Source organism: Pseudomonas sp. BF-R-01 (genome assembly GCF_019946615.1).
Classification (GTDB): Bacteria; Pseudomonadota; Gammaproteobacteria; order Pseudomonadales; family Pseudomonadaceae; genus Aquipseudomonas; species Aquipseudomonas migulae.
Genome location: NZ_JAGYFX010000008.1, coordinates 57672 through 111909, shown reverse-complemented (window position 1 = coordinate 111909; position 54238 = coordinate 57672). Strand labels below are relative to the sequence as shown.

The 54238-nt window shown below is 60.1% G+C and carries 47 protein-coding genes (1 of these 47 running past the window's edge); 28 read left to right on the top strand and 19 right to left on the bottom strand.

The window, feature by feature from the left end:
* Nucleotides 1-97 precede the first annotated feature (97 nt).
* The 4 genes from KGB27_RS05885 (at nt 98) to KGB27_RS05870 (ending at nt 8214) form a co-directional block, all read left to right on the top strand.
* Nucleotides 98-1090: an AraC family transcriptional regulator gene (locus tag KGB27_RS05885; protein WP_008030718.1), complete on the top strand. Its 993-nt coding sequence runs from the start codon at nt 98-100 to the stop codon at nt 1088-1090.
* A gap of 243 nt (nt 1091-1333) precedes the next feature.
* Nucleotides 1334-2371: a histone deacetylase family protein gene (locus KGB27_RS05880; RefSeq protein WP_192228177.1), complete on the top strand. Its 1038-nt coding sequence runs from the start codon at nt 1334-1336 to the stop codon at nt 2369-2371.
* A 5-nt stretch (nt 2372-2376) separates the two neighbouring features.
* Complete coding sequence (locus tag KGB27_RS05875; protein WP_008038136.1) at nt 2377-3477, top strand: polyamine ABC transporter substrate-binding protein; 1101 nt, start codon at nt 2377-2379, stop codon at nt 3475-3477.
* Nucleotides 3478-3627: 150 nt separating this feature from the next.
* The gene (locus KGB27_RS05870; RefSeq protein ID WP_223553541.1) at nt 3628-8214 is read left to right on the top strand and encodes a dermonecrotic toxin domain-containing protein; all 4587 of its coding nucleotides are present in this window, start codon (nt 3628-3630) and stop codon (nt 8212-8214) included.
* 28 nt (nt 8215-8242) lie between these two features.
* On the opposite strand, the gene KGB27_RS05865 is transcribed toward KGB27_RS05870, so the two are convergent.
* Nucleotides 8243-9793, bottom strand: coding sequence for a PLP-dependent aminotransferase family protein (locus KGB27_RS05865; protein ID WP_207284979.1), 1551 nt, complete (start codon nt 9791-9793; stop codon nt 8243-8245).
* Nucleotides 9794-9883: 90 nt separating this feature from the next.
* Here KGB27_RS05865 and KGB27_RS05860 point away from each other — a divergent pair, with 90 nt between their 5' ends.
* From KGB27_RS05860 to KGB27_RS05850, 3 genes are read left to right on the top strand one after another with little or no spacing between them, the layout of a single operon-like run.
* A complete protein-coding gene (locus tag KGB27_RS05860) occupies nt 9884-10507 on the top strand; it encodes an FMN-binding negative transcriptional regulator (protein WP_223553539.1) in 624 nt (207 codons plus the stop codon).
* A gap of 9 nt (nt 10508-10516) precedes the next feature.
* A complete protein-coding gene (locus tag KGB27_RS05855) occupies nt 10517-10963 on the top strand; it encodes a GNAT family N-acetyltransferase (RefSeq protein WP_008038140.1) in 447 nt (148 codons plus the stop codon).
* A gap of 17 nt (nt 10964-10980) precedes the next feature.
* The gene (locus KGB27_RS05850) at nt 10981-11652 is read left to right on the top strand and encodes a GNAT family N-acetyltransferase (RefSeq protein ID WP_008030727.1); all 672 of its coding nucleotides are present in this window, start codon (nt 10981-10983) and stop codon (nt 11650-11652) included.
* Nucleotides 11653-11745: 93 nt separating this feature from the next.
* Here KGB27_RS05850 and KGB27_RS05845 read toward each other — a convergent pair whose 3' ends face one another.
* A complete protein-coding gene (locus KGB27_RS05845) occupies nt 11746-12645 on the bottom strand; it encodes a homocysteine S-methyltransferase family protein (RefSeq protein WP_223553537.1) in 900 nt (299 codons plus the stop codon).
* Nucleotides 12646-12755: 110 nt separating this feature from the next.
* Between KGB27_RS05845 and KGB27_RS05840 the strand changes: the two genes are divergently transcribed.
* From KGB27_RS05840 to KGB27_RS05830, 3 genes are all read left to right on the top strand, one after another.
* Nucleotides 12756-13577 (top strand): ABC transporter substrate-binding protein, encoded by an 822-nt coding sequence (locus tag KGB27_RS05840; protein WP_223553534.1) that lies wholly within the window; start codon nt 12756-12758, stop codon nt 13575-13577.
* Nucleotides 13574-14410 (top strand): amino acid ABC transporter permease, encoded by an 837-nt coding sequence (locus KGB27_RS05835; RefSeq protein ID WP_008030736.1) that lies wholly within the window; start codon nt 13574-13576, stop codon nt 14408-14410. Before KGB27_RS05840 ends, KGB27_RS05835 begins: the two co-directional genes overlap by 4 nt.
* 378 nt (nt 14411-14788) lie before the next feature.
* A complete protein-coding gene (locus KGB27_RS05830) occupies nt 14789-17122 on the top strand; it encodes an autotransporter domain-containing protein (protein WP_223553533.1) in 2334 nt (777 codons plus the stop codon).
* 78 nt (nt 17123-17200) lie between these two features.
* On the opposite strand, the gene oadA is transcribed toward KGB27_RS05830, so the two are convergent.
* Together oadA and KGB27_RS05820 are read right to left on the bottom strand one after the other, a co-directional pair.
* Nucleotides 17201-19009: a sodium-extruding oxaloacetate decarboxylase subunit alpha gene (gene oadA, locus KGB27_RS05825; RefSeq protein WP_223553530.1), complete on the bottom strand. Its 1809-nt coding sequence runs from the start codon at nt 19007-19009 to the stop codon at nt 17201-17203.
* Nucleotides 19010-19020: 11 nt separating this feature from the next.
* Nucleotides 19021-20436, bottom strand: a complete 1416-nt coding sequence (locus KGB27_RS05820) for an acetyl-CoA carboxylase biotin carboxylase subunit (protein ID WP_008030739.1) — start codon at nt 20434-20436, stop codon at nt 19021-19023.
* 190 nt (nt 20437-20626) lie between these two features.
* On the opposite strand from KGB27_RS05820, the gene KGB27_RS05815 reads away from it, so the two are divergent.
* On the top strand, nt 20627-21589 hold the full coding sequence (locus tag KGB27_RS05815) for a LysR family transcriptional regulator (protein WP_008038154.1): 963 nt from the start codon (nt 20627-20629) through the stop codon (nt 21587-21589).
* Here KGB27_RS05815 and KGB27_RS05810 read toward each other — a convergent pair.
* On the bottom strand, nt 21531-21740 hold the full coding sequence (locus KGB27_RS05810; RefSeq protein ID WP_008030742.1) for a PA3496 family putative envelope integrity protein: 210 nt from the start codon (nt 21738-21740) through the stop codon (nt 21531-21533). The genes KGB27_RS05815 and KGB27_RS05810 overlap by 59 nt on opposite strands.
* A gap of 188 nt (nt 21741-21928) precedes the next feature.
* Complete coding sequence (gene hexR / locus KGB27_RS05805; RefSeq protein ID WP_008027445.1) at nt 21929-22795, bottom strand: transcriptional regulator HexR; 867 nt, start codon at nt 22793-22795, stop codon at nt 21929-21931.
* A 353-nt stretch (nt 22796-23148) separates the two neighbouring features.
* Here hexR and KGB27_RS05800 point away from each other — a divergent pair, with 353 nt between their 5' ends.
* Nucleotides 23149-23463, top strand: coding sequence for a hypothetical protein (locus KGB27_RS05800; protein WP_008038170.1), 315 nt, complete (start codon nt 23149-23151; stop codon nt 23461-23463).
* Nucleotides 23464-23522: 59 nt separating this feature from the next.
* Here the strand turns inward: KGB27_RS05800 and KGB27_RS05795 are convergent, their stop codons facing one another.
* The gene (locus tag KGB27_RS05795; RefSeq protein WP_008038172.1) at nt 23523-26390 is read right to left on the bottom strand and encodes an EAL domain-containing protein; all 2868 of its coding nucleotides are present in this window, start codon (nt 26388-26390) and stop codon (nt 23523-23525) included.
* Between the two features lie 258 nt (nt 26391-26648).
* Here KGB27_RS05795 and uvrD point away from each other — a divergent pair, with 258 nt between their 5' ends.
* The 4 genes from uvrD (at nt 26649) to KGB27_RS05775 (ending at nt 31024) form a co-directional block, all read left to right on the top strand.
* Nucleotides 26649-28832 carry a DNA helicase II gene (gene uvrD / locus KGB27_RS05790; protein WP_223415547.1) on the top strand — a complete coding sequence of 728 codons (2184 nt, stop codon included), beginning with the start codon at nt 26649-26651 and terminating at the stop codon, nt 28830-28832.
* A gap of 155 nt (nt 28833-28987) precedes the next feature.
* The gene (locus tag KGB27_RS05785) at nt 28988-29428 is read left to right on the top strand and encodes an EamA family transporter (RefSeq protein WP_007934436.1); all 441 of its coding nucleotides are present in this window, start codon (nt 28988-28990) and stop codon (nt 29426-29428) included.
* Nucleotides 29429-29606: 178 nt separating this feature from the next.
* A complete protein-coding gene (locus KGB27_RS05780) occupies nt 29607-30479 on the top strand; it encodes a Tim44 domain-containing protein (protein ID WP_223553528.1) in 873 nt (290 codons plus the stop codon).
* Between the two features lie 137 nt (nt 30480-30616).
* Nucleotides 30617-31024 (top strand): SMI1/KNR4 family protein, encoded by a 408-nt coding sequence (locus KGB27_RS05775; protein WP_003187120.1) that lies wholly within the window; start codon nt 30617-30619, stop codon nt 31022-31024.
* Nucleotides 31025-31045: 21 nt separating this feature from the next.
* Here KGB27_RS05775 and KGB27_RS05770 read toward each other — a convergent pair whose 3' ends face one another.
* Nucleotides 31046-32809, bottom strand: coding sequence for a cation:proton antiporter (locus tag KGB27_RS05770; RefSeq protein ID WP_223553526.1), 1764 nt, complete (start codon nt 32807-32809; stop codon nt 31046-31048).
* Between the two features lie 201 nt (nt 32810-33010).
* Here KGB27_RS05770 and KGB27_RS05765 point away from each other — a divergent pair, with 201 nt between their 5' ends.
* On the top strand, nt 33011-33493 hold the full coding sequence (locus tag KGB27_RS05765) for an acyl-CoA thioesterase (protein WP_008027457.1): 483 nt from the start codon (nt 33011-33013) through the stop codon (nt 33491-33493).
* Between the two features lie 92 nt (nt 33494-33585).
* On the opposite strand, the gene pdxY is transcribed toward KGB27_RS05765, so the two are convergent.
* Entirely contained in the window at nt 33586-34458 is an 873-nt protein-coding gene (gene pdxY / locus KGB27_RS05760; RefSeq protein ID WP_008041336.1) for a pyridoxal kinase PdxY, read from the bottom strand.
* Between the two features lie 120 nt (nt 34459-34578).
* Between pdxY and KGB27_RS05755 the strand changes: the two genes are divergently transcribed.
* On the top strand, nt 34579-34992 hold the full coding sequence (locus KGB27_RS05755) for a DUF3301 domain-containing protein (protein ID WP_008027461.1): 414 nt from the start codon (nt 34579-34581) through the stop codon (nt 34990-34992).
* Here KGB27_RS05755 and KGB27_RS05750 read toward each other — a convergent pair.
* Complete coding sequence (locus KGB27_RS05750) at nt 34989-35954, bottom strand: CobW family GTP-binding protein (protein WP_223553524.1); 966 nt, start codon at nt 35952-35954, stop codon at nt 34989-34991. The two genes, KGB27_RS05755 and KGB27_RS05750, sit on opposite strands and share 4 nt — an antisense overlap.
* Before the next feature lie 27 nt (nt 35955-35981).
* On the opposite strand from KGB27_RS05750, the gene KGB27_RS05745 reads away from it, so the two are divergent.
* Nucleotides 35982-36338, top strand: coding sequence for an NADH:ubiquinone oxidoreductase (locus KGB27_RS05745; RefSeq protein WP_223553522.1), 357 nt, complete (start codon nt 35982-35984; stop codon nt 36336-36338).
* Between the two features lie 4 nt (nt 36339-36342).
* On the opposite strand, the gene KGB27_RS05740 is transcribed toward KGB27_RS05745, so the two are convergent.
* Both KGB27_RS05740 and zigA read right to left on the bottom strand, forming a co-directional pair.
* Complete coding sequence (locus KGB27_RS05740; RefSeq protein WP_223553520.1) at nt 36343-36993, bottom strand: DUF1826 domain-containing protein; 651 nt, start codon at nt 36991-36993, stop codon at nt 36343-36345.
* Complete coding sequence (gene zigA / locus KGB27_RS05735; RefSeq protein ID WP_223553519.1) at nt 36993-38201, bottom strand: zinc metallochaperone GTPase ZigA; 1209 nt, start codon at nt 38199-38201, stop codon at nt 36993-36995. Before zigA ends, KGB27_RS05740 begins: the two co-directional genes overlap by 1 nt.
* Before the next feature lie 144 nt (nt 38202-38345).
* Here zigA and KGB27_RS05730 point away from each other — a divergent pair, with 144 nt between their 5' ends.
* Nucleotides 38346-38723 carry a glutamine synthetase gene (locus KGB27_RS05730; protein ID WP_207284987.1) on the top strand — a complete coding sequence of 126 codons (378 nt, stop codon included), beginning with the start codon at nt 38346-38348 and terminating at the stop codon, nt 38721-38723.
* Here KGB27_RS05730 and KGB27_RS05725 read toward each other — a convergent pair.
* Entirely contained in the window at nt 38720-39916 is a 1197-nt protein-coding gene (locus tag KGB27_RS05725) for an N-acetylmuramoyl-L-alanine amidase (protein ID WP_223553518.1), read from the bottom strand. The genes KGB27_RS05730 and KGB27_RS05725 overlap by 4 nt on opposite strands.
* A gap of 85 nt (nt 39917-40001) precedes the next feature.
* On the opposite strand from KGB27_RS05725, the gene folE2 reads away from it, so the two are divergent.
* From folE2 to KGB27_RS05690, 7 genes are read left to right on the top strand one after another with little or no spacing between them, the layout of a single operon-like run.
* A complete protein-coding gene (folE2, locus tag KGB27_RS05720) occupies nt 40002-40898 on the top strand; it encodes a GTP cyclohydrolase FolE2 (protein ID WP_223553517.1) in 897 nt (298 codons plus the stop codon).
* Nucleotides 40895-41563 (top strand): metal ABC transporter ATP-binding protein, encoded by a 669-nt coding sequence (locus tag KGB27_RS05715; RefSeq protein WP_223553516.1) that lies wholly within the window; start codon nt 40895-40897, stop codon nt 41561-41563. Before folE2 ends, KGB27_RS05715 begins: the two co-directional genes overlap by 4 nt.
* Nucleotides 41563-42429 carry a metal ABC transporter permease gene (locus tag KGB27_RS05710; protein ID WP_008041350.1) on the top strand — a complete coding sequence of 289 codons (867 nt, stop codon included), beginning with the start codon at nt 41563-41565 and terminating at the stop codon, nt 42427-42429. Before KGB27_RS05715 ends, KGB27_RS05710 begins: the two co-directional genes overlap by 1 nt.
* 11 nt (nt 42430-42440) lie before the next feature.
* Complete coding sequence (locus tag KGB27_RS05705; protein WP_207284989.1) at nt 42441-43316, top strand: metal ABC transporter substrate-binding protein; 876 nt, start codon at nt 42441-42443, stop codon at nt 43314-43316.
* Entirely contained in the window at nt 43313-43873 is a 561-nt protein-coding gene (locus KGB27_RS05700; RefSeq protein ID WP_223434130.1) for a DapH/DapD/GlmU-related protein, read from the top strand. The genes KGB27_RS05705 and KGB27_RS05700 overlap by 4 nt, the downstream gene beginning before the upstream one ends.
* A gap of 2 nt (nt 43874-43875) precedes the next feature.
* Nucleotides 43876-45213 (top strand): dihydroorotase, encoded by a 1338-nt coding sequence (locus KGB27_RS05695; protein ID WP_223553514.1) that lies wholly within the window; start codon nt 43876-43878, stop codon nt 45211-45213.
* Nucleotides 45214-45235: 22 nt separating this feature from the next.
* Nucleotides 45236-46141, top strand: coding sequence for a His/Gly/Thr/Pro-type tRNA ligase C-terminal domain-containing protein (locus KGB27_RS05690; protein WP_192228159.1), 906 nt, complete (start codon nt 45236-45238; stop codon nt 46139-46141).
* 79 nt (nt 46142-46220) lie between these two features.
* Here KGB27_RS05690 and KGB27_RS05685 read toward each other — a convergent pair whose 3' ends face one another.
* Nucleotides 46221-46742: a DUF3617 domain-containing protein gene (locus KGB27_RS05685; RefSeq protein ID WP_008041357.1), complete on the bottom strand. Its 522-nt coding sequence runs from the start codon at nt 46740-46742 to the stop codon at nt 46221-46223.
* 132 nt (nt 46743-46874) lie between these two features.
* On the opposite strand from KGB27_RS05685, the gene cls reads away from it, so the two are divergent.
* Complete coding sequence (gene cls / locus KGB27_RS05680) at nt 46875-48314, top strand: cardiolipin synthase (RefSeq protein WP_223553513.1); 1440 nt, start codon at nt 46875-46877, stop codon at nt 48312-48314.
* Here the strand turns inward: cls and cfaB are convergent.
* The 5 genes from cfaB to hflK (KGB27_RS05655) all read right to left on the bottom strand — a co-directional run.
* Nucleotides 48311-49495: a C17 cyclopropane fatty acid synthase CfaB gene (gene cfaB / locus KGB27_RS05675; RefSeq protein WP_008041360.1), complete on the bottom strand. Its 1185-nt coding sequence runs from the start codon at nt 49493-49495 to the stop codon at nt 48311-48313. The genes cls and cfaB overlap by 4 nt on opposite strands.
* 190 nt (nt 49496-49685) lie before the next feature.
* Nucleotides 49686-51596 carry a cation-translocating P-type ATPase gene (locus tag KGB27_RS05670; RefSeq protein WP_223553512.1) on the bottom strand — a complete coding sequence of 637 codons (1911 nt, stop codon included), beginning with the start codon at nt 51594-51596 and terminating at the stop codon, nt 49686-49688.
* Nucleotides 51593-52651 carry a protease modulator HflK gene (gene hflK / locus KGB27_RS05665; protein ID WP_008027495.1) on the bottom strand — a complete coding sequence of 353 codons (1059 nt, stop codon included), beginning with the start codon at nt 52649-52651 and terminating at the stop codon, nt 51593-51595. The genes KGB27_RS05670 and hflK (KGB27_RS05665) overlap by 4 nt, the downstream gene beginning before the upstream one ends.
* Complete coding sequence (hflC, locus tag KGB27_RS05660) at nt 52648-53688, bottom strand: protease modulator HflC (RefSeq protein WP_032828679.1); 1041 nt, start codon at nt 53686-53688, stop codon at nt 52648-52650. Before hflC ends, hflK (KGB27_RS05665) begins: the two co-directional genes overlap by 4 nt.
* Nucleotides 53685-54238: the final stretch of a protease modulator HflK gene (gene hflK, locus KGB27_RS05655; RefSeq protein WP_223553544.1), read on the bottom strand. 1405 nt of this gene lie beyond the right edge of the window; only the last 554 of its 1959 coding nucleotides appear in the window; its start codon lies beyond the right edge, outside the window — the gene reads right to left on this strand; it ends in the stop codon at nt 53685-53687. The genes hflC and hflK (KGB27_RS05655) overlap by 4 nt, the downstream gene beginning before the upstream one ends.

The window sequence follows — 54238 nt, the reverse complement described above, 5'->3', positions numbered from 1 at the left end:
ACACACCGCGGTGCATGAATCGCCAGCAAGCCGGCTCCTACAAGTGCTCGGCATGTAATTTGCTGCGTTCCAGCCATCCCAAGGCTGGAAGCCGCTCATGCTGCACTCCCACCTCACCACCCTCAATGCTGTCTCCCTGGTGCTCAACGCCTTCAAGGCCGAAGGCCTGTCCAGCGACGCCTTGCTCGCGGGGAGCGGTATCAGCGCAGCGGACTTGAACCGTGCCGACACGCGCATCACCACCAACCAGGAAATGCAGGTCTGCGCCAACGCGGTCGCGCTCAAGCGTGACATCGGCCTGGAGCTGGGTCGGCGCATGCACGTTTCCTGCTACGGGATGCTCGGTTATGCGCTGCTCACCAGTGCCACCTTCGGTGACGCTTTGCGCCTGGCGATACGTTTTCCGGCGCTGTTGGGAACACTTTTCGAGCTGAGCCTGGAGGACGACGGCGAACGCATCTGGTTCGTCGCCGCCGACTACCGGGAGAGCCCGGCGATGGCGGTGTTCAATGCCGAGTTCTGCCTGGTGTCATTGAAAGTCACCTGCGACGACCTGCTCGGTCACCCGCTGCCGTTGATCGCCGCACGCTTCGAACATGCCGCGCCGGACTATCAAGCGACCTACGCCGCACACTTCAACTGCCCGCTGCACTTCGAAGCGCGGGACAACGCCTTTGCTTTCGACAAGCGCTGGCTCGACCAACCCCTGCCGCTCGCGGATGTCATCACCCATCAGGCCATGGCCGAACGCTGCCGCAAGCAGAACCTCGAGTTCACCGGACGTCAGGCGTGGCTGGGGCGGATTCGTCAGTTGCTCAGCGCGCAATTGAATGCTGCACCGGGGCTCGAAGGGTTGGCCGAGCAGATGAATTGCTCGGCGCGGACATTGCGTCGCCACCTCAAGGACCTGGGGTGCAGTTATCAGGAGTTGCTGGATGAGCTGCGATTCGAGCAGGCCAAGCAACTGCTCTGCGAAGACCAGATGCCGATCTACCGGATCGCCGAAGTGCTGGGCTTCAGCGAGACCGCGAGCTTCCGCCATGCCTTTGTGCGCTGGAGCGGCGTGGCGCCCAGCCAGTTCCGCCCATAAACGCCCCCCTGTAGGAGCGAGGCTTGCCCGCGAAGGCGTCCTCGAGAACGCCAAAAAGCTTCGCGGGCAAGCCTCGCTCCTACAGGGATCGGGTCGTTTGGGGGCGTTGCGGTGTCGAAAAGGGGCGAATTTCGGTCAACTATTTTGGCCACATCGATCCCCTTTTGGCCTTTTCTGCCGTTCTCCGAATCGCCATCCGCCGCAAGACTGTGTTCAACCGAATCAGCCTGCGGAGAACAAGAAATGCTGACGATCTACTCGGACGATCACCACCTGCACCACGGCCGTTGTGAATTGATAGACGGGCAACTCAAGCCCTGCTTCGAAATGCCCTCGCGCGCCGACCATGTGCTGTCACGGGTGCAAAACCAGAAGCTCGGCCCGGTAGAAGCGCCGAAGGATTTCGGCCTCGACCCGATCGCACGCATCCACAGCCGCGACTACCTCGACTTCTTCAAAGGCGCCTGGGCACGCTGGACCGAGTTCAACACCGACGGCGACTTGCTGCCTTACACCTGGCCGGCCCGTACCTTGCGCCGCATCAAACCCACCAGCCTGCACGGCGAACTGGGTTATTACAGCTTCGACGGCGGCGCCCCGATCACCGCCGGCACCTGGCAAGCCGCGTACAGCGCAGCCCAAGTGGCGCTCACCGCCCAGGCGGAAATCCAGCGCGGTGCGCGCAGTGCCTTCGCGTTGTGCCGTCCACCGGGACACCATGCCGCCAGCGACTTGATGGGCGGTTATTGCTACCTCAACAACGCCGCCATCGCCGCTCAGGCGTTCCTCGATCAGGGCCACAAGAAAGTCGCGATCCTCGACGTCGATTACCACCACGGAAACGGCACCCAATCGATTTTCTATGAGCGCAGCGACGTGCTGTTCACCTCGATCCACGGCCATCCGGAAGCCGAGTTTCCGTTCTTCCTCGGTTATGAAGACGAGCTCGGAGAAGGCGCGGGCGAAGGCTTCAACTTCAACTACCCGTTGCCCGCCGGCAGCGGTTGGGACACCTGGTGCGCAGCGCTGGAACAAGCCTGCAAAGAGATCGAAAAGTACGGCGCCGAGATCGTCGTCGTGTCCCTGGGCGTCGATACGTTCAAGGACGATCCGATCTCCCAGTTCAAGCTCGACAGCCCGGATTACCTGGCGATGGGCGAGCGCATCGCCAAGCTGGGCGTGCCAACCCTGTTCGTGATGGAAGGCGGTTACGCGGTCGAAGAAATCGGCATCAATGCCGTGAACGTTCTTGAAGGTTTTGAAAGCGCCCAAGGGAAATAACAACAATGAACACACTCAAGCGTTTCATCGTGCCCGCGCTCTGCGCCACGGTGCTCAGCGGGGCCGCTCACGCCGAAGAGCGCACGTTGCGCGTCTACAACTGGTTCGACTACATCACCCCCAAAGCGCTGGAAGACTTCAAGGCGCAGAACACCCAGACCAAGCTGATCTACGACATCTTCGACACCAACGAAGCACTGGAAGCCAAGCTGCTGACCGGCAACTCCGGTTACGACGCGGTGGTGCCGTCCAACGTGTTTCTCGCCAAGCAGATCGAGGCCGGTGTTTTCCAGCCGCTGGACCGAAGCAAACTGCCGAACTGGAACCACCTCGATCCCAAGCTGATGAAGCTGATCGAAGCCAACGACCCCGGCAACAAATTCGCCGTGCCGTACATGTACGGGACCATCCTGATCGGCTTCAACCCGGACAAGGTCAAAGCCGCGCTGGGCGCCGACGCGCCGGTTGACAGCTGGGACCTGATCTTCAAGGAAGAGAACATCAGCAAGCTCAAGCAGTGCGGCGTCGCCCTGCTCGATTCGCCGTCGGAAATCCTGCCCCTGGCCCTGCAACACCTCGGCCTGGACCCCAACAGCAAGAAGCCGGCGGACTACGAAAAGGCTGAAGCGCTGTTGATGAAGATCCGGCCGTACGTCACGTATTTCCACTCCTCCAAATACATGGCCGACATCGCCAACGGTGACATCTGCGTCGCGGTCGGTTATTCCGGCAGCTTCTCCCAGGCGGCCAACCGCGCCAAGGAAGCAAAGAACGGGGTGACCGTCGACATGCGCCTGCCGAAAGAAGGTGCGCCGATCTGGTTCGACATGCTCGCGATTCCGAAGGGCGCGAAGAACACCGAGGACGCCTACACCTTCATCAACTACCTGCTGCAACCGCAGGTGATCGCGCCGGTCAGTGACTTCGTCGGCTACCCGAACCCGAACAAGGACGCTACGGAACTGGTCGACCCGGCGATCCGCAACAACCCGAACCTGTACCCGACCGAAACGGCCATGGCCACGCTTTACACCCTGCAACCGCTGCCGCGTGATGCCGAACGTGCGCGCACGCGGGCCTGGACCAAAATCAAGTCGGGGACCTGAAGCCCTCCCTGAAAAGCGAAGACCCGCCGTGATGCGGGTCTTTTTTTGCCTGCGATATTTATGTACCGCCAGACACCTGAGCTCGCCCGATACCGTCCCCTGATCCAGCGCTGCGCATTCAACCGCAGCGTACTCAATCAGGAGACGACCATGTCCGATACCCCTTCCCCGAGTGCAGAAAATGTACTGACCCAACTGGTCACCGGCCCCTCGATCAGAGAGGTTGCAGCGACTGCATTGGCGCCTGCACTCAACGCGCTTTACCCGCAGTTGAAGATAGATCCGACGCTCGCCACGGTCGTCACTCCGACCTGGGTCGATACCGGCAGCGAGGTCGCGCCGGGCAATAATCTGTATGAATCGCTCACCGACGTATTGGTGCGGCTCGGGTTGTCGGGTTCGACGGTGATGCTCATCGATGGCGAGCATTTCCTGACCCTGCAACCGGGCGTTGTACCGCCGGCTCAACTGCCCGTGAACATCACGGCCATCGGTTCACTGATCAATACGCTCGCACCGCAGCTGTTCATCGCCTACCAGCAACAGCAACTGGATTACTGGAATCAGCAGACAAGCCCTTCGACCCCACGCTGGCATCAGCTCTCGCAGGCGCTGCAAGACATCTGGAACCTCGATGCGACCACCGACTGGGATGCCGATCAAAAAGCAATGGCCCTTGCCGTGTTCACTCAGCCGGATCGGGCAGCACGGCGCTCACAGGACAAGTACCTGACCAAGGCCTGCCTGATCGATACCGAACACGTTGAAAGCGCGCAGAGCAAACATCTGCGGGTTCTGGATATCGCCGTGTTTGTGGGCACGTCGGGCAGTCGAACCCTGGTGCTGACCCACTCGATTACCGAAGGGTTCAGGCGTTACGACTCTGTTGCGGCGCTGGGCGAAACATTGTTTGCAAACCCTGGGGCGTCGAGCACCGGGCAGACCCTGCAATGGCGCCTGTATGAACCCGAGGGCAACTTCTTCCATCATCAAGCGTGTGCGCTGATCGCACTCGAAGCCGAAGCCATCGGTGCCTTCAATACATTCCAGAGCACTACGCCAACCAGGCTTTCACCGCAAATCAGCGCGGCGGCGAAGAGTTTCACTGAGTTTGAAGCCCTGCCTTCGTCGCGCTTCAACCAGGTTCAGGGGTTACTGACAGGCTGGCTGAGCAACGCATCGTCAGCGGACCTGACCCGTTACAGCCGACACCTGATGGACCTGGCGCAGTTGCGAGAGCAGGACGCTGGAAAAACCTTCGACGAAGGCATCGCTTCACTGCCGGAATTTACCCTGCAAACCCTGCGAGAGCAGATGATCAAGGATCATCCAACGGCAGCGGACCTGAATCTGAAAGACATTCAAATCAGCATCACCAGCCTCATCGTGCTGGGCACTTTCGTGGTCCCCGGCAAGACGCAGACCGTTACGTTGTCGCTGATCGAATTGGCACTGCAAAACCTGATAGCCGTTCCGTTGGGCAACAAGACGGTGCAGTACAAAAACGGCGACCCTGTGCCCGCCTGGATGACACCCGCCTACCTGGAAGAACTCGTGACCCAGGTCGATATCGGCGCGGTCTACCCGGCACTGATCAAGCGCAAGCTGCTGGATGACTCGCGAGAATCGTTGCGCCGACAAACGCTCTACACGCGTCATCTGCGCACCCAGTTGCCCTTGCAGGCGCTGCAACACAAGATGCGCGGCGAAGCCGGCATTGATGAACGAGGCTACCAATACGTCAACGCAGCCCTGCAGCAAAGCGCGGCCGACCGCCGGGTGAATGGGCAGGAGATTGTCATTCGCCCGTTGGCTTTTATCAGCAGTGAAAGCGCCGACAGCAAGGGCGACGAAGTCGCCAATATGTTCGTCATCGGCCCACGCTCCACTGATCAAGGACCGTGCCTGCTCTACCGGCCATTGCTCGTGCCCTCGCTGACGCAGTACCCGAACGAAGCCAATCTGCTGTACGCGATCAAGCACGAAAAACCCCTTCGCCAATCGGTCCTGGCATGGCTGGCCGACGACGTGCGCTTCAACTATTCCCAGTACGTGTTTTCCGGTGAGTTGCCTTCGGTCTGGACCCTGACCCAATTGCTGGTCGATCCCACCTCGGCGCTGGGCAAGATGGGCGCGGTGTCGCTCAGTGCGGCAGCCCTTGATGATGATTCACTGGCGCCGCTGTTCAAAGCCAATGCCAACGCCATGATGACGTTGGCTGACCGTCAATCAGTGTCCAATGCACAAGCTCGCTGGGAAACGCTCAAGCACGGTGCATGGATGCTGTTCAACGTCGCCTTGCCCTTCCTCGGGCGCACTGCCGGGGTTGCCGCGTGGATCTGGCAGATCATGGACGACTTGCAGGAAATCACCGATGCCGCAGAAAGCGAAGACAGCCAACTTGCCTGGTCTGCCGTGACCGATTTGCTGTTGATGCTCGGCATGGTACTGGCTCATCGGGCTGCCGCTCGCCATAAACCGGTCTCGCGATTAGCCGAGAAACTCGAGCCACCACCGGTCACACCGCCCATCAAGCCTGCGCAGAAAATCACGGTCACTCGCCTGCCCGACCTTAATCAACTGCCTCACGACCATGAGACGTCTTTGCACGCCGTCGCCACGCTGCCGCCTGTAGCGTTGGGCATCTTGCTGGATGAACTGGCCATCGCCGAACCCAAGGGAATGGCCGTCGCCTCCAGCGTGGCCGGCCCTCACCAGCACCTCAGTTCACTAAACGGAAAATGGTATGCGAAGGTCGGCCAGCGATGGTTCGAAGTCACCCTCAACGACAATAACGACGTGCAGATCATTGACTCACGCCAGTCCCCCCCGCGCACCGGGCCGTTGCTGATCAAGAACGCCAGCGGCGAATGGTTTATCGATACACGGCTGAGGCTGCGGGGCGGGGGCAGGGAGAGGCAGCGGCTGGAACAGCAAAACAAAGTGCGTCTGGCTGAACTGAAACAGCAAATGACAGCGTTCGAAAGCCAGGTCAAAAGCCGGGAAACAGAACTCAAGGAAGCTGAAAAAAACGCGAAGGCAGCGAGCGCCACCGACACCCATCGCCGCTTGTACCTTGAAATGCTCGATGCGCAGATGTCACTCATCGGCGCCAACATTGAGCAGATGAAAGCGTTCAATGCTCGCGAAGCCATTCCCAATTTCCGAAAAGCGATGATCAGCCGTCTGGATTTCCAGCTATCGCTGCTGGAGAAATGGTTCGACCACCAGCGTCCTGTTTTCGACAATCAAATGCGTCTCTCCCTCAATCTTCTCGACACACAACCAACGGAAAACACGCAGGCCGCCCGACAGACCTTTCAACACATGAGCGATCTGACCGAGGGCTACATCAACAAAATCGAATTCGCGCAATCGCGCTTCGAGCAACTGAACCTGCTCGGCAAAGAAGCCGTGGAAGTGATCCGCGACGTCAAGGCCAACATACCGACGTTCGATTTACAGGACCTCAAACTGTTCCAGATCACGCTGGCCCAGGAGTTGTGCCTCGCACCCTCGGTTGCGCTCACGCATGAAGCACGCCCGGCGCTGGAGAGCGTTGTCGAAAACGCAGCGCTCGCCATCCAGGCTTCACTGGATCTGGCCGCTGACGAAGACGTGTTGCGCTTGCCGGAGCGAATCGAGGGGCTCAGTGATCTGGTGGAGCAACTCACGGTCACCGATCAGCGCATCATCGATCTGCCCGGCGAGTTCCCCGGTCAGTTCCTGCAATCCGCGCTCGACCTGATGCGCCAACGTATCGACGCGTTTCAACAGCGCACCGTGAAGCACCTGGCGAGCCTGCTGCGCGAGCGCCAGGCGCTCGAACCGCAACCTGGCCCTTCCCGTCTGCCGACCGCTCCTGTCAAACGCATCATCAAGACCCGTTACAACGGCACGGTGGTCGGCCAACTACGCGCCGATGCCGTGGCGGACGGATCAGAACTGGTCGACGTAACCTCGACGCTGACAGGCAAAGTCATCTCGACCTTTCATGAGAAAACCCCAGGAGTGTGGGTTGAACGAGTGGCCGCGAAACCGGATTCCCCTGTTGTCATCCGACCCGATTTGGGTACAAGCGTTGTTCAAGGTCAGGCAATGCTGGACGGGCTGGAGGCATTCATCCGTCGAACGGACGCCCATTCAAAAGGAGCGCGGCGAATTCCCGTGGAAATCGAGGAAATGTTCCATCAGCAGGCCCATCGACTGCAGGAGGCCGCCAAGGCAATCGACGAAGCGCTGATTTCCAGCAACGCCACCGATGACGGTCCGGGGTCTGCCGTGACACTGGTCAAGCAGCTGAATGACGGAGCAACCCGCCTCTACAGTCAGGGACGCACAATGCGAATCAGCATGACAAAACTACAGCCGCCGACGGCCGAGCGGGTCCAGTGGCTGCAAAGCGAAGGTCAGGTCGACATCGTCAGGAACCCCGGCCGACGCTTGCTCAAAAGCCGTAAAAAAGACTACCTCGAGGAATATGAAGTCCGTGACCACACCAGCAAAAATGTTCTGTGGTATGCACACTTTCACTACGCGCAGCCCGAGTCGCCTGTCCAGACGTTCACGGCGGCGCATCTGAAAACCGTGCAGCAACGGCTGCTGGGCGGCGCATCCGAGGCGCGCAGTGCAAATGACGATCTCCACGCGATTGCGATTTATCGCAGCGAAATCAGCCCACAACTGGCGACTGCACTGTTTTTCGCGAAGGTGCTGCCGTCGGCCTCAAAATCGTAAGTCTTGCGTCGGGGTGAGCCGTGACGGCTTAACGCCGCCAGACCTTTTCCAGTCGCCCGAGTGCGGTGCTGATGGCCGCCTCGGGCACCGCCGCGAAACCCAGGACCAGCCCGGCACGCTGGTCCACCGGTTTCTGCGAATCCGGCAACCAATAGCTGCTCAGCGCATTGATCTCGACATCGACGCTGGCGGCTTTTTCTATCAATTCGTACTCGCGCGCCTGTGAGTCGACCGCCACCGTCAGATGCAGCCCTGCCGCGACACTCGGCAGGCTGCCGATGCCGGGGATGTTCTGCGGCCAGCCCGCCAGCAACGTATTGCGTCGACTCAGGGCGGCACGGCGCATGCGGCGGATGTGCCGCTGGAAATGCCCGGCGGCCATGAACTCGGCCATCACCGCCTGGGTGCTGACTTCGGAATGCCGGACGTCCACCGCTCGACGTTGAGAAAACGCCTGCACCAGAGCCGGCGGCAACACCAGATAACCCAGGCGCAACGCCGGGAATGCAACTTTGCCAAAGGTCCCGACGTACAAGACCCGGCCCTGCCGATCGAGTGCCGCCAACGGCGCCAGGGGTGCGCCGCTGTAACGGTATTCGCCGTCGTAGTCGTCCTCGACGATCCAGCCTTGGTTGCGCTCCGCCCAAGCGAGTAATTCAAGACGCCGCGCCAGGCTCATTACCACGCCGGTCGGGTATTGATGCGAAGGCGTGACATAGGCCAGTCGACAATCGCTGAGCCGGGCCAGTTCGGTGCAGTCGATGCCCTCGCCGTCCACCGCCACCCCATGCAATTTCGCCCCGGCCACGGCGAACGCATGACCTGCCGCCCGATACCCCGGATTTTCAATCGCCACCCCGTCGCCCGGCTCCACCAGCAGCTGTGCACAAAGGCTAATCCCCTGCTGTGCGCCGCTGGTGATCACTATTTGCTCAGCCGTGCACTGCATCCCCCGCGAACTGCGCAAATAAGCGGCGATCAGGCCGCGCAAGCGCGCATCGCCTGCCGGATCGCCATAACACAGCTGCTGCAAATCCGGTTTACGCCAGAAAGCCGCATTCAGCTTGGCCCACACCTCGAAGGGAAACAGGTCAAACGCCGGAACGCCCACCCGAAAAGCCCGAGGCGGACCGCTGGGCGGCGTGGCCAAATGGTTCTTTTCAACGCGCCCCAGCGCTCCGCTGTGGATAACTTTACTGGATGAAACCACAGGTAAATCCAGCCAATTTGTGGATAAGGCTGTGGGTAACCCTGTTGACAACCCTGTGGATACTTTTGTGGATAGTTTTTTCGTGGGCAACGCCGCTTGAGGCAATTGCGCGACGTAAGTCCCGTCCCCGACACGCCCCTCGATGAAGCCCTCTGCATAGAGCTGATCGTAGGCGCGAACCACGCTGTTGCGGGAAATCGCCAACGCCGCCGCCAAGTCCCGGCTGGCCGGCAATCGAGTGCCACTGGCCAATCGCCCGTCGAGCACCCGCAGGCGCAAGGCCTGATAGAGCTGACGACTAAGCCCCTGACGGCGATCAAGTTCGATACCGGCGGGGTTGAACGATAGGGAAAGCGGCGCTTCGCTCATGGCAATGGACCTATGAAATTGGTCGTTAATGGCTCTTACAACAGACCAATAGCCTGCCTAGGATGGATGCATTCGCCAAGGAATTTTTCCATGTACAACCCCAGCGGCTTTGCCATCAAAGATTTGCATGAACTGCAGCAGCAGATACTCGACACGCGTCTTGCCGTGGTGATTACCCACGACGAGCAAGGCTTGCAAGCCAGTCACCTGCCGTTGTTGTTCAGGCCCGAGCAAGGTCCGAATGGCACCCTGTACGGTCATTTCGCCCGGGCCAACCCGCAATGGAAGGCACTGCAAAACGGTGCCGAAGCGCTGGTCATTTTTGCCGGTGCCGACGCGTACATCAGCCCGGGCTTTTATCCGAGCAAAGCCGAGCACGGCAAAGTCGTACCGACCTGGAACTACGTCGCCGTACACGCTTACGGCACCGCAGAGGTTTTCACCGACGCCGACCGCCTGCTCAATCTGGTCAGTGCGTTGACCGATCGCCATGAAGCCGGTCGCGCCCAACCATGGACAGTCGCTGAAGCACCCGCCGACTACATCGACGGCATGCTCAAGGCCATCGTCGGGTTTGCCCTGCCGATCCAGCGCCTGGAAGGCAAACGCAAACTCAGCCAGAACCGCAGCACCGCAGACATCGCCGGTGTGCGCGAGGGGCTCGCCGCCAGCCCCGACGTGCACGACCAGGCCCTCGCCCACTTGATGCGCTAAGGATTGAACATGAGTCAGATTGAAATCCGCCAGGTCACCGCTGCTGATCACGCTGCGTGGCTGCCGTTGTGGCAAGCCTACCTGCGCTTCTACAACACCGAACTGCCTGAGGCGGTCACGGACAGCACATGGCAACGCCTGCTCGACTCGAATGAACCGACTCATTCGGCATTGGCGTGGAGCGATGGCAAAGCGGTCGGCATGGTGAACTTCATCTACCATCGGTCGAACTGGAGCATCGAAAACTCCTGCTACCTGCAAGACCTGTTGGTAACACCCGAAACCCGCGGCACCGGCGTCGGCCGCAAACTGATCGAATTTGTCTACGCGACCGCCAAAGCGGACGGTTGCTGCAAGGTCCACTGGTTGACCCACGAAACCAACGCCACCGCGATCCAGCTCTACGAGCGCATCGCCGAGCGCCCTGGTTTCATCCAGTTCCGCAAAGCCCTTTAAGGTTCAAGGAGAACGACATGACGACTTCACTCGCAGACTGGAAAGGCGTCCCGGCGCCAACGGTGCAAACCATCGAAGGGCGCTTCATCCGCCTGGAAAAACTCGACCCGGCGCGCCATGGCGACGGTTTGTTCAAAGCCCTGCAAGGTCCGGGCGCCGACCCGAAACTCTGGGATTATTTGCCTTACGGTCCTTTCCCGGAGCGCAGCGTTTTCAACGACTGGCTGAACAATCACGCGGCCAACAGCGACCCGTATTTCTTCAGCGTGATCGACCGTGCCAGCGGCGATGTGCAAGGCATTCTCAGCTTGATGTCCATCGTTCCGTCTCAGGGCCGTATTGAAATCGGCCACGTCACCTTCGGTGCGCCGATGCAGCGCTCGCCGAAAAGTACCGAGGCGGTGTATCTGCTGGCGAAAGAGTCGTTCGCCCTTGGTTACCGGCGTCTGGAGTGGAAATGCAATAACGGCAACGCGCGTTCCAAGTACGCGGCGGAGCGGTTGGGGTTCAGTTTTGAAGGGGTGTTCCGCCAGCACATGGTGGTGAAGGGGCAGAACCGGGATACGGCCTGGTATTCGATTCTGGATTCGGAATGGCCGGTGGTTGGGGCGGGGTTTGAGCGGTGGTTGAGTGATGAGAATCAGACGGGGTCGGGGCAGGTGAAAACTCTGGCTGAGTGTCGCGGGTAAATCAGCGGCGCCTGGACGGACGCCTTCGCGGGCAAGCCTCGCTCCTACGGGATCATACGAACCTGTAGGAGCGAGGCTTGCCCGCGAATGGCATCACACCAATTTCTGGGCAAGCACCGCAATATGCTCCGGCCCAATCCCGCAGCACCCACCCAAATGGCTGGCACCGCGCTCTTTCCAGTCCGCCGCCCAATGCAGGTAGCCCGGCGGGTCCAGATCGTCGCGCAACGGGTCCAGACCGTCATTGGCTGTCGCCTCTTTCGGTTGCGGCGGGAAGGCATTGGCGTACGCGCCGATGTGAATCTTCACCCCCAGACGCTCGAACGTTGCCCGCGCCGCATCAATCGCCGCACCGATCACTTCCGGCTGGCTGCAGTTGAACAGCAACGTCTCGACGCCCAGCTGCGCAGCCACCGCAGCGGCTTCGGCCACAGGTTCGCCGGAACGCAAGCGCGGGACTTCGTCCGTGTCCTCATCCTTCAGGGTAAACGACAGCCAGAACGGCTTGCCGTCCTGCGGCAGACCGGCGTGAATCGCTCGCGCTTCCACGATCGAGCTTTGGGTTTCGGCCAGCCACAGGTCGACATGCGGGGCCAGCCCCTCGACCAGCGGCGCGAGCAATTCCGTCACCCGAGTCGCGTCGAACAAATCCGGCCGATAGGAACCGAACAACGGCGGCAATGAACCCGCCACACGCACCGGTTTGCCCGCAGCGTCCACCGCACGCCTGGCCAACTCCCCGGCCAGCGCCGCGAGGGCTCGACCCTCAGCCACAAAACGTTCTTCGCCAATGTGAAAAGGCACCACCGCATAGCTGTTGCTGGTGATCACGTTCGCGCCGCTTTCGATATAAGCCGCGTGCACCGCCTCGACGGCCTGCGGCGCTTCGCTCAAGGCCAGCGCCGACCATTCCGGCTGTCTGAACGGCGCACCGCGGCGCTGCAACTCACGACCCATGCCGCCATCCAGAATCACTGTGCTTGCTGCGCTCATATGCTTTTCACTCATATGCTTATGAAAATAACTCACTACCAGAGTCGTTCTTATAACTATTTAATACGCACCATCCGGTTAATAACAACCATTTTTTTTAGGGCTCGACTGTGAAACTTCAACCACTACTGGCCCTGGGCCTGACGATTCTGGCTGCCTCCACCCAAGCCTTCGGCGGCGCCACGCTGGACCGCATCGAGCAAAAGAAAGAACTGGTCGGCGTGCTGATGGAAAGCTATCCGCCCTTCTCGTTCCTCAATGACCAGAACCAGCTCGACGGTTTCGACGTTGATGTGGCCAAAGCCGTGGCCAATAAACTCGGGGTCAAATTGCGCCTCGAAACACCTTCCTGGGACGTGATCGCTGCCGGCCGCTGGAGCGGGCGCTACGACATTTGCATCTGCTCCATGACCCCGAGCAAGGCCCGCGCCGAAGTCTTTGATTTCCCGGTCGAGTACTACGCCTCACCCGCGGTGATCGTGGTCAACGCCAAGGACGACAGCATCCACAACGCCAAGGACCTGAGCGGCAAGAAAGTCGGCCTCACCAGTGCTTCCAGCTACGAAAGCTACCTGAACAAAAACCTGGTGATCGAAGGCGCCGAAGACACGCAGTTGCAGTACCCGTTTGAAAACGTGCAGATCGCCCCGTACGACACCGACAACGTGGCGTTCCAGGACCTGGGGCTGGGCGCTGGCGTGCGACTGGATGCGATCCTCACCAACCTGGTCACCGCGCAGCCGCGCCTGACCGAAGACAAACGCTTCAAGCTTGCCGGCGAACCGCTGTACTCGGAGCCAAACTCGGTGGCCATCGAAAAAGGCGATGCACAGTGGGACGCCAAGGTGCGTGACGTCTTCGCGCAACTGAAACAGGACGGCACCCTGAGCAAACTCTCGCAAAAATGGATCGGCGCCGACATCAGCAAATGACTTCCTTTCCCAACCCACCTCAGCCGCCACAACCGGTGGCTGAGTCCCGGCTGCAACGGATCTTCGGTTTTCGCACGCGGCTGTACCTGACCTGGGCGGCAATGCTGGGTCTGTTCGCCAGTTTCTTCCTGAGCTTCGACCTGAAGTTCTCGATCATCCTCGACAAGCTGCCCAACCTGATCGGCCTGCACCTGGCGCCGAACGGCTTTCTGCAAGGCGCGGCGCTGACCCTGTTTTTGTGTCTGTGCTCAATCGTCGCGTCGTCGCTGCTGGGCTTCATCACCGCCCTCGCACGGCTGTCGAAAAGCGCCGTGGCCTTCGGCATTGCAAGTTTCTACGCTTCGTTCTTTCGCGGCACTCCGCTGCTGATCCAGATCCTGCTGATCTACCTCGGCCTGCCGCAACTCGGCATCGTGCCGGGCGCCGTCGTCGCCGGCATCATCGCCCTGTCGCTGAACTACGGCGCCTACCTCAGCGAAATCTTCCGCGCCGGCATCCTCGGCGTCCCCCACGGCCAGCGCGAAGCCTCGCTGGCACTGGGCATGCGTGAAACCGTGATCTTCTGGCGCGTCACCCTGCCGCAAGCCATGCGCACCATCATCCCGCCGACCACCAATCAATTCATCTCGATGCTCAAAGACTCGTCACTGATCTCGGTGATGGGTGTTTGGGAGGTGATGTTTCTGGCGCAGTCGTATGGGCGCTCGAGCTATCGCTACATCGAGATGCTGACGACGGCCGCGGTGATTTATTGGGTGATGTCGATTGGGCTGGAGCTGATTCAGGCGCGGATGGAGCGGCATTATGGGAAGGCGTATTTGAGTCGTAGTTAGCGAAGGACTGCATCTTTCGAACCTGCGCAACCCTTGTAGGAGCCGGCTTGCCGGCGATGGCGATCTCAAGGACGCCATCGCCGGCAAGTCGGCTCCTACAAGTATCTCCAGAGCAATACATCGAGGGCGTCACAGCCTTTGGCTCAACGCGATGAGCTGTGGGTAGACGAGTTTCCAGGCCGTAACAAACAGACCAGTCCTGAAATGCTGTAGGCAAAAACGCTCGCTCATGAAGGCCACTGCGCGATTAGACTTCACGGTTAAATTTTAGCTACAACCGAATGTCCAAGACCCTGCAAAAACGCCGGAAACGCCCGGCATTCAAGGCCTGGGCCTGCCTCCTAAAGTTCGACCTCCTGAAAAACGAGGTCGTACTCAATGCCCAAGCCTTACCCTCATCGCCCGCACCGAATCGCGTTGGCGGTCGCCCTCACACTCGGCAGCATCGAGTTGTCCATGGCTCAGCAAGCAGAGCTCGATACCGTCATCGAAGCCCCCGCCAAGAAGGCTCGTGCAACGCCTTGGCCTAAAAGAGATGACCTTCTGGCGATCAAAAATTTCATTGGCCCTATGTCGCATGCCGCCAACGCCGCTGCGCCTGAGCCGATAGAATCGTCCATTCCGGTGGTATCCGCACCACCGGCTCCAGAACCTGTGGATCTTTACGCAGACCTCTACGAGTTTCCCGAAACTCTCAACGATTCACTCTTACCAAACCTGCCCGAAAAAGTCGCAGAGCGCATCGCCGCCGAACCGGCCATCAATGACCTGTTAGCGACCGGGGAATTGATCCCTGCGACGGAACAGCATAATCAGGCCCACAAGACACCTGACACACCTTCCGAACCGGTAAACGACGACGTCCCGCTCACGTTCGAGGACTTTGCAAAAGCCGACACAACCAAGCGCACTACTGCGTCAGGGCGGTACACAAGCATCGACGGCGTCTCACTGGCGCTAGGAGACGCAAATGACCTGTTGATAATCAACAAGGGCGCCAGCTTTTCAGGGGAAATACAGGGCGGCGACGGGGTGAACGGCATACTCCTGGACTCTTCCGAAGGCGGCGTACTCGGCCAGACCCGTAACTTCCTAGGATTGCGAGTTGCCCGAGGTGCCTGGTCCTTGACCGGCAAAGGTGACTTTGATGTAGGAGCAGAAGTGTTGAACGGTGCGAAGCTGTTCAACATGGGCAGTATCGCGGGTGATGTCGACGTTTTCGAGGGTGGCACCTACGGTGGGCACGGTGAAGTTCGCGACTTGTTCGTAGGGGGCACGTTAATGGTCACTGAGGCGCTGGGGGCGCCACACGTCAAAGGAGACCTGATCCTTACGCGAAACGCCACGCTGTCTTACGCAGTAACCGCTGCCGGTCAAATGCCAACCCTTGTGGTCGACGGTGTTGCGGACCTTTGGAACGCCTCTCTGAATGTCGCTGCACTGCCGGGCAGCTATTCAACCAGCAACGTATACACCCTGCTCCGAGCCAGCAAAGTGGACGGTGAATTCGATCGTGTCACCAGTAATCTGGCGTACCTGACTCCAAAACTATTCCAGTCCGAAACCGAGGTGATGCTGCAATACACTCGCAACGAATTGCCACTGGATGACTTCGCCCTCGACAACAACAGTGAGAACTTTGCCCTGAGTGTTGTGGAGCCTGCCGCCTCGGCAAATGCCGCCATTACTGCCCTGCTCGGTTCGACCGTGGATACTGCGGCCAATGCCCTCGATCAACTCGCTGGTTACAGCACCGCCAATCTCGCCAAGATAACGCTGAACAGCGACGCTCCGGTGAGCGCCAGCATGCTTTCGGCCATGCGTCAGTTGGATGACGCCTATAGCAAACACGGCAGGCGAAGCAGTTCACCTCGCCTGGCTGCCGGTAGCGAAAACGAGGGCAGAGTCTGGCTGCAAGCGCTGGGGCACGGTGGAAAAGTGGATCGTGATTATGACGCCCTACAACATTCCACCAAGGGTCTGGTAATGGGCGCTGATTGGAGAGTTGATGAGGAATGGCGCCTGGGTGTGATCGGCGGCAAATCCGACACACGCCTGGATAGCCGCACACTCGATGGTCGCCTCGATAGCTGGCATTTGGGGGCCTATGCACTGCGCCGGAATGGACCGATGTCGCTTCGTATGGGGCTCTCCCATAGCAGCCACGATGGCAGCACCAAACGTCGAGTAGCCTTCAACGGATTCAGCGACAACCCCAAAGGTCAGTACGACGCCAATACGCAGCAAGCCTTTGCGGAAGTGGGTTACAACGTGGGTCGCGACGTCTATACCATCGAGCCGTTCGCCAGCCTCGGCTATCAGCGCTATCAACGCGACGACTACACGGAAAAAGGTGGGGACGCGACCCTGAAAGTCTTGGGACAAACACGGAACAACGTCAACAGTACCTTCGGTCTGCGCGTGGCGAAGCTCAACACGCTGAACAACGGAATCAAGTTGACCCCACATCTGAGCGCTGGCTGGAAACATACCTATGGAGAGGTCTTAAGCCACACCCGGCAAAAACTGGCGACCGGAGGCACGCGTTTCACCGTGGAAGGTGCGCCGCTGGATCGCAACAGCGTGATGCTCGATGCCGGGCTCGACCTGTCGCTTTCGGCGCGGCATACGCTGGGCGTTGGCGTCACCGGGGAGATCGGCACCGACAGCCGAAATCATGGCGTCACGGGCCAATGGCGAATGACCTTCTAAACCCCATAAATACCGGGCGAAAAAAAAGGGGAGCACATGCCCCCCCGAGGTTTAAAGCGTTGTATCGAGGCTGTTAACTCAGCCTTCGATCTCGATCAGGATTTCGCCCGGGTTGACCCGGTCGCCCTTGGCCACGTGGATGGCGGTGACTTTGCCGGCGATTGCCGCCTGCACTTCGGTTTCCATCTTCATCGCTTCGGTGATCAGCACGGCCTGGCCGGCTTTCACAACGTCGCCTTCCTTGACCAGCACGTCGACGATGTTGCCCGGCATGGTGGTGCTGACGTGGCCCGGTGCCGTGGCTTGTTTGCGCTTGCTGCTGCCGCCGCTGACGAATTCGTTGAGTGGTTCGAACACCACTTCTTCCGGCATGCCGTCGATGGACAGGTAGAAGTGACGCTTGCCTTCAGCCTTGACGCCGACACCGGTGATGTCGACGCGGTAGGTTTCGCCGTGGACGTCGATGACGAACTCGGTCGGCACGCCTTCGCCGCCGGCAGAGGCTACGCCGCCCGCTTCCGGGATCGGCAACAGCACTTCTGGAGTGAGGGTGCCGGCAGCGCGTTCCTCGAGGAATTTGCGGCCGATGTCCGGGAACATCGCGTAGGTCAGCACGTCTTCTTCAGACTTGGCCACGGCGCCGATTTCGGCACGCAGCTTGGTCATTTCCGGCTTGAGCAGGTCAGCCGGACGAACGTCGATCACTTCTTCGCTGCCGATGGCCTGGCGACGCAGTTTTTCGTTTACGGTGCCTGGCGCCTTGCCGTAGCCGCCTTGCAGGTAGAGCTTCACTTCGTTGGTGATGGTTTTGTAGCGCTCGCCGGCCAGCACGTTGAAGAACGCCTGGGTGCCAACGATCTGCGAGGTCGGGGTTACCAGCGGCGGGAAACCGAGGTCTTCACGAACGCGCGGGATTTCGGCCAGTACTTCGCTCATGCGGTTCAGAGCGCCCTGCTCTTTGAGCTGGTTGGCCAGGTTGGAGATCATGCCGCCCGGTACCTGGTTGACTTGCACGCGGGTGTCGACGGCGGTGAATTCGCTTTCGAACTGGTGGTACTTCTTGCGCACGGCGTAGAAGTACAGACCGATCTCTTGCAGCAATTCCAGGTTCAGGCCGGTGTCGAATTCGCTGCCTTTAAGGGCGGCGACCATCGACTCGGTGCCAGGGTGGCTGGTGCCCCAGGCGAAGCTGGAGATCGCGGTGTCGATGTGGTCGGCACCGTTTTCGATGGCCTTCATCTGGCACATCGCAGCCAGGCCAGCGGTGTCGTGCGAGTGAATGAACACAGGCAGCGACTGCTCGGCTTTCAGTGCCTTGACCAGTTCGCCTGTGGCATATGGGGTCAGCAGGCCGGCCATGTCCTTGATTGCCACCGAATCGCAACCCATGGCTTCCATTTGCTTGGCCTGGTTCACGAATGCCTCGATGGTGTGCACCGGGCTGGTGGTGTAGGCGATGGTGCCTTGGGCGTGTTTGCCCGCCGCTTTCACCGCTTCGATGGCCACGCGCAGGTTACGCACGTCGTTCATGGCGTCGAAGATGCGGAACACGTCGATGCCGTTGACCGCTGCCTTGGCGACGAAGGCTTTGACCACGTCGTCGCTGTAATGGCGGTAGCCCAGCAGGTTCTGGCCACGCAGCAGCATTTGCAAACGGGTGTTAGGCAACGCCGCGCGCAGTTGGCGCAGACGCTCCCACGGGTCTTCTTTGAGGAAGCGTACGCAGGCGTCGAACGTCGCGCCGCCCCAGCACTCCAGCGACCAGTAGCCGACTTTGTCGAGCTTGTCGCAGATCGGCAGCATGTCTTCGGTGCGCATGCGGGTGGCGAGCAGCGATTGGTGGGCGTCGCGCAGGATTGTGTCGGTAACGTAGATTTGCTTGCTCATTGTTCTATTCCTCACAGGCCTGCGTGGGCGGCGATGGCGGCGGCGATGGCCAGGGCCAGCTCTTCGGGTTTGCGCTTGATCGAGTAATTGGTCAGTTCAGGGTGGCTTTCAACGAAGCTGGTATTGAACTGGCCGCTACGGAATTCCGGGTTACGCAGGATTTCCTGGTAGTACGCGGCGGTGGTCTTGACCCCTTGCAGACGCATGTCGTCGAGGGCGCGCAAGCCACGGTCCATTGCCTCTTCCCAGGTCAGCGCCCACACCACCAGTTTCAGACACATGGAGTCGTAGAACGGCGGAATGGTGTAGCCGGTGTAGATCGCCGTATCGGTACGCACGCCAGGACCGCCGGGTGCGTAGTAACGGGTGATCTTGCCGAAGCTCGGCAGGAAGTTGTTTTTCGGGTCTTCGGCGTTGATCCGGAATTGCAGCGCGAAACCGCGGTGCTGGATGTCTTCCTGTTTTACCGAAAGCGGCAGGCCGGACGCGATGCGGATCTGCTCACGCACGATGTCGATGCCGGTGATTTCTTCGGTGATGGTGTGTTCCACCTGCACCCGGGTGTTCATCTCCATGAAGTACACCTCGCCCTCGGCGAGCAGGAACTCCACGGTGCCGGCGTTCTCGTAACCCACTGCCTTGGCTGCGCGCACCGACAGGTCGCCGATGTAGGCGCGCTGTTCCGGGGTCAGTTGCGGGCTCGGCGCGATCTCGATGAGCTTCTGGTTGCGACGCTGGATCGAGCAGTCACGCTCGAACAGGTGCACCACATTGCCAAAGCTGTCGCCGAGGATCTGCGCTTCGATGTGTTTCGGGTTGACGATGCATTTTTCCAGGAACACTTCCGCCGAACCGAAGGCCTTGGTGGCTTCGGAAATGACCCGAGGGAATGCTTGTTCAAGTTCTTCTCGGCTGTCGCAGCGGCGGATACCACGGCCACCACCACCGGAAGTCGCCTTGAGCATCACCGGATATCCGATGCGGTCGCCTTCGACCAAGGCTTCGGCGATGTCCGCGACGTTGCCCTCGGTACCCGGGGTGACGGGTACGCCAGCCTTGATCATGCTGCGACGGGCTTCAGTCTTGTCGCCCATGCGGCGAATCACTTCAGCCGATGGACCGATGAACTTGATGCCGCGTTCTGCGCAGATATCTGCCAGCTCAGCGTTTTCCGAGAGGAAACCGTAGCCGGGATGCAACGCATCACAACCGGTTTCTACTGCCAGATTCACCAGCTTGCGCGCATTCAGGTAACCGGCCAGAGGCTCGGCACCGATGCTGTGGGCTTCATCCGCACGCTTCACATGCAAGGCATGGCGGTCGGCGTCGGAATAGATCGCAACCGAGCGAATGCCCATCTCGGCGCAGGCTCGCACGATTCGTACGGCAATCTCACCACGGTTGGCGATCAGGATCTTTGTTATCACTTGGAGTTTCCCTTGAGCCGGTGGTACCCACGACCTGCTAGACCAGGTCGACGCGTGACCAAATGTTTCAATTCAGTCGCAGGCCCACACTAGCCCCCGCAAGGGATTAACAAAAATGATTAATTATTGGGTCAGGCATAAGTAAAGACTTATAGTTGATGCATCAGCCTGCGGCAGGAGCTTTCAGATAATGCGTAAGTCATTGATGCGTATGACATTGCGTCAATTGCAGATCTTCAATGAGGTCTGTGATTTACGGTCTTACAGCCGTGCGGCGGACGAAATGTCGCTCACACAACCTGCCGTGAGCCTGCAGATTCGTCAACTTGAGGAGCTGATTGGTCAGCCTTTGTTCGATTACGTCGGCAAAAAACTCTACATGACCGAAGCGGCTGAAGCGCTTCAGCGGGCCAGCCGGGATATTTTTGGGCGCCTGGAAAACCTCGACATGCAGCTGTCGGACATGCAGGGATCACTGCAGGGGCAACTGAAACTGGCGGTGGAATCCAGCGCCAAGTATTTCGTACCGCACCTGTTTGCCGCGTTCAAGCGCCAGCATCCGGAAGTGAATCTGCAACTGACGGTGGTCAACCGTGGGCAAGTGATCCGCCGTCTCTCCGACAACCGCGACGACCTGGTGATCATGTCCATGGTGCCACAGGACATGGGGCTGGAGTTTCTGCCGTTCCTCAACAATCCGATCGTGGCCGTGGCGCCGCCGGATCATCCGCTGTGCCATATGGGACCGTTGCGCTTGCAGGACCTCGAACCCTACACGCTGCTACTGCGCGAACCCGGCTCGGGGACGCGACTGGCGTGCGAAGAGTATTTCAAAGAGAAGCGCGTGCATTTCAACCAGACCCAAGAGGTCGCATCGGCCGAAGCTCAGCGCGAATGTGTGCTGGCGGGTCTGGGCGTCGCGCTGTTGACGCGCCACGCCCTGAACCTGGAGTTGGCGACCGGCGGACTGATCGAGTTACCGGTCGAAGAACTGCCACTGTTTCGCAGCTGGTGCCTGGTGCAGGCCAAGGCCAAACGTCTGTCGCCGGTGGCCCACGCATTCCTTGCGTTTATCCGCAGCGAACGGGTGCAGATCAGCGCCCTGGTTGAGCGTTTCGACGGGAAGTTGCGGGAGCTGCCTGCCAGTAGTTGAGTTCCAGCTCGGGAAAATCACCGATCTCGGCCAGCAACTGGCGGCGTTCGCAGCGATCTTCGATAGCGCGGCGGAATTCCATGCGGCGCTGGTCTTCTTGCTGACGACGGGTTTTGACGGCGCTGTTGCGTTCTTCGTAGGGCTGGGCCATTTCGAGTCTCCCAAGGCGATTACGGGAGTTACAGGATGGGCGCGAGGGATGACGGTTTGGCGGCTTGTGCGTTACAGGCAGATGAAAGTTATCGGATTTGAAAACGCCTTCGCGGGCAAGCCTCGCTCCTACAGGTTTGCATTGTTTGTAGGAGCGAGGCTTGCCCGCGAAGACGCCCTCAAGACGAATCAGTCGTCCAGGGCTTTCACCGATTTGGGCGACAACCGCAAGCTGCGCAGGCTGCGCTTGACGCTCTTGAGGTGGTTGACCAGGCTCGGCCCGCGCGCCATGGCTACGCCCATCGCCAACACGTCGATCACCACCAAATGGGCGATGCGCGAGGTCAGCGGTGTATAGATTTCGGTGTCTTCATGCACGTCGATGGCCAGGTTGACGGTCGACAGCTCGGCCAACGGTGTCTGGCTCGGACACAAGGTGATAAGCGAGGCACCGCTTTCACGCACCAGATTCGCGGTAATCAACAGATCCTTGGAACGCCCGGACTGGGAAATGCAGATCGCCACGTCAGTCGGCTTCAAGGTGACCGCCGACATCGCCTGCATGTGCGGGTCGGAATACGCGGCCGCCGTCAGCAGCAACCGGAAGAATTTGTGCTGGGCATCCGCCGCCACCGCGCCTGACGCGCCAAAGCCATAAAACTCGACACGCTGGGCCTGGGACATCAGCGATACCGCGCGCTGCAACTCCACCGGGTCGAGCTTCTCGCGAACCTCCATCAGGGTGTGCAGTGTGGTGTCGAAAATTTTCAGGCTGTAATCGGCGACCGAATCGTCTTCATGGATCGCGAACTGGCCGAAGCTCGCACCAGCCGCCAGGCTTTGCGCCAGCTTCAGTTTCAGATCCTGAAACCCGGAACAACCGATGGCGCGGCAGAACCGCACGATGGTCGGCTCGCTGATGCCCACGCTGTGGGCCAGGTCGGCCATGGAGCTGTGCATCACCGCCGCCGGGTCAAGCAGCACGTGGTCGGCGACCTTGAGCTCCGACTTGCGTAACAGGTGGCGTGACTGGGCGATGTGTTGCAGCAGATTCAAGGGGCTGGACTCTTTGTTATTGGCAGGCGCCGGGGATGTAGCAAGCTTGTAGTTATACTACAAGAATCGGCTTTTTGCCTGCTCAATGCGCAACCGAATCCCTCGTTTTCAGGCGTGCGCGCTTCATGTAGCACTCATTATCAGAGCGGCAACGCAACCGAAGCACACCCTTAGGCTAACAACCCTCCCTGATCGACTCACTCAAAGTAGCAGGGCCTTAGTTGCTATAAGAGCAAAAAAACAAAACACTCAAACTTACAAATGCAAATAACAACCCTCTTCCAAAAACAACTTCACCTAGTTACCTTGATCGTGCAGGAAGCAATCAAACTTAATTAAAGGAGTTACACACTATGAGCATTAAAACCAAAGACTGGACCGCACAAATTGACCGTATGCCTGGCGCAGCTTCTTTCCGCGCTTTCGGCACCGTAACCGTTGCACACACAGGCATTACCCCCAAGCTGGTAATGACCGATCTTCAGGATAAATCCTTTGATCTGCGACTGGAGTTGATTCTTGAAAACTCCAACGAAATTTCACTGCAAGTTGAAACAGACAAAGTTGTCGAATATAAAGCACTGGGGGACTCTAATGTTTCCGGCGTGAGCATCTTTTATAAAGGTGAAAAAATTCACCACATCGATAAAGTTCTGATTACAAACTAAGTCTATAAACACCTTCCCGTCATTTTAGTGGCGGGAAGGTGTGATTGTGCGACACACCTTCAGTAGGCGGATTGCGCTCGCAGAAGGTCCGCCAACCCACCCGCTTCTATCGGGCGACTGATCAAATACCCCTGCACTTCATCGCAGCGCTCAGCCTGCAAAAACTCAAGCTGCTCCGACCGCTCCACGCCTTCAGCCACCACCTTCAACGACAACCCGTGGGCCATCGCAATGATCGCCCGGGTGATCGCCGCATCCACGCTCCCCTCCCCCAGGCCGCGAATGAATGCCTGATCAATCTTCACGTAATCCACCGGAATGCGCTTGAGGTAGCTCAGGGACGAATAGCCGGTGCCGAAATCGTCGATGGCCAGCTTCACCCCAAGATCACGCAGCTGCTGGAACGTCGCGATGATGTGCTCAACGCTGTCCAGCAACTGGCTTTCGGTAAGCTCCAGTTCGAGGTAGTGCGGCGCCAGCCCGGTTTCTTCCAATACCTGACGCACCAGACTGACCAGCTTGCCCTGGCGCAATTGATGCACCGACAAATTGACCGATACCCGAATCGGTTCCAGCCCCTGACGCTGCCATTCGCAGGCCTGCCAGCACGCCTGTCGCAACACGAACTCGCCGATCGGGCCGATCAGCCCGGTTTCCTCGGCCAGGCCGATGAAGTCCGACGGCGGCACGCGGCCCATGGTCGGGTGATCCCAGCGCACCAATGCCTCGGCGGCATTCAGCCGGCCTGTGGCGAGGCAAAGCTTGGGTTGGTAAAACACTTTCAGTTGTTTTTCTTCGATGGCTTTACGCAGCTGGTTTTCCAGCTGCAAGCGCTCAAGCGTGCTGGCTTGCAGACTGTCGGTGTAGAACTGGAAATTGTTGCCGCCCAAGTGTTTGGCATGTTGCATGGCCATGTTCGACTGACTCACCAGCGCGGAGATTTCCCGTGCGTTGTCCGGCAACATGCTGATGCCCATGGACGCGCTGACCACCAGCTCATGCCCCTCGACGGTCACCGGCAAACGCAGCTTGGCCGACAGGCGAGTCGCCACCCGCGCCAGGCTCGAAAGGTTGCCGTAAGCGTCGAACAGCACGGCGAACTCATCGCCGGACAATCGGGCGATGGTGTCTGCTTCCGGCAGTGCGTTGACCAGCCGCCGGGCCATTTTCTGCAACAGCTGATCGGCGATTTCATGGCCAAGGCTGTCGTTGAGCAACTTGAAGCGATCAAGATTGATGTGCAACAACGCCAGACTGCGCCCGCCCTGGCGCACGCGCTGATGGGCTTCACGCAACCTTTCGCGGAACAACGAACGGTTGGCCAGGCCAGTCAGTTCATCGTAGTGCGTCAGGTAGCGCATGCGCTCTTCGGATTCGCGCCGCGCCGAGAGATCGGCGAAGAAGCCGACGATATGGCTGACATTTCCCCGCGTATCGCGCACGGCGTTCAATTGCAGCCATTGCGGATACAGCTCGCCGTTCTTGCGCGTTTCCACCAGCTCGCCCTGCCAGCTGCCGTGTTGCTCCAGCGCCTGATGAATCGCCCCGTAGTGGCGACGGGCATCGCGACTACACGGCAGCTCCACGACGTTGCGCCCGAGCATGTCGTCGATGTCGTAGCCCGTTAAGCGGCTGAACGCCTGGTTTACCGCGATAAGTGCGTAATTCGGATCGAAAATCATGATGCCTTCGCTGGCGGCCTCGAACACCGTCGCCGCCAGTTGCTGCTGGGCTTCCAGCATCTTGCTGGCACTGATGTCGCGGCGGGTGCCGACCATACGGATCACCCGACCGCCGTCACTGCGCTCCACCGCTCGACCGCGGTCCTCGATCCAGACCCAATGACCATCGCCATGGCGCACGCGGTATTCGATCTGATAGTCCTCGCTGCGGCCCTTCAGGTGCTCGACCAGTGCGCGCCTCAGCGACGGCAAGTCCTCGGGATGCAGGCGCGGCTTGAGGTGACGCAGCATGGCCGTCACGAATTCCGGCTCCAGGCCGAACAACTCCTGAATATGGGTGTGATGGACTTCGTCGGTTTGCAGGTTCCAGTCCCACAGCCCCAGTTCACTGGCCTTCAACGCCAGCGCCAGGCGCGCCTCGCTTTTGCTCAGGGCCTGGTTGGCAGCATCCAGCTCCAGGCTGCGCTGGGCGACGCGGCTTTCCAGCCCAATCTGAATTTCTCGCAACTCGTCTTCGGCACGACGGCGCTGATCGATTTCTTTGGCAAGATCATGGTTCAACTGGTCGCTACGGCTCTGGGCCTGCTGCAAGTGCTCGATCAATGCCTGATTCTGGAAGCGGCGCAACAACCCGCGATCAATCAGCCGATTGACCTGCCAGGCGACCACGCTCAACGCTCCCAGCAAAATCAGGCCGAACCAGCCCCAGCCCTGCTCCTGCTCGTCACCGCCCCAGAACAGGTAGGCGATGGCCGGTAACAGGCACGGCAAGGTGAAGGACAGGAAGGCTGGCAGGCTGACGGCATAAGCGACGCTGGCCGAGAGGGCTGCCGCGCCGATCAGGCCGAACACCCAGGCTTGCTGGATGAAATTGTCGGCGGGCACCAGGGCAATGCCGGCGCCGGCCAGGGTCAGGCCGGTCATGGCCGAACCGAGCAAAAACATGCGACGCCAGACCGGATGGGCCTGGCGATTGGGAATGGCCGAATCGAAAGCGGCGACCTGAATCACCCGCAGCGCCACCAGCGACAACAGCCACACCAGCCAGACGCTGACCAGGAAGTAGCGCTGCGGACTCCAGAGTAATCCCGCACACACCAGGCCATTGATCAGCATGAACAGCGTCGGCAGCAGCGAGCCTTGATAAAGCAGGCGCGTGCGCTCGACCGCCATTTCCATGGCGTACTGTTTGCGGATAACCCGGGGCTCCACAGTGGGGCCCGACAGGTCGGAGCTGAGGGTCATAGGCAATGTTCTTGTTCTTATAATGATGAGCATGAGCCCGAAACGTGGACGGAGCATACACAAGCCAATGCCCTTACCAAACTGCTCCAGATCATAATTTCTGCAAAAGTCCGGAGCCCTTTTACCCCCTGAAAACGCTGGAAGCGAGCCCCACCAACGCCTGCAGCCAGTGACCGACCGGTCGTCCTTCGCGTATCTTTCATCGGCTAAAGCAAAGCGGGGTTTGCCCGGTGTGGCGCCGCCCCCTAGAATGCCCCGATGCGCGATGATCTCTCCCTTCTGCTGAACTCCCTCAACGATGCCCAACGCCAGGCCGTAGCTGCCTCCGTGGGTCGTCAGTTGGTCCTGGCCGGTGCTGGTTCCGGTAAAACCCGAGTGCTGGTGCACCGTATCGCCTGGTTGATCCAGGTCGAAAACGCCTCGCCCCACTCAATCCTGTCGGTGACCTTCACCAACAAGGCCGCTGCCGAGATGCGTCATCGCATCGAGCAGTTGATGGGTATTAACCCAGCCGGCATGTGGGTCGGCACTTTCCACGGCCTGGCGCACCGCTTGCTGCGGGCGCACTGGCAGGAAGCCGGCCTGAGCCAGACCTTCCAGATTCTCGACAGCGACGACCAGCAACGCCTGGTCAAACGCGTTATTCGCGAATTGGGTCTGGACGAGCAACGCTGGCCGGCCCGTCAGGCCCAGTGGTTCATCAACGGGCAGAAAGACGAAGGTCTGCGTCCGCAACACATTCAAGCCAGCGGCGACCTGTTCCTGGCCACCATGCGCAGCATTTATGAGGCCTACGAGGCCGCGTGCCTGCGCGCTGGTGTGATCGACTTCTCCGAATTGCTGCTGCGCGCCCTCGACCTGTGGCGCGATCACCCGGGTTTGCTGGCGCACTATCAGAAGCGCTTCCGGCACATCCTGGTGGACGAGTTCCAGGACACCAACGCCGTGCAGTACGCCTGGCTGCGACTGTTGGCCAAGGGTGGCGACAGCCTGATGGTGGTGGGCGACGACGATCAGTCGATCTACGGCTGGCGCGGCGCGAAAATCGAGAACATCTATCAGTACTCCGACGATTTCCCGGACGCCGAGACCATTCGTCTGGAGCAGAACTACCGCTCCACCGCCGGCATCCTCAAGGCAGCCAACGCCCTGATCGCCAACAACACCGGGCGCATGGGCAAGGAGCTGTGGACCGACGGCGGCGAAGGCGAAGCGATCAATCTGTACGCGGCGTTCAACGAACACGATGAAGCACGCTACGTGGTGGAAACCATCGAAAGCGCGCTGAAAACCGGCTTGGCTCGCAGCGATATCGCGATTTTGTACCGCTCCAACGCCCAATCGCGCGTTTTGGAAGAAGCCTTGCTGCGCGAGCGCATCCCGTACCGCATCTATGGCGGTCAGCGCTTCTTCGAGCGGGCTGAAATCAAGAACGCCATGGCTTACCTGCGCTTGCTGGAAGGACGTGGCAACGATGCAGCACTGGAGCGGGTGATCAACGTTCCGGCACGCGGCATCGGCGAAAAAACCGTTGAAGCGATTCGCGACCATGCGCGCCACAGTGATGTGTCGATGTGGGAAGCCATGCGCCTGCTGGTTGCCAATAAAGGCCTGACCGGTCGCGCAGCGGGTGCGCTTGGCGCGTTTATCGAGCTGATCGAGAACCTCGCCGCCAAGTGCATGGAAATGCCGCTGCACCTGATGACCCAGACCGTCATCGAGCAGTCCGGTCTGATTGCCTATCACGAAGCGGAAAAAGGCGAAAAAGGCCAGGCTCGGGTAGAAAACCTTGAGGAACTGGTCAGCGCCGCACGCAACTTCGAAAACGCTGAAGAAGACGAAGACCTGACCCCACTGGCGGCGTTCCTCGGTCACGCGTCGCTGGAGGCTGGCGATACTCAGGCCGACGAGCACGAAGACAGCATTCAGCTGATGACTTTGCACAGCGCCAAAGGCCTGGAATTCCCTTACGTGTTCCTGGTGGGCATGGAAGAAGGCCTGTTCCCGCACAAGATGAGCCTGGAAGAGCCGGGTCGTCTTGAGGAAGAACGTCGTTTGGCCTACGTCGGCATTACCCGGGCGATGCAGAACCTGGTGATGACCTATGCTGAAACCCGACGTCTGTATGGCAGCGAAACCTACAACAAGGTCTCGCGTTTCGTACGTGAAGTGCCGAAAGGCCTGATTCAGGAAGTGCGCCTGTCCAACAGTGTCAGCCGCCCGTTTGGCGGCGGCCAGCAGCAGAGCTCCAGCAGCCTGTTTGGCGGCAGCGAGATCCCGGACACCGGGTTCAGCCTCGGTCAGACCGTACGGCATTCGGTGTTTGGCGACGGCGTGATCCTGAACTTCGAAGGTGCCGGCGCGCAGGCCCGGGTGCAGGTGAACTTCAGCGAAGGCAGCAAGTGGCTGATGTTGGGCTACGCCAAACTGGAAGCGGTCTAAGGGCTATCGGCTTTTCTGTAGGAACGAGCCTGCTCGCGAATGAAGGCGCCGCGGTTTATCCGGAAAACCGTGGTGCGGCTATCGCGAGCAGGCTCGCTCCCACAGGGGGTTGTGGTTAATCCACTTGGGCAGGTTGATCTTATAAAGGCGAAATCATGGGCTCAGGCTTCTTTTCTTCCTGGACATTCTGGGCCCTGATGTCGGCAGCTTTTGCCGCCATGACCGCGATTTTTGCCAAAATCGGCATCGAAAACGTCAACTCCGACTTCGCCACGTTGCTGCGCACCGTGGTGGTGTTGGTCAGCCTGGCCTTGATTTTGTACGCCACGGGCCAATATCAGTCATTAGGATCGATCTCGGCCAGGAGCTACTTGTTCCTGCTGCTGTCGGGACTGGCCACCGGCGCCTCGTGGATCTGCTACTTCCGCGCATTGAAACTGGGGCCGGCCTCGCTGGTCGCTCCGGTGGACAAACTCAGTGTGGTGCTGGTGGCGGTGCTCGGCGTGATCTTGCTGGGTGAAAAACTCGACCTGCGCCAATGGGGCGGAATCGGCCTGATCACGGCCGGTGTGGTCATGCTTGCGCTACGACGCTAGGCCCCTTCCTACAGAACCTATCCACTCGTCCTACGGACCAAAGTTAACAGGCCTTATTGCCCTGACTGAAGCTGAACACGACCTGTCAGGCAAAAGCCCGAAACACTCTGCCGCTAGCCAGTAACACTTCAGCTGTGCAACATGGCGCGCGTGCCATCCACAAATGGGAATTCCCTTTATGAAACGTTTTCTTAGCATCGCCATGGCGTTGTGCATCGGCCTGACGATGAGCCTCGACGCCAACGCCAAGCGCTTTGGTGGCGGCAAGAGCTCCGGCGCTGCGCCGACTCACCAGACCAGCCAAATGGCTCCTTCTTCTGCTGCAGGTGGCGCTGCTGCCACTGCGGGCGCGGCCGGTGCCGCTGGCGCTGCCGCCAAGGCCGGCGGTGCTTCGCGCTGGCTCGGCCCTCTGGCCGGTATCGCGGCCGGTGGCCTACTGGCTTCCATGTTCATGGGCGGCGGCTTCGAAGGCATGCAGATCTTCGACATCCTGATCATGGCCGTCATTGCCTTCCTGGTCTTCCGTTTCATCGCCGCTCGTCGTCGCAAGCAACAGGAGCACCTGGCTCCGGCTGGCGCCCCGATGCAGCGTGAAGTGTTCGAGCAGAAACCAAGCGCCATGGGTTCGATCTTCGGTGGTTCGGCCGCTCCGGCTGCCGCCCGTCCGGTCATCAACGCGCCAGCCTGGTTCAATGAAAAGAACTTCATTGAAGCGGCCCGCAACCACTTCCAGTCCCTGCAGCAACACTGGGACGCCAACGAAATGGACAAGATCGCCGAGTTCGTGACCCCGCAGCTGCTTGAGTTCCTCAAGCGCGAACGTGCCGATCTGGGTGAGGGTTTCCAGTCCACCTACATTGATAACCTCAATGTTCAACTGGATGGCGTCGATGATCGCACCGACAAGACCATCGCCACCCTGACCTTCAGCGGCGTGTCGAAAACCTCGCGTTTCGACCAGGGCGAAGTGTTCAGCGAAAGCTGGAACATGGAACGTCCACAGGGTGAAAACCAGCCTTGGCTGGTTGCCGGTATCCGCCAGAACGGCTGAACCGACCTGCGTTAAATGTGTCGCAACAAAAACCCCGGCCTCGGCCGGGGTTTTCTATTTCACGGTTGCATCTATAGCGAGCTACTGTATAAACCGCCCCAACTAAACCGCGCCATACAAGCAAGAGGATCCCGGACGTGGAAGAAATCATCGAACAACTGCGTGAAGCCAACGAACCGGTACCGGTCCCCTTGGAGCTGCCCGACGAAGATCTGCTGGTCGAAATCGAAGAACAACTGTTCATCGACATCCCATTTGTTTTCAGAGAATTTTTGCTGACCGTCAGCGACGTGGTCTACGGCAGCCTGGAGCCGGTGACCGTCACCGACCCGCAATCCCACACCTACCTGCCGGACGTTGCTGCCAACGCCTGGGACGCCGGTGTCGATCGCAGCCTGATCCCGATCTGCCAGGACGGTGACGACTACTACTGCGTCGAAGAAGACGGCACTGTAGTGCTGTGGCAAGCCGAAGAAGAGCTGATCGCCGAAGAAACCTGGGAATCGGTGTGGCACTGGGCGCGAGACGTCTGGCTGGAAAGCTGAGCCGTCTGACGCGCCGCGTGGTCAATGCCCCGAAGATTCCTTGTGATTGTCCAGGGTTTCCAGCAAGGCCACCTGCATCCGCGTGTGCACGCGGATGAACCAGCGCCAGAGCAGCGCCGCCACGGCGGCCGCGACCACGACAATCAGCACCAGCAACTTGTTGGTCGGCAGAATACTGGCCGACAAGGCTGCCAACAGCAGGAAGATCACCAACAGCGAAAGGATCGGGATCACCTCGGCGATCACCCGACGCACTCGCTGCGTGTGACGGCCGGCCATCTCCGGTTTCACGCCCATCTCCGCCAACAACATCGACAGCGCCTTGAGCTTGCGATAGGCGGCGATCAGGAACGGCAGCGACAACAGCAATGCCCCTCCCCAGATCAACGCCTTCTGCCAGCTCGGGTCGCTGATCCAGTCCTGCAAATAGGGAGACATTCGCTCGGCAAAAAAAGCGCCCGAGAAGAAAATCGCAATCACCAGCGCCAGATTGACCCCCACCTGCAACAGAATCCTCCGGATCATCGACGCCAGTAGCGCACCCTCGCCTTGAGGCTGGATGCTGCGCAGCCATTCGCCATACATCCCCAATACGCGGCCCAACCGCTGCGGCATCACGCCAGCCAGTTTGAACGACAGCGGATCAGCCGCGCGGATCAGATACGGCGTCAGCAGCGTAGTGATCACCGACACCGCCACGGCGACCGGGTACAGGAAGTTGCTGGTGACCTGCAGGGTCATCCCCAGTGCCGCGATGATGAAAGAAAATTCGCCAATCTGCGAAAGCCCCATTCCCACGCGCAGTGAGGTGCGTCCGTCATTGCCAGCGATAAAGGCTCCGAGGCCACAGGACAGCATCTTGCCGAGTACCACCGCGACGGTAATGACTGCGATTGGCCAGGCGTATTGCAGCAGGATCATCGGGTCGAGCATCAGCCCGATGGCGACGAAAAAGATCGCACTGAACAGGTCGCGAACCGGCTCGATCAGTCGCTCGATCTTCAGCAATTGCCGCGACTCGGCCATGATCGCGCCAATCAGGAACGCGCCGAGCACCATGCTGTATTCGAGCTTGACCACCAACAGGCAGAAGCCGAAACACAGGCCCAGCACGGTGATCAGCAGCATCTCGTTGCTTTCGAATTTGGCCACGTAGGCCAGCAGGCGCGGCACCAGCAGAATCCCGATTACCAGCGCGACGATCATGAACAGCGAGAGCTTGCCGACCGTGGAAAACACTTCGCCGGAACTGACCGTGCCACTGACCGCGATGCTCGACAGCAAGGCGATGATGCCGATGCCGAGGATGTCCTCGACGATCAATACGCCGAAAATCAGCTGCGCGAAACGCTCGTTTTTCATCTTCAGGTCATTGAGTGCCTTGACGATGATGGTGGTCGATGAGATGGCCAGGATCGCGCCAAGGAACAGCGAGTCCATGGTGTTCCAGTCGAACCAGCGGCCGATTTCGTAGCCGATCCAGATCATCAGCACGATTTCCAGGAACGCCGCGATAAACGCCGTGGCGCCGACCTTGAACAGTTTGCGCAGGCTGAACTCCAGGCCCAGGCAGAACATCAGGAAAATCACCCCGAGTTCGGCGAGGGTCTTGATGGTTTCTTCGTCGTGGATCAGGCCGAAGGGTGGCGTGTGCGGGCCGATGATGAACCCGGCGACGATGTAGCCGAGGACGACCGGTTGTTTGAGGCGGTGAAACAGTACGGTCACCACGCCTGCGACCAGCATGATCACTGCCAGATCCTGAATAAAACTGATGGCATGCATGGCGTGGGGCTCCTTAAGGTCGACTTTCGGAGGTTAACACCGCGACTTCCGTCAGAAAGGCGGTGCAATATATGGAAACAGATCGATCCGGCGTGACGGCGATCACCCGCCCGGCGTCCCGATAACTGTGGTTTGAAAAAACCGAACAGGCACCCGCAGAGGTGCACTCCTCCGAAACCTGCCTTGAACCGTGAGAACGTTATGGAACCCGGAAACGCCCAGCTGTCGATGACGGTACTGATGACTCCCGACATGGCCAACTTCTCTGGCAATGTCCACGGCGGCACCTTGCTCAAGTACCTGGACGAAGTGGCCTACGCCTGCGCCAGCCGCTATGCCGGCCGCTACGTGGTGACCCTGTCGGTGGATCAGGTGATTTTTCGCGAGCCGATCCATGTCGGCGAACTGGTGACCTTCCTGGCGTCGGTCAACTACACCGGCAACACCTCCATGGAGGTCGGCATCAAGGTGGTGACCGAAAACATCCGCGAGCGCTCGGTGCGCCACACCAACAGCTGCTTCTTCACAATGGTTGCGGTGGATGACGACCGTAAACCCGCCGCCGTGCCGCCGCTGCAACCGCAGAACAGCGAAGACAAACGCCGCTACATGCAGGCCCAGCAGCGTCGACAGATTCGTCAGGAGCTGGAAAAGCGGTATCAGGAGATCAAGGGCGACGCCTGATACATTTGGCCGTTAAATCGCATTCGCGGGCAAGCCTCGCTCCTACAGGGATCGCATACAAACTGTAGGAGCGAGGCTTGCCCGCGAAGCTTTTAAAGGCTGATCGCGGTGGCTTCAAACCGCACGCGCGGATGCGCAATCCGGTCCTGCGCCCGCACCAGCTCCAACTCGTAACTGGCGCACGCCTGGGTCTCCAGCAGCACTTCATGCACCGCCGACGCAGCAAATTCGAACGCCGCCACCAGGCTGTCGCCCAGCAGTACACGCGCCAGAAACAGGCCGGATGTCAGGTCGCCAACGCCCACCGGCTGACGCGGAAACGCCAGCATTGGACGTCGCAGGTGCCAGCTGCCTTCGCTTGTCACCAGCAACATCTCGAACACATCCTCCGGTTTGCCGGGATAGGCCAGATGCTTGACCAGCACCGCCTGCGGACCGCGTGCCAGCAACGCTTTCGCCATGGCCAGGCAATCGAACAGCGACTGCGGCTTGCGGCCCGAGAAGCTGTCCAGCTCAAGTTGGTTCGGGCACATGAAGTCCGCCATGGCTGCCGCTTCCTCCAGCAGAAAATCGCTGACTTCGGCCGGTACGCTGCAACCCTTTTCTGGATGGCCCATCACTGGGTCGCACAGATACAGTGCCTTGGGATTCATCGACTTGATACGCGCCACGCCCGTCAGGATCGCCCGGCCCTGGGCTGCACTGCCGAGGTAACCGGACAACACCGCATCACAATTGCCCAGCTCGCCAATCGCTGCGATGCCCTCGACCAATTCGGGAATCTGCTGCGGTGCCAGCACGTCGCCCGCCCATTGCCCGTATTGGGTGTGGTTGGAGAACTGCACGGTATTGAGCGGCCAGACATTCACCCCGACCCGCTGCATCGGGAAAACCGCGGCGCTGTTGCCAGCGTGGCCGAACACCACGTGGGACTGAATGGCGAGCAGATGGGGCGTACGTTTCATGCGGTGAGTTTTCCGTAAACCGATTGAAATTCAAGCCGCGCAGTATGCGACTAAACGCAGCCTGTACGACAGGCCGGCGACGCAGTTAAGCTGACACTATCTAGTTGGAGCAACCTGTTGATGCTGACCCTCGGAAATATCTTCGTGTTGATGCTGCTCGCCACCGGCGGCGCGTGGCTGTGGCACAACCACGGCTTGCGCGAGCGCGCGCTGGAACGGGTCAAGCTGCACTGCGTCAAGCTCGGCATCGAGTTGCTGGACGGCAACGTGGCGCTGAAAAAAATCGCCTTCATCAAGGATGCCAACGGGCGGCGACGCCTGGCCCGCGTGTATAACTTCGAGTTCACGGTGACTGGTGAAACCCGCCACAACGGCACCATCACCCAGTTCGGCGCCCACAGCGCGCAGATCGAACTGGCGCCCTACCCGATGCCGTTCGACGACACGCCTCCGGTGGTCGACGTGGCGAAGCCTCGCGCTGAAGTGATTGAGCTTAGTCAGTGGCGGCAAGAACACACAAAATGGCGTCCTTAATTCAACCGACAGTCGGCCAGTGCGCTCTGCAATGAATCAACCTGTTGCGGCTCGCTGAAGATCAGCTCGATTCGCGAATCCCGGCGCCATTCACTGGGCTGCCACGCCAATGGCGAGTTATCCAGGGCATTCGCTGAAACCCAGCCGTCGCTGCTGTGGATAACCAGCTTCGCCCGCCGCCACGCAAGGCTTTCAAGCCATCGGCCAACGCGCGCGGAATCGAATGTCTGGCTCGGATGCCAGCGCCAGCCAATGCTCCAGCCCCCCTCCTGCTCCTGACTCAAGCAAATCGGCACCTCGGGATCGGTCCAGACGGTCGGCATCTGCGCCATTCCTTTGGGTTGGATGAAGTTATCCACACCCGCCACAGCCTTCGCCTCCAGGCCGGGCAACTCGCTCAATGGCAACCGGGCCTGCTGTGTCCAGTACACGCGACGCGCCGGCAACTGCGCAACGATTCGCTGCCGATCGCCTGTGTCGAGGTTTTCCGACTTGTTCAGCAGCAACAACCCGGCGCTGCCCAACGCCTCCTGCTGCGTCACAGGCAGCGGTTTGCCGGCTGCCAGCGCTTGGGCATCCAGCACCAGCACGCTGGGCTGGACGGCCAGCACACCCAACCACGGCGCCTCTTGCAGTTGCCTGAGCAACTGCGCCGGATGGCCCAGCCCGGACGGCTCGATAAACAACCGATCCGGCCGCGCCTTGCGCAGCAAACGTCCGAGGCCAATCTGAAACGGCGCACCATTGACGCAACACAAACAGCCCCCGGCCACTTCGCCCAGTGCGATACCATCGGCGTCCCGGGTCAGCAACGCAGCGTCTAGGCCGATCTGGCCGAACTCGTTGATCAACACCGCCCAGCGCTCGTTCGCCGGCCGCTGCGCCAACAGATGCTTGATCAAACTGGTCTTGCCTGCGCCCAAGGGGCCGGCAATGACGTGCGTTGGAATGTTCTGCAACATGGTCGGTGTTTTCTGAGGAGGTAAAGGATGCGGTTGATTGGCTGGACGTTGCTTCTGGCGCTGGTTTGCGGCGAGGCGCTGGCTCAGGCTTGCGTAGTACATAGCACGGCTGAGCGACTCGACGTGAAAGTCTGCCAGCAGAACCGCAACATCCCGGAAAAGCTCTTCGCCGACGGGTTCTGCCAGCCCAGCCTTGCTGGCCAGAAAGTCGACGTGCAATACGTCGACCAATGCCCCGGCGGTGCATTCGGTGTATGCAGCAATGCCCAAGTCGCCAATATGCCTTACCGACAGGATATTCACTATTACGGCGTGGCCACCGACGCGGCGTATCTGAAGCCGTTTTGCGAAGGCCAGAGCCAGGGCAACTGGCTCAAGCCTTGATTCGCTAACCCAACCAGTCGAGGGTCAGGATCAAGCGGCGCTCGCCCGGCGCGGGTTGCGGCGAGCGGTGGATCAGGCCAAAGCCTTCGTTGCCGTGCCATTTCTCGCCCTTGAGTAAAGCCACGTAACCGCTGGCGATGTGCTGGATCAGCGAATCATCCGTGGGTTCGGCTTCGGGTTTGCTCAATTGGCGGCGATCCATCGCCCCTTCCTTCAGCCATTCGCTGCCGATTCCGGCGTACGTGGTGATCAAGCGCACGGGCACATGATCGACGTGAAAACGCGGGCACATGGCTTTGTCCAGAACCCGTAGACGCACGCCGATACGCTTGGCGCCCAACAGACAGGCGAATGCGCTGACCAACCAGGAAACATCGGTGATAAAGCCTTCGTAGCCCTCAAGATCGTTGAAGACCGAGGCCAGTCCCTGCAGATTGGGCTCGGTGTCGTCACCGGGCATTTCCAAAACCAGCGACTCAGCCAATGGCTCGTTCAGGGACAGCAACAAACGGCCGAAATCGGCGATGTGCACCGGGAGTCGGCGCTGCCAAATGGCGAGGTTCACGCCGTCGTCCAGAATTCGCGCGAGGGCTTGCGGCGTCTCACCCTGAACCTGGCAAATGACCGGTCGTAACTTCAAGGTCGGCGCCAGCATCACGCGGCGTCCTCTTCATGCCAGGGGCCGAACGGATCGGGCAACAATCGCCAGCCCTCGACGCCGGACGCCATTTCTTCATCACTCAGCAGGCAGTCGTCGAGTTCCGCAGTGAGTAAGTTGAAGTCGATGTTCTGGCCAATGAACACCAGTTCCTGCCGGCAATCGCCAGTGGCGGCGGTCCAGTTTTCCATGATCCCGGCGGTGCTTTCATCGTCCTGCGGCCATTGGGTTTTCGGCACGAAACGCCACCAGCGTCCGGCAAAACCATGGCGCATCAAACCGCCCGCCTGAGACCAACTGCCCGCGTCCATGGGTTTGCTCGCCAGCCAGAAAAAACCTTTCGAGCGCAGCAATTTGCCGTTCACCCACGGACGGTCGATGAAGCTGAAAAAGCGCTGTGGATGAAACGGCCTGCGTGCTCGATACGCCGTGGAAGCGATGCCGTATTCCTCGGTTTCCGGCACGTGCTCGCCGCGAAGCTCCTGCAACCAGCCTGGCGCCTGCGCCGCTTTTTCAAAGTCGAAACGACCGGTGTTGAGGATCTTTTTCAGCGGGATTTCGCCCATGACCATCGGGATGATTTCGGCTTGCGAGTTCAATCGTTCAAGGATCGCGATCAGCTCCTGACGCTCGCGGCTGCTGATCAAATCGATCTTGCTGATCAGGATCACGTCGGCGAATTCGATCTGCTCGATCAATAGGTCGGTGATCGAGCGCTCGTCCTCTTCGCCCAGGGTTTCGCCACGCGAGGCGAGGCTTTCGGCGGCCTGATAATCGAGCAGAAAGTTCATGCCATCGACCACAGTGACCATGGTGTCGAGACGTGCAATGTCGGCCAGGCTTTGCCCTTCTTCGTCGCGGAAAGTGAAGGTTTCCGCCACGGGAAGGGGTTCGGAAATGCCGGTGGATTCGATCAGTAAGTAATCGAAGCGGCCGTCCCTGGCGAGTTGGCTGACTTCTTCGAGCAGGTCTTCGCGCAAGGTGCAGCAGATGCAGCCGTTGCTCATTTCCACGAGTTTTTCTTCGGCGCGGTTCAGGGTGACATCACGCTGAACTTCGCTGCCATCGATGTTGATTTCGCTCATGTCGTTGACGATCACGGCGACTCGCAGGTTGTCGCGGTTACGCAGCACGTAGTTGAGCAGCGTGCTTTTGCCGGCGCCGAGAAAGCCCGACAAAACGGTCACGGGGAGACGATTGGGCATCAGGTAGTCCTCACAGGAGATGCCCGGTCGCAGTGTCGGGCTTAATTCAATGTTATAGTATAACAATGCAATTAAACCACTCCCCTCTTGCCGGCAGTGACAAAGGGCAGGATGCTGAAGCCCGTTCGCCCCGAGAGAAACCCCATGCGCACTGCCTTGAAATTAACGCTGATGAGCGTTTCGTTGCTGCTCGCCGTAGACGCCTGGGCGCAAATCCCGAGCCTGGCCAGCTGCACCCGCAGCGCTAACCTGCTGGCCTGCGTGGATGCCGACGGCAACGCTTACAGCGTCAACACCGTCGGCAGCACGATCTACTTGCGAGGCTTCGAACGGGCGGGCAAGCGCTATTGGGCGCAAACCAACAGTCGCTACGGGCAACTGACATTCTTCACAGGGATCGCTTCCGACGGCGAAGCCTGGGTGGGCTACAACCGTCGGGTTGGCTGGACCACCATCAACCGGTTTTCCAGTTCCGGTGGCAGCAGCGCCAGGTTTACTTGCAGCCGGATCACCGGCTGCTAAGCCTGCGCTTTTTGCTGTTCCTGCTGCCAGGCGATGTAACTGTTGACCGGCGGATTCTTCTGGAAGTAGCGCTGTAATCCTTCGAACAATCCGTCAGCCACGGCCTGCTGATGCCGCGCCGTGACCAGCCGCTGACTGTCGCGAGCATTGGAAATGAAGCCGGTTTCCACCAGGATCGACGGCACGTCCGGCGATTTCAGCACGGCAAATCCTGCCTGCTCCACGCGCTTCTGATGCAACGTGGTGATGCCCGCCAGACTGCCGAGCACCGTGTTGCCCAACTGCAAACTCGCGGCGAGGGTGGCGTTCATCGACATGTCGAGAATCACCCCGGCCAGCATCGGGTCCTTGTCCTTGAGATTGAGCAGGCTGGTGGCGCCCAACAGGTCCGCGCCGTTCTCTCGCTGCGCCATGAAGCGCGCCGTGGCCGACGTCGCTCCGCCCTCAGACAAGCAATACACCGACGCGCCAGAAGCCGTGAGACGCGGCGCCGCATCGGCATGCACCGAGATGAACATATCGGCGTTGTGTTTGCGGGCGATCTCCACGCGCTTGCGCAGCGGGACGAAGAAGTCGTCGTTGCGCACCAGTTTCACGTCGAAGCCCTTCTCCCTTTTCAGCCGTTTGGCCAACAGCTGAGCGATGGACAACACCACGTCTTTCTCACGCTCGCCTTTGGCGCCGACTGCGCCCGGGTCTTTGCCGCCATGGCCGGGGTCGACCACCACGATGATGTCCCGTTTCGGGTGAGTCTTGTCGATGGCTGCCACGGGCGCGGCGGCTATTTGCAAGGGGGCCGCGGTCTTCAGGTCGAGCACCAGCCGATGACCCTGCCCGTCCTGCGGCGGCAACAAAAAGCTGTTGAGCTGCACCGGGCCGCTGAGGTCGAGAACGATCCGCGTATCGCCCTGACCAAAGTGCCCGGAGCGGATCGAGCGAATCACCGTGTTGCCAAGTACCAGCTGACTGAAGTCGCCACTGAGGTCGGCGCCACTGAGGTCAATGATCAGCCGCTCAGGCGCGCTCAGTGAAAAGGTTTTGTACTGCACCGGCCCGCTCAGATCGAACACCAGGCGCAGCTTGTCGTCCGAGCGCCAGAGCCGCGCGTTGCGAATTTGCGTGGCGCCAACACCGAAGGGCAATGCGAAGGCCGCGCTGGCCAGGATCAAGTTGAGCAAGTGACGTCTGTGCATGGTGAAAGCCGCTCGTGAAAAAGGCGTAGTCGATTTTAATGTAATAACATAACATGTCGAACCGACTTCCACGATGGACCTGCTCATGAATGCGCTGACTCTGCCGGATATCGCCGCGCAGGCCTCACGCCAAGCCCTGCCACTTGAATGGGTGGGCATGTGCGGCATTGCTCTTCCAGTTTTATTCGATGGCCAGCGATTGAGCGCGAAGGCCGATGCGGGCGTGAGCCTCGATGATGGAGAAGCGCGCGGCATTCATATGTCGCGGCTGTACCTGGCGCTGGAAATGCTCGAACAGGAACGCCTGACACCCGCCCTGTTGCGGCGTGTCTTGCAGCGATTTCTTGATACCCATGAAGGTCTATCCCACAGCGCTTACCTGAACATTCACGCAGATTTACTGCTCAAACGGCCAGCGCTGATCAGTCCATTGTCCGGTTGGAAATCCTATCCAGTCAGCATCAATGCGCGTTTGAAAAACGCGATGTTCCACGTGGAACTAAACATCGACATCCCCTATTCCTCAACTTGCCCGTGTTCAGCTGCACTGGCGCGGCAGTTGATTCAGCAGCAATTCGTCGACGACTTTGCCAACCAGCCACTGCAACACGCCGATGTTTTGGCTTGGCTCGGCACCACAAAAGGCATCGTTGCCACGCCTCACAGCCAACGCAGCAATGCGCAGCTGAGGCTGCGTCTCGATGATTATCTTGATGACCTGCCACTGATTGCGCTGATCAACGACGCCGAAGCCGCACTCGGCACCGCCGTGCAAACCGCGGTAAAGCGTGCCGACGAACAAGCCTTCGCGCTGGCCAATGGTCAAAACCTGATGTTCTGCGAAGACGCCGCTCGCCGTTTGAATCTGGCGTTGAAGCGCTCCCCCGGTATCAATGCCTTCCACTTGAAAGTCGTCCACGCCGAGAGCCTGCATGCCCACGACGCCGTCGCCGAAAGCCGATGGAATTGGGAGGCCGCATGATTCGCTGCGAGGCGTTGCGCTGGGGTGCACCGGGCCAACCGCTCACGCCGCCGGTAGATTTCGAACTGAACCAAGGCAGCCTGACCGCCGTGATCGGCGCCAACGGCTCAGGCAAAAGCAGCCTGCTGAAAGTCATCGCCGGCCTGCAAAAACCACTGACCGGCAAAGTGATCCTGGATGTTCCACGCAAAGGCTCACTCTCGTTCCTCCCCCAGCAACAGAACCTCGACCGGCAATTCCCGATCAGTCTGCAAGAGTTGGTCGCCGCTGGTTTCTGGGGCAGCAAGCTTTCCCCCGAAGTCCGAAGCCAACGCCTTAAAGCCGTGCTGGAAAACTGGTGCCTGACCGGTCTGGAGCAGCGCCCATTGATGGCCCTCTCCGGCGGCGAATTGCAGCGCGCCCTGCTCGCCCGATTGAGTCTCGCCGAAGCACCCTTGCTGTTGCTCGATGAACCTCACGCCGCCCTCGACGAACTCGGTCAATCACTGCTGTGGAGAAACATCCACGCCTGGCACGCCGAAGGTCGAACCCTGGTGGTCGTGTGTCATGACCTCGCCGCCGTGCGCCAACACATTCCTCAAACGCTGCTGATCAAAAGCAGCGGCTGCATCCTCGGCTCAAGCACCGAGCTTATCCGCCAACAACCACAGACGCAGGTGGCCTGATGCTCGCCGCTGCCCATCTTTGGCAACCGTTCCACGAGTTCGTGTTCATGCGCCGGGCACTGCTCGGTGGATTGGTGTTGGCCTGCAGCACGGCACCGCTCGGGGTGTTTCTGATTCTGCGACGCATGAGTCTGATCGGCGACGCGGTCGCTCACGGCATTCTGCCCGGCGCCGCGCTCGGCTTCTGGTTCGCCGGGCTGAGCCTTCCGGCACTGACCTTCGGCGGCCTCGGTGCAGGCCTGAGCATGGCCGGGCTCGCTGCATGGATCACCCGCCGCACAGGTCTGAGAGAAGACGCGAGCCTCGCCGCAATTTACCCAATCTCCCTCGCCAGCGGCGTGCTGATCCTCGGCATCGCCGGCAAACGCCTGGACCTGCTGCACCTGCTTTTTGGCTCGGCGTTGGCGGTCGACGGTCCGACGTTGACCGGCATGTTGTGGGTCTCAGGGCTCAGCCTTATCGCCATGGCGCTCATCTACAAACCGTTGTTGCTGGACACCCTCGACCCACTGTTTCTGCAAACCGTCAGCCGTCTTGGTCCGCTGGCACACGGCGTATTCCTGACATTGGTGGTGCTGAATCTGGTGATCGGATTTCAAGCCATTGGTGCGTTGATGGTCGTCGGTCTGATGATGTTGCCCGCCGCCGCGTCGCGTTTCTGGAGTCGACGCTTGCCCGTGTTGATGGCCATCGCCGGGCTGCTCGGCTGCCTCTCGGTGTGGCTCGGCTTGTTGCTGTCGTTCTATTACTCGCTGCCCAGCGGCCCGGCGATCGTGCTGGTGGCTGGCGGCGGGTACCTGCTGTCCGTGGTGTTCGGACCGGTGCACGGCTTGCTGCGCCGCCCGCCCTTGCTCACATCCCAATGAGGTGTTTCCCGATGCGCGCTTTACTCGTGCTGTTCAGTTTGATGCTGTCGATGTCGTTGTCTGCGGCGGAAAAACTGCAGGTGGTCACCAGCTTCAGCATCCTCGCCGACATGACCCATCAGGTCGGTGGCGAACACATCCAGATCACCAACATGGTCGGCCCCGACGCCGATGCTCACACCTATGAGCCAACTCCGGACGATGCCAAGGCATTGCTCAAGGCCAGACTCATCATCAAAAACGGCTTGGGTTTCGAGCCGTGGCTGGACCGCTTGGTGACCAGCAGCGAGACCAAAGCCCCGGTCATCAGCGCGAGCCACGGCGTCATCCCACGCTCGCTGGATGAAGATGGCGAGACCGTCCCCGACCCTCACGCCTGGCACAACCTGGCGAACACCGAGCTGTACATCAGCAACATCACCAAGGCGCTGATCGCCGCCGACCCGGCGAACAAAGCCGACTATGTACGCAACAGCCAGGCCTACCTGAAACAGATCTACGCGCTGCTCGCCGAAGCCAAAGCCAAGCTCGGTTCGCTGCCACCGGGCAACCGCAAGATCGTGACGTCCCACGACGCATTCGGTTATCTCGGTCAGGCCTATGGCATCGACTTCATGGCGCCACAAGGTCTGTCCACCGAGCGCGAACCTTCCGCCGCCGAAGTCGCTGCGCTGATCACCCAGATTCGCCAGGCCAAGGTCAAAGCGGTGTTCATGGAGAACATCAAGGACGCCCGCCTGCTCAAGCAGATTGCCGATGAAAGCGGTGCACACATCGGCGGCACGCTGTACTCCGATGCGCTCGCCGCCACCGGTCCGGCGAGCACCTTCACCGGGTTGTTCGAGTACAACCTAAACACCTTGTACGAGGCTTTGAGCAAGCCATGATCCGCAAGAATCCCTCAGGTGATTTGCCGCTGATTGCGGAGTCCGCCTACGTCGATAAGACCGCGATCATCTGCGGCAAAGTGGTGATCGGCGAGAACGTTTTCGTCGGCCCCTACGCGGTGATTCGCGCGGACGAAGTCGACGCCTCGGGCGAGATGGAGCCGATCACCATTGGCGCCAACTCGAACATCCAGGACGGCGTGGTGATCCACTCCAAGTCCGGTGCGGCGGTGACGATCGGCGAGTTCAGCTCGATCGCTCACCGCTCCATCGTTCATGGACCGTGCTCCGTGGGCGACCGGGTGTTCATCGGGTTCAACAGCGTGCTGTTCAACTGCGCCGTCGGTGATGGCAGCGTGGTGCGGCACAACTCGGTGGTCGACGGTCGCGACTTGCCTGCCGACTTCTACGTGCCCTCCACCACCCGCATCGGGCCCAAGACTGACCTGTCGCAATTCCCGCCGGTGAGCGTCAGCGCCTCGGAGTTTTCCGAAGACGTGGCGCGCACCAACGTCGATCTGGTGCGTGGCTACAAAGCCCTGCAAAACGAGTTCTGACCATGAACAACGTGCTGATTCGCAATGCCCGGCTGGTGAATGAAGGACGTGAGTTTGACGGTGATCTGTTGGTCGGCCATGGTCGCATCGTCAAGATCGCGAGCAGCATCGAAGGGGAAAATGCTGCCGTCGAAATCGATGCTGACGGCCAGTGGTTGATGCCTGGAATGATCGATGATCAGGTGCACTTCCGCGATCCCGGTTCGCCCGACAAGGGCAGTTTCTACACCGAATCGCGAGCTGCGGTGGCCGGCGGCATCACCAGTTTCATGGACATGCCCAACACGAATCCGGCGACCCTGACGCTGGCAGCATTGGCCGACAAGAAGCGCCGCGCAGCAATCAATTCTGTAGCCAACTACGGTTTTCACTTCGGCGTGAGCAACGACAATCTCGACACCATCGCCGCGCTCAATCCTTGCGAAGTGGCCGGCGTAAAAGTGTTCATGGGCGCGTCCACGGGCAACATGCTGGTAGACGATCCGGTGGTTCTGGAGCGGCTATTCGCCGAGGTGCCGACGATTCTGTTGGCCCACTGCGAACACACGCCCAGCATCGACGCCAATGCGGTGAACCTGCGAGAGCTGTTCGGCGAGCACATTCCCGCAGCAGCCCATCCGCTGATCCGCAACGCCGAGGCCTGCTTCCGTTCGTCCTCGATGGCCGTGGATCTGGCCAAGCGGCATGGCACCCGGCTTCACGTGTTGCACCTGACCACCGCCCGCGAACTGGCGTTGTTCGAAGACAAGCCACTGACACAAAAACGCATTACCGCCGAAGTCTGTCTGCACCATCTGCTCTTCGACGATCGCGACTACGCAACGCTCGGCAACTTGATCAAATGCAACCCGGCGATCAAGACTCAGGCCGACCGAGACACCTTGCGCCGGGCCCTGATGAGTGATCGACTGGACGTCATCGGCAGCGATCACGCGCCTCACACCTGGGACGAAAAGCAACGTCCCTACTGCCAGGCACCGTCCGGCTTGCCATTGGTGCAACACGCCCTGCCCGCCCTGCTGGAGTTGGTGGCGGATGACGTTCTACCGATCACCACCCTTGTGGCCAAGACCAGTCACCGTGTCGCCGATCTGTTTGCGATTCCCGACCGAGGCTATTTGCGCGAAGGGTATTGGGCCGACCTGGTGTTGATCAAACCCGAACCTGGTGGCGTTGCCGTCTCCCAACAGCCGATCCTGTCTCAATGCGGCTGGACGCCCTTCGCGCAACGACGCTTTCGCCACAGCGTGAGCACTACGTTGGTATCGGGGCAAATGGCGTGGCACGACAAATGTCTTAATGACAGCTGCCAGGGTTTACCGCTACGGTTTACACGCTAGTGCAGCACTCGAGAGCACCGACATGATCCACATCACTCTGAGCGATGGTTCATTGCGTGAATACGACCAACCGTTGTCGGTGTACGAGTTCGCCGCGAGCATTGGTCCCGGGCTTGCCAAAGCAGCCGTCGCCGGCCGGGTGGACGGCGTATTGGTGGACTGTCAGTTCTTGATCGAAGCCGATGCCCGGGTCAGCATCGTCACGCCCCAAGAGCCCGATGGCCTGGAGATATTGCGCCGCTCCTGCGCATTGATGCTGGCGATGGCCGTGAAACAGCTCTATCCAAAAGCGCAATTGCAGACCGGATCGGCGCTGGGTGACGGGTTCTATTATGAGTTTGCCTTTGAACGACCGTTAAACCTGGTCGACCTTGCGGGCATCGAAACGCGCATGAAGACCCTGGCGGCGACCAATCATTCGATCCGCCGACGCGAGCCGTCACCGCGTTCCAAGTACATGGAAAAACTTGCGACCTACCTGCTCGGGGACTTCGAATGTGTGTCGATGGGCCCGCATGCGCCGGCAACCAGAGTGTTGCAGGCATTCGCGCTCGATCACATCAGCGGCCTTTCGCCACAGCGGATCTATGGCACGTGCTGGTCTTGCCAGGAGGAACTGGACGACTGGCGGGCACCGCCGCACGTGATGGTCGTGAGCATGGATGATCGCCAAACGGATTACGCACAGTGGGTGACCGAGGCCTTGCGCCGAAGCGGCGTACGCGCCCGTGCGGACCTGCGCAACGAGAAGGTCCGCCACAAGATTCGCGAACACAGCCAGCAAGTGCCGTATCTGGTGGTGATCGGGGAGAAAGAAAAAGAAGGCGGGTTTGTCAGCGTGCGCAGTCGCACCGGGGAGGATTTTGGCCGGATGGCCATTGAGGCGGTGTGTGATTGGCTGAGATCAACGGGGATTGCGGGTGTCTGAAATGACGCCTTCGCGGGCAAGCCTCGCTCCTACAGGATTCACACCGTCCCCGTAGGAGCGAGGCTTGCCCGCGAAGCTTTTAAGCCCTTGGCTTCACTGTTCCACAATCCTGCCCCAACCACACCGCGCGAGTATCAAGGCTACCCTTCTGCTGAATGCCGGTAGCGTTGAACGTGCCATTCACCTTGGTGGTGAACTCACGATCACTGAGGAATGTGGCGACACCCGCACCCTGCGCTTTCGGGCAACTGAAGCGGAATTTCCACTGGTTACCGGTGCGCTCGGTGATTTCCTGCTTGCAGCCCGATTGCGGATCCGTCAGCGGAATGTTGTCGGTCTTCACTTGCTCCGGCGTCAGGCAAGCCCGGATCCCCTTGCCGCCCATGGTGATGCCCTGCTTCTCCAGCTGCGCACGCTGTTCAGGCGTCATCTGGCTCTGTATCTGACCGAGGATCAGTTGCAGATCCGGCATGTTCTGGTCATCGACCTTCATGTTGCTCGAGGTCAATTCCCACAAACCCGGCTGCAGCATCTGCGCCTGAGCGGCCACCGGAAGTGCTAAACCTAAAGCTACGGCCAAACCCAGCAGACGAACGTTCATTGAGTAACTCCTGATCGATAGTGGCCGTTAGACGTCAGCCACGAGCTTCGGTTCATGGGCCAATTAAATAGCGACATTCTGCACGGAACATGGTCTGTTAAGCACTGAATCTTCAGGAGCAAGGCTGCCCCCATGGATTACTTTGGACCGCACATTTTCGGTTACCTGATCGCCCTGCTGCACTCGTTAGGCATGATCGCCGCCATTCATGCCGTGTTGACCGTTCGGACCGCTCAGGGCTCGATCGCCTGGGCCTTGTCGCTGCTGTTCATTCCCTACTTCACGCTCATTCCCTATCTGGTCTTCGGCCGCAGCACCTTCGATGGCTACATCAAGGCACGGCGACAGGCCAACGAGGAAATGCGCAAGGCCATCTCCGATTTGAACTGGCGCCCGTGGGTCGAAGAAGCGCTGACCGCCCGTGCCTCCAGCGCCTACGCATCATTGAGGGCGATGCCAAAACTGGGCAACATGCCCTGCCTGGCGAACAACGAAGTCAGCCTGCTGATCAACGGCCACGCCACTTTCGAGGCGATCTTCGAGGCCATCAGCCAGGCAAAGGAAGCCGTGCTGATCCAGTTTTTCATCATCCACGACGACCGTCTGGGCCAACGCCTGCAAACCTTGTTGCTGAAAAAAGCCGCCGAAGGCGTCGCCGTTTATTTACTGTACGACCGCATCGGCAGCCACTCCCTGCCCCACAGTTATGTGCAGCCGTTGCGCGATGCCGGTGTCGAGGTCAAAGCCTTCGCGACGCGTAGCGGCTGGCTCAATCGCTTTCAGGTCAACTTCCGCAACCATCGCAAGATCGTCGTGGTGGACGGCGTGTTGGGCTTCGTTGGCGGGCATAACGTAGGCGACGAATACATGGGCGAGAAACCACCCCTCGCCCCTTGGCGCGATACCCACGTGCGGGTGCGCGGGCCGGTGGTGGCGTGCATGCAGGAGTCTTTCGCCGAAGACTGGTTTTGGGCAGCGCGCTCGTTGCCGCCGTTAATACTGCCGGACGCGTATCCGGACAACGGTGTGCTCTGCCAATTGCTTGCCAGTGGGCCGGCAGATTCCTACGAAACCTGTTCGTTATTCTTCGTCGAAGCCATTCACGCGGCGACCGAACGGGTGTGGATTACCAGCCCCTACTTCATCCCCGATGAAGCGGTGTTTGCCGCCTTGAGGCTGGCGGTTCTGCGCGGCGTGGATGTGCGATTGCTGCTGCCTTCACGACCGGATCACCGCATCGTCTACGCCGCCTCCAGCCTGTATGCCTTCGAAGCCGTGCGCGCCGGTGTGCGGGTATTTCGCTACCAGCCCGGTTTCCTGCATCAGAAAGTGGTGTTGATCGACAGCGAAATCAGCGCCATCGGCAGCGCCAATATGGACAACCGCTCGTTCCGGCTGAATTTTGAAGTGATGTTGCTGACTGTCGACAGAGTGTTTGCCGGCGAGGTGGAACAGATGCTCAACGACGACTTCGACCAGGCGCATGAAGTCGCCAAAGAAGAAAGCCGGGAGACCCACCGCCTGCAACAGGTCGGCATGCGGATCGCCCGGCTTATTTCACCGATACTTTAAGGGTTGTAGATGTCGTCGCGGGTCCAGGGCAGTTCATGGCTGCCATCGGGGTGGGCTTTCACTGCGAGGATCTGGTGCAGGTTGATCCAGCCCCGGGCGAACGCATAAGCGCATCCCGCCAGGTACAGCCGCCAGATTCGCAAGGCCTGCTCCGGCACCTGCCGGGCGGCCGCTTCCAGGTTGTCCTCCAGGCGCTCGCTCCAATGGTCCAGGGTGCGCGCGTAGTGCAGGCGCAAACTCTCGACATCGACGATCTCCAGCCCCGCTTCGCTGATCTCGGCAGAGATCATCGACAGGTGCGGCAGCTCGCCGTTGGGGAACACGTATTTCTCGATGAAATCACCCGCACCGCGTCCCACCGGCCGGCCATCGGTGTGCTTGGCGGTGATGCCGTGGTTCATCACCAGGCCGCCCTCTTTCACCGCGCCGAACAGGGTTTTGCAGTACTCGGCCAGGTTCTCGTGCCCCACATGCTCGAACATGCCGACGCTGACCACTTTATCGAAGCGCCCGTCTTGAGGCAGATCGCGGTAGTCCAGCAGTTGCAGCTCGACCAGATCGTCGAGGCCTTCCTCCTTCACCCGCTCACGGGCCAGGGCCAGTTGCGCTTTGCTCAGTGTGATCCCGAAGACCTTCGCGCCAAACTCCCGCGCCGCATAGCGCGCCAAACCGCCCCAGCCACAGCCGACATCCAGCAGATACTCGCCAGGTTGCAGGCGTAGTTTGCGACACAGGTGGCGGAACTTGGCTTGCTGGGCCTGCTCAAGCGTTTCGCTGCCGGTCTCGAAATAGGCGCAGGAATACGCCATGTCACTGTCGAGCCACAGCTGATAAAACGCGTTGGACAGGTCGTAGTGATAGGAAATCGCCTTGGCGTCGGTTTCCTTGTCGTGGGCGGTGCGAACAGGCTGACTGTCGATGTCGCCCAGCAAGGCCTGACTCCATTCATCAACGACGCGGATCACCTCGCTGATGGAGCCTTCCAGCTCAAGTTTGCCCTCGACGAATGCCGCTCCGAGCGCATCGAGGCTGGGATGAGTCAACTGGGTAACCATTTGTGGGTCCTTGACCACAATCGTGACGCTGGGCGTCGGCCCCAGATTAAATTCATGGCCGTCCCAGAGTCGCAGGCGTAGCGGTAACTGCAGATTCTGTAAGGCCGGTGGAAGTTGCGCGAGCATGGAATATCCCCCTTGTTTCAGACGTCTGATGTGAGGGTAGACCATCCTTGAAAAATAGCAGGCTATCGAATTAATAGCCGTTTTCTATGATTTGCAGCGCTGGAAAAAAGCGCCGCAAAATCACAGAAGTGATTGCCCTCACACTAGATGACTGCGAATTTCGCGCACAGTTCTGAAATGTTCACATCGCTTAGACGTCATCCTTCATCTTGAGCAACGGCTCTTGGAAACGCAGCAGCCGTCCGGCGTTGCCCAATACCAGCAACGTGCTCAGGTTATGCAGCAGCGCAGCAATCATCGCCCCTGCCGCACCGAGCCAGCCGAAGGCAGCGAAAGCAACAATTGCCAGTGTCCAGCCCAGACCGATGATCACGTTGACCTGCAAGGTCTGCCGGCATTGGCGACTCAAACGTACGCAAGTGCCGAGCCGACGCAGGTCGCTGCCGATCAGCACGATGTCGGCTGAAGCCAAGGCAATATCCGCACCGCCCGCACCCATGGCGACGCCCACCACACCGGCCTTGAGTGCCAGAGAATCATTGATGCCATCGCCGACCACCATCGGCCGGAAGCCGCTGCCGATTTCTTTCAGCACACGGTTGAGTTTGTCCTCGGGCAAGGCCTGGGCTTCGACATCGCTGATCCCGACATCCAGGGCCAACGTATTCGCGACGCTTTGGCGATCGCCGGTGAGCAACAATTGCCGGCCCAATCCGAGTTCACGTAACTCACTCAAGGCAAACCGCGCTTCAGGCTTCACGCTGTCCGCGAGCAACAGCCAGGCCAGGAATTCACCGTTGAGCGCCAACCCGGCAATCGGACCATCGTGTTCGGGAACAGCAGAAGTAGCGATCGCCAATTGCGCAAACAACTCCGGTCGCCCGAGCGCCGCTTCACCCTGCTCAGTCATCGCTACCACGCCCAGGCCCTGACGTTCGTGAATGTCCGTGAGCAGCAGAAAATGTTCCTGGCTAACCAACCCGGCGAGCGCGCGACTGACCGGGTGACTGCTGGCGGAACCCAGGCTGGCAGCCAGTTTCAGCACGTGGTTGCGATCTTCCAGCGGACTGTCGATCGATTGCAGGCGCAAGGTGCCGAAGGTCAGCGTCCCGGTTTTGTCGACCACCAGCGACGTCAAATCCGCCAGCTCTTCGAGAAACGCCGAACTGCGGATCAGAATCCCGTGTCGTGCGGCAACCGCGACGCCGGCAATCGCCGTGGCCGGTGCCGACAACACCAACGCACATGGACAGGCTGCCACCAACACCGCGAGCATCGCTTGCGCATCATTGGTGATGAACCAGGTCACTGCGGCCAGCAACAACACCAGCACCATGTAGCTGCCAGCGTAGCGTTCCAGCAAACGGGTGATTGGCGGCTTGGAACGCTCGGCGCTTTGCATCAGCGCGATGACTTTACCAAGAGTCGATTCATTGCCGGTACGGGTCACTTCTATGCGCAGCAGGCCATCAAGGTTGATCGCCCCGCCGAACACCGTCATGCCGACGCCCGCCTCCACCGGCACCGACTCGCCCGTGATCGATGCGGTATCGAGACTCGCCTGACCGGAGAGCACACGACCATCGGCCGGCACCCGATCACCGGCGCGGACCTCCACGCGGTCGCCAGCCTTGAGTGTGCCGTTGTCGACTTCGACGATGGAGCCATCCGCCTGAACCTTGCGCGCATGGCTGCGTGTCAGTTTGCCGAGTGCGTGAATCGCCTCCTGGGAACCGATCACGCTGCGCTCTTCCAACACATGACCGAAGATCATGATGATCGGCAACAACGCAGCGGTCAGCAGATCGCCCGTTGCCCAGGCACCCAACATCGCCAACGCAATCAACTGATCGGTGATCCCGTGCAAGCTGGGATAACGCAGGCTGTACCAGGCCGAACGCATCACCGGCACGGCCACCAGCAACGAGGCAAAACCCAGCAGCAATTGACTGACGCCCGTCTGCTCCGGCGAGCACCAGCGCCAGATCAAACCAAGCGCCAGCAAGCCGAGCGCGAGCATGGCCAGGGTCAGTTGGCGTGCAGCGCTGCGTTGTTCGGCCGAGGACAACATGCTCGGTGCGGCGGCGGTTTGGGCGGTCATTGTGCAGCTCCCTGAATGATCAGGCGGGAATCGTCTTTCGGATTGACCGTGGTCACCGAGCCGGCCTGACCGAGGATTTTCGGCAAGCGCTCGCGGTAAATGCGCAACAGCATTTGCGGGTCGGTGCCTTGTTGTTGCGCCTTGGCCAAGCTCAATACCGTGGCCGTGTCGGCGGAGGCTTTGGCCAGCCGTTCGCTGGCTTGAGCGTGGGCGACTTGCAGCGCACGGTCGGCTTGCTCGTTGGCGGCCTGAGTGAGTTTCTCGGCTTCAGTGCGGGCATTGGCCACGGCTTTATCGGCTTGCTGACTTGCCGTCAGAACGGCGTTGAAAGCATTGACCGCAGGTCCTGGCAGACTCGACTGCACATCCACGCGCGCCACTTCGATCCCCAGTCCCTGCCCCGTTGCAGTCAATTGCGCGAGTCGTTGATTGATGCCTTGTACCAAATCCCCCCGCAGGCGCTCGCGTCTTTCCGCCGCTTGATTATCCGCGCCGATCAACTCCGGGCGCGCCACCAGGATGGTGTCCAGATCTCGTGCGGCGGTGAGTGCCACGGCGCTGCGAGTTACCAGGCGATCCAGTGCCGGCAGCACGTGTTCACCTTGAACAACGAACGCATACGGTTCGGTGACTTTGTAAAACACCCGCACATCCAATTGCACCACACCTGCGTCACCCGTCAGCAGATAACCGGAACCTGCCAGCGCATCACTGAGCGGCGTGGCGAAAGTGGCTGCTCGATCGGCCTGCAACGCGGCATCGCTGCGCAGCAGATTATCGACCCGACGCTCGATCACCCGATCCGCCGCCGGCAACAAAACCACCTGCTCGAACGGCCTCGGCCACGCCAACAGCAGACCGGCATTCTGAATGCGATCCAGCGCGCCAAAGTGCAACACCACCGCGCGATTTTGCGGGTCGATTTGCCGCACGTTGGAGAATGCCCACGCCAACGCGGCCAAGACTGTCACCGCATACAGGGCGAGAAAAGCCAATCGCCCGGCCTGAATCCAGGGGCTGCTTAACTCATTTGTTCCACGTGGAACCAAACTCATGGCTGCGATCCGGACTTGTTATCGAGTGTCGGCGGACCGTCAACCAACACCCGGAACGGCGCGGCATCGGTGCGCAGAATCAGTTTGGTGCCAGGTGTGACGATGGTGCCCAAGGTGTCGAGGGAGCGCAGCAAGTTATACAGCTGCGGCGAACCCGCGTAAGCGCGGCCGTAAATCTGTGCGGCTTCGACCCGTGATTGAGCTTCGATGTCGGCGGCTTTTACCGTGGCATCGGCCTGGACGATTCGCGCATCACGCTCGGCAGCAGAGCGAATTTGCGCTGCCTCACGTTTGCCGATGGCCGTGCGTTCGGTGGCGATTGTTTCACGCTCGGCGCGCATGCGATCGACGGTGGCGGTCAGGGTTACCGACGGCAAGGTCAATCGTTCGATGCCGACTTGCAGTACACGAACGCCATAAGTGGCGAGTAACTGCTGATCGATTTGCTGGCGCAACTGCGCTTCAAAATCAGCGATGTGTACCTGGCTGGCATCGGTGTTCACCAGATTGGCCAGATCAAAACTGCTGGCCGTGGTTTCCAGCGCCGAGCCGACGAAGGTGCGAATCTGCCGCGCCGCTTCGTCCGGCTGATTCTGCACGGCGCGCATGAAGCGCTGCACATTGTCCGGATCGCCCTGCACCTGCCACGCCACGTAAGCCTGAACGATGATGCGCAAACCGTCGCGCGTGCCCACATCCTGCAAACCACTGGACGTGGTGCGCAAACGCAAATCGACCGGAATCGCCGCTTCAAAAGGCGCGGGCCAACGCCAGCCCAGCCCCGGCTCCAGCAACACCCGCGACGGATTACCGAAGCGCGTGATCACCGTGGCTTCGCCGGAGCGCACCTGCACCAGGCTCGCGGCGGCGATGGCAAACGCCACCAGCAACGCCGCCCACCCCATGCGCCGCCACGGGAATGGACCCGCTTCCTGCGGATCGCCGTGGTGGTGATGGTGATGCCCGTGATGATGCCCGCCATGACCGTGATCGTGGCCGGCGTGATCATCGTGATCGTGAGTGTGCGACTGGCTCAATTGGCAGCTCCTGGCTGAGCAGTTTTACGCGCCGATGCAGGGTCAACCGGCAGCGTGAAAGTACGGAGGTCGATGGTCGGCGCGTTGCCGCTGCCGCCCAGACGATGATCGAGAACCAGCAACCTGGCGTTGGTCAGGCCTTGGGAGAGCTGGCTGAAATACTGTTCCAGCACGAAAGCCTGGCCCGCGCTGGCGTAGGCCTTTTGCTCGGCGCTGAATTTCAGATCGGCCGCTTGCGCAGCCGCATTGATTTCACGCGCGCTGGCCGTCGCTTGATCCCGTGCGATGCTGGCCTGCAATTGCGCCTGATTAGTGGCCTCTGCGGCTGCGCCGCGCTCACGCGAGATCAAGGCCTGCGCAGCAATTTGCGCCGCTTGCACACCGTGATAAGCGTTGGCCGCGCCGGCCGGTGGGTGAATCGCTTCAACCACAGTCGCGAGAATTTCCACGCCGCTGTCGAGTTTTTCCAGGTCCGCTTGCACCGCGCGGCCAATCTCTTCGGCGAGCCCTACCCTGTCCTCACCGAGTAGACCGTCGAGGGTACGAGACG

What these genes read in the sequence shown, in the direction of transcription:
- KGB27_RS05885 (WP_008030718.1), top strand. Translation starts at nt 98, where the DNA reads ATGCTGCACTCCCACCTCACCACCCTCAATGCTGTCTCCCTGGTGCTC.
- KGB27_RS05880 (WP_192228177.1), top strand. Translation starts at nt 1,334, where the DNA reads ATGCTGACGATCTACTCGGACGATCACCACCTGCACCACGGCCGTTGT.
- KGB27_RS05875 (WP_008038136.1), top strand. Translation starts at nt 2,377, where the DNA reads ATGAACACACTCAAGCGTTTCATCGTGCCCGCGCTCTGCGCCACGGTG.
- KGB27_RS05870 (WP_223553541.1), top strand. Translation starts at nt 3,628, where the DNA reads ATGTCCGATACCCCTTCCCCGAGTGCAGAAAATGTACTGACCCAACTG.
- KGB27_RS05865 (WP_207284979.1), bottom strand. Translation starts at nt 9,793, where the DNA reads ATGAGCGAAGCGCCGCTTTCCCTATCGTTCAACCCCGCCGGTATCGAA.
- KGB27_RS05860 (WP_223553539.1), top strand. Translation starts at nt 9,884, where the DNA reads ATGTACAACCCCAGCGGCTTTGCCATCAAAGATTTGCATGAACTGCAG.
- KGB27_RS05855 (WP_008038140.1), top strand. Translation starts at nt 10,517, where the DNA reads ATGAGTCAGATTGAAATCCGCCAGGTCACCGCTGCTGATCACGCTGCG.
- KGB27_RS05850 (WP_008030727.1), top strand. Translation starts at nt 10,981, where the DNA reads ATGACGACTTCACTCGCAGACTGGAAAGGCGTCCCGGCGCCAACGGTG.
- KGB27_RS05845 (WP_223553537.1), bottom strand. Translation starts at nt 12,645, where the DNA reads ATGAGCGCAGCAAGCACAGTGATTCTGGATGGCGGCATGGGTCGTGAG.
- KGB27_RS05835 (WP_008030736.1), top strand. Translation starts at nt 13,574, where the DNA reads ATGACTTCCTTTCCCAACCCACCTCAGCCGCCACAACCGGTGGCTGAG.
- KGB27_RS05830 (WP_223553533.1), top strand. Translation starts at nt 14,789, where the DNA reads ATGCCCAAGCCTTACCCTCATCGCCCGCACCGAATCGCGTTGGCGGTC.
- oadA (WP_223553530.1), bottom strand. Translation starts at nt 19,009, where the DNA reads ATGAGCAAGCAAATCTACGTTACCGACACAATCCTGCGCGACGCCCAC.
- KGB27_RS05815 (WP_008038154.1), top strand. Translation starts at nt 20,627, where the DNA reads ATGCGTAAGTCATTGATGCGTATGACATTGCGTCAATTGCAGATCTTC.
- KGB27_RS05810 (WP_008030742.1), bottom strand. Translation starts at nt 21,740, where the DNA reads ATGGCCCAGCCCTACGAAGAACGCAACAGCGCCGTCAAAACCCGTCGT.
- KGB27_RS05800 (WP_008038170.1), top strand. Translation starts at nt 23,149, where the DNA reads ATGAGCATTAAAACCAAAGACTGGACCGCACAAATTGACCGTATGCCT.
- KGB27_RS05795 (WP_008038172.1), bottom strand. Translation starts at nt 26,390, where the DNA reads ATGACCCTCAGCTCCGACCTGTCGGGCCCCACTGTGGAGCCCCGGGTT.
- uvrD (WP_223415547.1), top strand. Translation starts at nt 26,649, where the DNA reads ATGCGCGATGATCTCTCCCTTCTGCTGAACTCCCTCAACGATGCCCAA.
- KGB27_RS05785 (WP_007934436.1), top strand. Translation starts at nt 28,988, where the DNA reads ATGGGCTCAGGCTTCTTTTCTTCCTGGACATTCTGGGCCCTGATGTCG.
- KGB27_RS05780 (WP_223553528.1), top strand. Translation starts at nt 29,607, where the DNA reads ATGAAACGTTTTCTTAGCATCGCCATGGCGTTGTGCATCGGCCTGACG.
- KGB27_RS05770 (WP_223553526.1), bottom strand. Translation starts at nt 32,809, where the DNA reads ATGCATGCCATCAGTTTTATTCAGGATCTGGCAGTGATCATGCTGGTC.
- KGB27_RS05765 (WP_008027457.1), top strand. Translation starts at nt 33,011, where the DNA reads ATGGAACCCGGAAACGCCCAGCTGTCGATGACGGTACTGATGACTCCC.
- pdxY (WP_008041336.1), bottom strand. Translation starts at nt 34,458, where the DNA reads ATGAAACGTACGCCCCATCTGCTCGCCATTCAGTCCCACGTGGTGTTC.
- KGB27_RS05755 (WP_008027461.1), top strand. Translation starts at nt 34,579, where the DNA reads ATGCTGACCCTCGGAAATATCTTCGTGTTGATGCTGCTCGCCACCGGC.
- KGB27_RS05750 (WP_223553524.1), bottom strand. Translation starts at nt 35,954, where the DNA reads ATGTTGCAGAACATTCCAACGCACGTCATTGCCGGCCCCTTGGGCGCA.
- KGB27_RS05745 (WP_223553522.1), top strand. Translation starts at nt 35,982, where the DNA reads ATGCGGTTGATTGGCTGGACGTTGCTTCTGGCGCTGGTTTGCGGCGAG.
- KGB27_RS05740 (WP_223553520.1), bottom strand. Translation starts at nt 36,993, where the DNA reads ATGCTGGCGCCGACCTTGAAGTTACGACCGGTCATTTGCCAGGTTCAG.
- zigA (WP_223553519.1), bottom strand. Translation starts at nt 38,201, where the DNA reads ATGCCCAATCGTCTCCCCGTGACCGTTTTGTCGGGCTTTCTCGGCGCC.
- KGB27_RS05730 (WP_207284987.1), top strand. Translation starts at nt 38,346, where the DNA reads ATGCGCACTGCCTTGAAATTAACGCTGATGAGCGTTTCGTTGCTGCTC.
- KGB27_RS05725 (WP_223553518.1), bottom strand. Translation starts at nt 39,916, where the DNA reads ATGCACAGACGTCACTTGCTCAACTTGATCCTGGCCAGCGCGGCCTTC.
- folE2 (WP_223553517.1), top strand. Translation starts at nt 40,002, where the DNA reads ATGAATGCGCTGACTCTGCCGGATATCGCCGCGCAGGCCTCACGCCAA.
- KGB27_RS05715 (WP_223553516.1), top strand. Translation starts at nt 40,895, where the DNA reads ATGATTCGCTGCGAGGCGTTGCGCTGGGGTGCACCGGGCCAACCGCTC.
- KGB27_RS05710 (WP_008041350.1), top strand. Translation starts at nt 41,563, where the DNA reads ATGCTCGCCGCTGCCCATCTTTGGCAACCGTTCCACGAGTTCGTGTTC.
- KGB27_RS05705 (WP_207284989.1), top strand. Translation starts at nt 42,441, where the DNA reads ATGCGCGCTTTACTCGTGCTGTTCAGTTTGATGCTGTCGATGTCGTTG.
- KGB27_RS05700 (WP_223434130.1), top strand. Translation starts at nt 43,313, where the DNA reads ATGATCCGCAAGAATCCCTCAGGTGATTTGCCGCTGATTGCGGAGTCC.
- KGB27_RS05695 (WP_223553514.1), top strand. Translation starts at nt 43,876, where the DNA reads ATGAACAACGTGCTGATTCGCAATGCCCGGCTGGTGAATGAAGGACGT.
- KGB27_RS05690 (WP_192228159.1), top strand. Translation starts at nt 45,236, where the DNA reads ATGATCCACATCACTCTGAGCGATGGTTCATTGCGTGAATACGACCAA.
- KGB27_RS05685 (WP_008041357.1), bottom strand. Translation starts at nt 46,742, where the DNA reads ATGAACGTTCGTCTGCTGGGTTTGGCCGTAGCTTTAGGTTTAGCACTT.
- cls (WP_223553513.1), top strand. Translation starts at nt 46,875, where the DNA reads ATGGATTACTTTGGACCGCACATTTTCGGTTACCTGATCGCCCTGCTG.
- cfaB (WP_008041360.1), bottom strand. Translation starts at nt 49,495, where the DNA reads ATGCTCGCGCAACTTCCACCGGCCTTACAGAATCTGCAGTTACCGCTA.
- KGB27_RS05670 (WP_223553512.1), bottom strand. Translation starts at nt 51,596, where the DNA reads ATGACCGCCCAAACCGCCGCCGCACCGAGCATGTTGTCCTCGGCCGAA.
- hflK (WP_008027495.1), bottom strand. Translation starts at nt 52,651, where the DNA reads ATGAGTTTGGTTCCACGTGGAACAAATGAGTTAAGCAGCCCCTGGATT.